The organism is Bacteroides sp. D1, assembly GCF_000157095.2.
Classification (GTDB): domain Bacteria; phylum Bacteroidota; class Bacteroidia; order Bacteroidales; family Bacteroidaceae; genus Bacteroides; species Bacteroides xylanisolvens.
This window is the reverse complement of sequence record NZ_JH114339.1, coordinates 347,258-404,928: the sequence shown is the minus strand read 5'-3', so window position 1 is coordinate 404,928 and position 57,671 is coordinate 347,258. Positions and strand designations below refer to the sequence as shown.

55 protein-coding genes, 1 tRNA gene and 3 pseudogenes are annotated in these 57,671 nt (G+C 41.4%); 36 read left to right on the top strand and 23 right to left on the bottom strand.

What is annotated here, in order from left to right:
* Positions 1-69: 69 nt before the first annotated feature.
* From BSAG_RS12710 to BSAG_RS12720, 3 genes are all read right to left on the bottom strand, one after another.
* A complete protein-coding gene (locus BSAG_RS12710) occupies positions 70-1,062 on the bottom strand; it encodes a YeiH family protein (protein WP_004312517.1) in 993 nt (330 codons plus the stop codon).
* 122 nt (positions 1,063-1,184) lie between these two features.
* Positions 1,185-1,559 carry a YccF domain-containing protein gene (locus tag BSAG_RS12715; protein WP_004313955.1) on the bottom strand — a complete coding sequence of 125 codons (375 nt, stop codon included), beginning with the start codon at positions 1,557-1,559 and terminating at the stop codon, positions 1,185-1,187.
* A gap of 16 nt (positions 1,560-1,575) precedes the next feature.
* A complete protein-coding gene (locus tag BSAG_RS12720; RefSeq protein ID WP_008997494.1) occupies positions 1,576-1,995 on the bottom strand; it encodes a DUF1810 domain-containing protein in 420 nt (139 codons plus the stop codon).
* A 490-nt stretch (positions 1,996-2,485) separates the two neighbouring features.
* On the opposite strand from BSAG_RS12720, the pseudogene BSAG_RS12725 reads away from it, so the two are divergent.
* Positions 2,486-3,202: pseudogene (locus BSAG_RS12725) on the top strand (PD-(D/E)XK nuclease domain-containing protein); the annotation flags it as partial.
* Here BSAG_RS12725 and BSAG_RS12730 read toward each other — a convergent pair.
* Both BSAG_RS12730 and BSAG_RS12735 read right to left on the bottom strand, forming a co-directional pair.
* Positions 3,203-4,099, bottom strand: a complete 897-nt coding sequence (locus tag BSAG_RS12730) for a LysR substrate-binding domain-containing protein (protein WP_004313960.1) — start codon at positions 4,097-4,099, stop codon at positions 3,203-3,205. It abuts the pseudogene before it with no gap.
* Between the two features lie 60 nt (positions 4,100-4,159).
* The gene (locus tag BSAG_RS12735; RefSeq protein ID WP_004313961.1) at positions 4,160-4,744 is read right to left on the bottom strand and encodes a DUF6621 family protein; all 585 of its coding nucleotides are present in this window, start codon (positions 4,742-4,744) and stop codon (positions 4,160-4,162) included.
* A gap of 170 nt (positions 4,745-4,914) precedes the next feature.
* On the opposite strand from BSAG_RS12735, the gene BSAG_RS12740 reads away from it, so the two are divergent.
* Positions 4,915-6,543, top strand: a complete 1,629-nt coding sequence (locus BSAG_RS12740; protein ID WP_008018695.1) for a plasmid pRiA4b ORF-3 family protein — start codon at positions 4,915-4,917, stop codon at positions 6,541-6,543.
* 233 nt (positions 6,544-6,776) lie between these two features.
* Entirely contained in the window at positions 6,777-9,365 is a 2,589-nt protein-coding gene (clpB, locus tag BSAG_RS12745; RefSeq protein ID WP_004313964.1) for an ATP-dependent chaperone ClpB, read from the top strand.
* A gap of 129 nt (positions 9,366-9,494) precedes the next feature.
* On the opposite strand, the gene BSAG_RS12750 is transcribed toward clpB, so the two are convergent.
* The 6 genes from BSAG_RS12750 to nusB form a co-directional block, all read right to left on the bottom strand.
* On the bottom strand, positions 9,495-9,752 hold the full coding sequence (locus tag BSAG_RS12750) for a hypothetical protein (protein WP_004313966.1): 258 nt from the start codon (positions 9,750-9,752) through the stop codon (positions 9,495-9,497).
* 234 nt (positions 9,753-9,986) lie between these two features.
* A complete protein-coding gene (locus BSAG_RS12755; RefSeq protein ID WP_004313967.1) occupies positions 9,987-10,415 on the bottom strand; it encodes a DUF5606 domain-containing protein in 429 nt (142 codons plus the stop codon).
* 24 nt (positions 10,416-10,439) lie between these two features.
* The gene (gene coaE, locus BSAG_RS12760; protein ID WP_004313970.1) at positions 10,440-11,054 is read right to left on the bottom strand and encodes a dephospho-CoA kinase; all 615 of its coding nucleotides are present in this window, start codon (positions 11,052-11,054) and stop codon (positions 10,440-10,442) included.
* Positions 11,044-12,057: a CdaR family protein gene (locus BSAG_RS12765; RefSeq protein WP_004313972.1), complete on the bottom strand. Its 1,014-nt coding sequence runs from the start codon at positions 12,055-12,057 to the stop codon at positions 11,044-11,046. The genes coaE and BSAG_RS12765 overlap by 11 nt, the downstream gene beginning before the upstream one ends.
* A gap of 21 nt (positions 12,058-12,078) precedes the next feature.
* The gene (yajC, locus tag BSAG_RS12770; RefSeq protein WP_004302063.1) at positions 12,079-12,402 is read right to left on the bottom strand and encodes a preprotein translocase subunit YajC; all 324 of its coding nucleotides are present in this window, start codon (positions 12,400-12,402) and stop codon (positions 12,079-12,081) included.
* A 39-nt stretch (positions 12,403-12,441) separates the two neighbouring features.
* Complete coding sequence (nusB, locus tag BSAG_RS12775) at positions 12,442-13,368, bottom strand: transcription antitermination factor NusB (RefSeq protein WP_004313974.1); 927 nt, start codon at positions 13,366-13,368, stop codon at positions 12,442-12,444.
* Between the two features lie 168 nt (positions 13,369-13,536).
* On the opposite strand from nusB, the gene BSAG_RS12780 reads away from it, so the two are divergent.
* The 4 genes from BSAG_RS12780 to BSAG_RS12795 all read left to right on the top strand — a co-directional run bounded on the left by BSAG_RS12780 (position 13,537) and on the right by BSAG_RS12795 (position 15,902).
* Complete coding sequence (locus BSAG_RS12780) at positions 13,537-13,938, top strand: PUR family DNA/RNA-binding protein (RefSeq protein WP_004309787.1); 402 nt, start codon at positions 13,537-13,539, stop codon at positions 13,936-13,938.
* 137 nt (positions 13,939-14,075) lie between these two features.
* Positions 14,076-14,666, top strand: coding sequence for a 50S ribosomal protein L25/general stress protein Ctc (locus BSAG_RS12785; protein ID WP_004309786.1), 591 nt, complete (start codon positions 14,076-14,078; stop codon positions 14,664-14,666).
* A 136-nt stretch (positions 14,667-14,802) separates the two neighbouring features.
* Positions 14,803-15,369: an aminoacyl-tRNA hydrolase gene (pth, locus tag BSAG_RS12790; protein WP_032811507.1), complete on the top strand. Its 567-nt coding sequence runs from the start codon at positions 14,803-14,805 to the stop codon at positions 15,367-15,369.
* 110 nt (positions 15,370-15,479) lie between these two features.
* The gene (locus BSAG_RS12795) at positions 15,480-15,902 is read left to right on the top strand and encodes an RNA-binding S4 domain-containing protein (RefSeq protein ID WP_008018685.1); all 423 of its coding nucleotides are present in this window, start codon (positions 15,480-15,482) and stop codon (positions 15,900-15,902) included.
* A 184-nt stretch (positions 15,903-16,086) separates the two neighbouring features.
* Here the strand turns inward: BSAG_RS12795 and BSAG_RS12800 are convergent, their stop codons facing one another.
* From BSAG_RS12800 to BSAG_RS12825, 6 genes are all read right to left on the bottom strand, one after another.
* Positions 16,087-16,512 (bottom strand): HIT family protein, encoded by a 426-nt coding sequence (locus BSAG_RS12800; protein ID WP_004309783.1) that lies wholly within the window; start codon positions 16,510-16,512, stop codon positions 16,087-16,089.
* A gap of 49 nt (positions 16,513-16,561) precedes the next feature.
* Positions 16,562-18,835 carry a cation:proton antiporter gene (locus tag BSAG_RS12805; protein WP_004316464.1) on the bottom strand — a complete coding sequence of 758 codons (2,274 nt, stop codon included), beginning with the start codon at positions 18,833-18,835 and terminating at the stop codon, positions 16,562-16,564.
* Between the two features lie 150 nt (positions 18,836-18,985).
* Complete coding sequence (gene gcvT, locus BSAG_RS12810) at positions 18,986-20,071, bottom strand: glycine cleavage system aminomethyltransferase GcvT (RefSeq protein ID WP_004316466.1); 1,086 nt, start codon at positions 20,069-20,071, stop codon at positions 18,986-18,988.
* Between the two features lie 66 nt (positions 20,072-20,137).
* Positions 20,138-21,361 carry a peptidase T gene (gene pepT / locus BSAG_RS12815; RefSeq protein WP_004316467.1) on the bottom strand — a complete coding sequence of 408 codons (1,224 nt, stop codon included), beginning with the start codon at positions 21,359-21,361 and terminating at the stop codon, positions 20,138-20,140.
* A 150-nt stretch (positions 21,362-21,511) separates the two neighbouring features.
* The gene (locus tag BSAG_RS12820; RefSeq protein ID WP_004316468.1) at positions 21,512-22,921 is read right to left on the bottom strand and encodes an amidophosphoribosyltransferase; all 1,410 of its coding nucleotides are present in this window, start codon (positions 22,919-22,921) and stop codon (positions 21,512-21,514) included.
* A 164-nt stretch (positions 22,922-23,085) separates the two neighbouring features.
* Entirely contained in the window at positions 23,086-25,245 is a 2,160-nt protein-coding gene (locus BSAG_RS12825) for a glycoside hydrolase family 97 protein (protein ID WP_004316469.1), read from the bottom strand.
* A 351-nt stretch (positions 25,246-25,596) separates the two neighbouring features.
* Between BSAG_RS12825 and crcB the strand changes: the two genes are divergently transcribed.
* The 4 genes from crcB to BSAG_RS12845 all read left to right on the top strand — a co-directional run bounded on the left by crcB (position 25,597) and on the right by BSAG_RS12845 (position 29,005).
* Positions 25,597-25,974 (top strand): fluoride efflux transporter CrcB, encoded by a 378-nt coding sequence (gene crcB / locus BSAG_RS12830; RefSeq protein ID WP_004309778.1) that lies wholly within the window; start codon positions 25,597-25,599, stop codon positions 25,972-25,974.
* 30 nt (positions 25,975-26,004) lie between these two features.
* Positions 26,005-26,667 (top strand): pentapeptide repeat-containing protein, encoded by a 663-nt coding sequence (locus tag BSAG_RS12835; RefSeq protein WP_008770799.1) that lies wholly within the window; start codon positions 26,005-26,007, stop codon positions 26,665-26,667.
* Between the two features lie 179 nt (positions 26,668-26,846).
* Complete coding sequence (eno, locus tag BSAG_RS12840) at positions 26,847-28,127, top strand: phosphopyruvate hydratase (protein ID WP_004316472.1); 1,281 nt, start codon at positions 26,847-26,849, stop codon at positions 28,125-28,127.
* Positions 28,128-28,531: 404 nt separating this feature from the next.
* A complete protein-coding gene (locus BSAG_RS12845) occupies positions 28,532-29,005 on the top strand; it encodes a hypothetical protein (RefSeq protein ID WP_008997492.1) in 474 nt (157 codons plus the stop codon).
* A 169-nt stretch (positions 29,006-29,174) separates the two neighbouring features.
* Here BSAG_RS12845 and BSAG_RS12850 read toward each other — a convergent pair.
* A tRNA-Thr gene (locus tag BSAG_RS12850) sits at positions 29,175-29,248 on the bottom strand.
* A gap of 308 nt (positions 29,249-29,556) precedes the next feature.
* Here BSAG_RS12850 and BSAG_RS12855 point away from each other — a divergent pair.
* From BSAG_RS12855 to BSAG_RS12880, 6 genes are read left to right on the top strand one after another with little or no spacing between them, the layout of a single operon-like run.
* Positions 29,557-30,114: a DUF4199 domain-containing protein gene (locus BSAG_RS12855; RefSeq protein WP_004316473.1), complete on the top strand. Its 558-nt coding sequence runs from the start codon at positions 29,557-29,559 to the stop codon at positions 30,112-30,114.
* 32 nt (positions 30,115-30,146) lie between these two features.
* Entirely contained in the window at positions 30,147-31,097 is a 951-nt protein-coding gene (locus BSAG_RS12860; RefSeq protein ID WP_004302041.1) for a glycosyltransferase family 2 protein, read from the top strand.
* Positions 31,098-31,118: 21 nt separating this feature from the next.
* Positions 31,119-31,703 (top strand): DUF6452 family protein, encoded by a 585-nt coding sequence (locus BSAG_RS12865; protein ID WP_004309772.1) that lies wholly within the window; start codon positions 31,119-31,121, stop codon positions 31,701-31,703.
* Positions 31,687-32,436, top strand: coding sequence for a DUF6048 family protein (locus BSAG_RS12870; protein WP_004316475.1), 750 nt, complete (start codon positions 31,687-31,689; stop codon positions 32,434-32,436). The genes BSAG_RS12865 and BSAG_RS12870 overlap by 17 nt, the downstream gene beginning before the upstream one ends.
* Before the next feature lie 6 nt (positions 32,437-32,442).
* Positions 32,443-33,024, top strand: coding sequence for a manganese efflux pump MntP family protein (locus BSAG_RS12875; protein ID WP_004302038.1), 582 nt, complete (start codon positions 32,443-32,445; stop codon positions 33,022-33,024).
* Between the two features lie 30 nt (positions 33,025-33,054).
* On the top strand, positions 33,055-34,068 hold the full coding sequence (locus tag BSAG_RS12880) for an FAD:protein FMN transferase (protein ID WP_008770796.1): 1,014 nt from the start codon (positions 33,055-33,057) through the stop codon (positions 34,066-34,068).
* Positions 34,069-34,138: 70 nt separating this feature from the next.
* Here BSAG_RS12880 and BSAG_RS12885 read toward each other — a convergent pair whose 3' ends face one another.
* Positions 34,139-34,510 carry a DMT family protein gene (locus tag BSAG_RS12885; protein WP_004302024.1) on the bottom strand — a complete coding sequence of 124 codons (372 nt, stop codon included), beginning with the start codon at positions 34,508-34,510 and terminating at the stop codon, positions 34,139-34,141.
* A 15-nt stretch (positions 34,511-34,525) separates the two neighbouring features.
* Positions 34,526-35,272, bottom strand: a complete 747-nt coding sequence (locus BSAG_RS12890) for an ATP-binding protein (protein WP_004316479.1) — start codon at positions 35,270-35,272, stop codon at positions 34,526-34,528.
* A gap of 183 nt (positions 35,273-35,455) precedes the next feature.
* On the opposite strand from BSAG_RS12890, the gene BSAG_RS12895 reads away from it, so the two are divergent.
* From BSAG_RS12895 to BSAG_RS12910, 4 genes are all read left to right on the top strand, one after another.
* Complete coding sequence (locus tag BSAG_RS12895) at positions 35,456-36,877, top strand: tetratricopeptide repeat protein (protein ID WP_004316480.1); 1,422 nt, start codon at positions 35,456-35,458, stop codon at positions 36,875-36,877.
* 17 nt (positions 36,878-36,894) lie between these two features.
* Positions 36,895-37,365 (top strand): NfeD family protein, encoded by a 471-nt coding sequence (locus BSAG_RS12900; RefSeq protein ID WP_004316481.1) that lies wholly within the window; start codon positions 36,895-36,897, stop codon positions 37,363-37,365.
* A 22-nt stretch (positions 37,366-37,387) separates the two neighbouring features.
* Positions 37,388-38,389: a flotillin-like protein FloA gene (gene floA / locus BSAG_RS12905; protein ID WP_004316484.1), complete on the top strand. Its 1,002-nt coding sequence runs from the start codon at positions 37,388-37,390 to the stop codon at positions 38,387-38,389.
* Positions 38,390-38,547: 158 nt separating this feature from the next.
* Positions 38,548-39,426, top strand: a complete 879-nt coding sequence (locus BSAG_RS12910; protein WP_004316486.1) for a nucleoside phosphorylase — start codon at positions 38,548-38,550, stop codon at positions 39,424-39,426.
* Between the two features lie 285 nt (positions 39,427-39,711).
* Here the strand turns inward: BSAG_RS12910 and BSAG_RS12915 are convergent, their stop codons facing one another.
* Together BSAG_RS12915 and BSAG_RS25635 are read right to left on the bottom strand one after the other, a co-directional pair.
* On the bottom strand, positions 39,712-40,371 hold the full coding sequence (locus BSAG_RS12915) for an NAD(P)-dependent oxidoreductase (protein WP_004316487.1): 660 nt from the start codon (positions 40,369-40,371) through the stop codon (positions 39,712-39,714).
* A gap of 82 nt (positions 40,372-40,453) precedes the next feature.
* Positions 40,454-40,711: pseudogene (locus BSAG_RS25635) on the bottom strand (response regulator); the annotation flags it as partial.
* Between the two features lie 285 nt (positions 40,712-40,996).
* Between BSAG_RS25635 and mnmE the strand changes: the two are divergent.
* From mnmE to BSAG_RS12960, 8 genes are all read left to right on the top strand, one after another.
* Positions 40,997-42,394, top strand: coding sequence for a tRNA uridine-5-carboxymethylaminomethyl(34) synthesis GTPase MnmE (gene mnmE / locus BSAG_RS12925; RefSeq protein ID WP_004316490.1), 1,398 nt, complete (start codon positions 40,997-40,999; stop codon positions 42,392-42,394).
* Positions 42,395-42,621: 227 nt separating this feature from the next.
* Positions 42,622-43,782, top strand: a complete 1,161-nt coding sequence (locus BSAG_RS12930; protein WP_008770795.1) for a site-specific integrase — start codon at positions 42,622-42,624, stop codon at positions 43,780-43,782.
* Positions 43,783-43,793: 11 nt separating this feature from the next.
* Complete coding sequence (locus BSAG_RS12935) at positions 43,794-45,302, top strand: hypothetical protein (protein ID WP_008997489.1); 1,509 nt, start codon at positions 43,794-43,796, stop codon at positions 45,300-45,302.
* Between the two features lie 57 nt (positions 45,303-45,359).
* Entirely contained in the window at positions 45,360-46,136 is a 777-nt protein-coding gene (locus BSAG_RS12940; protein ID WP_008997488.1) for a hypothetical protein, read from the top strand.
* A gap of 158 nt (positions 46,137-46,294) precedes the next feature.
* Entirely contained in the window at positions 46,295-46,690 is a 396-nt protein-coding gene (locus BSAG_RS12945; protein WP_008770792.1) for a helix-turn-helix domain-containing protein, read from the top strand.
* The gene (locus BSAG_RS12950) at positions 46,687-47,133 is read left to right on the top strand and encodes a helix-turn-helix domain-containing protein (protein ID WP_008770791.1); all 447 of its coding nucleotides are present in this window, start codon (positions 46,687-46,689) and stop codon (positions 47,131-47,133) included. The genes BSAG_RS12945 and BSAG_RS12950 overlap by 4 nt, the downstream gene beginning before the upstream one ends.
* Complete coding sequence (locus tag BSAG_RS12955) at positions 47,133-48,200, top strand: AAA family ATPase (RefSeq protein ID WP_008770790.1); 1,068 nt, start codon at positions 47,133-47,135, stop codon at positions 48,198-48,200. Before BSAG_RS12950 ends, BSAG_RS12955 begins: the two co-directional genes overlap by 1 nt.
* Before the next feature lie 46 nt (positions 48,201-48,246).
* Positions 48,247-49,134: a toprim domain-containing protein gene (locus tag BSAG_RS12960; RefSeq protein ID WP_008770789.1), complete on the top strand. Its 888-nt coding sequence runs from the start codon at positions 48,247-48,249 to the stop codon at positions 49,132-49,134.
* Positions 49,135-49,245: 111 nt separating this feature from the next.
* Here the strand turns inward: BSAG_RS12960 and BSAG_RS12965 are convergent, their stop codons facing one another.
* The gene (locus BSAG_RS12965; RefSeq protein WP_008770788.1) at positions 49,246-50,814 is read right to left on the bottom strand and encodes an RNA-binding domain-containing protein; all 1,569 of its coding nucleotides are present in this window, start codon (positions 50,812-50,814) and stop codon (positions 49,246-49,248) included.
* A gap of 449 nt (positions 50,815-51,263) precedes the next feature.
* On the opposite strand from BSAG_RS12965, the gene BSAG_RS12970 reads away from it, so the two are divergent.
* The 7 genes and pseudogenes from BSAG_RS12970 to BSAG_RS0223145 all read left to right on the top strand — a co-directional run.
* Positions 51,264-51,716, top strand: a complete 453-nt coding sequence (locus BSAG_RS12970; RefSeq protein WP_008770787.1) for a hypothetical protein — start codon at positions 51,264-51,266, stop codon at positions 51,714-51,716.
* Positions 51,713-52,045: a DUF4134 domain-containing protein gene (locus BSAG_RS12975; RefSeq protein WP_008770786.1), complete on the top strand. Its 333-nt coding sequence runs from the start codon at positions 51,713-51,715 to the stop codon at positions 52,043-52,045. The genes BSAG_RS12970 and BSAG_RS12975 overlap by 4 nt, the downstream gene beginning before the upstream one ends.
* Before the next feature lie 51 nt (positions 52,046-52,096).
* Positions 52,097-52,459, top strand: a complete 363-nt coding sequence (locus tag BSAG_RS12980) for a DUF4134 domain-containing protein (RefSeq protein ID WP_008770785.1) — start codon at positions 52,097-52,099, stop codon at positions 52,457-52,459.
* Positions 52,460-52,471: 12 nt separating this feature from the next.
* The gene (locus BSAG_RS12985) at positions 52,472-52,768 is read left to right on the top strand and encodes a DUF4133 domain-containing protein (RefSeq protein ID WP_008770784.1); all 297 of its coding nucleotides are present in this window, start codon (positions 52,472-52,474) and stop codon (positions 52,766-52,768) included.
* Between the two features lie 98 nt (positions 52,769-52,866).
* Positions 52,867-54,936 (top strand): helicase HerA domain-containing protein, encoded by a 2,070-nt coding sequence (locus BSAG_RS12990; RefSeq protein WP_008997486.1) that lies wholly within the window; start codon positions 52,867-52,869, stop codon positions 54,934-54,936.
* Between the two features lie 550 nt (positions 54,937-55,486).
* Entirely contained in the window at positions 55,487-57,298 is a 1,812-nt protein-coding gene (locus tag BSAG_RS12995) for a reverse transcriptase/maturase family protein (protein WP_008771517.1), read from the top strand.
* Positions 57,299-57,345: 47 nt separating this feature from the next.
* Positions 57,346-57,558 (top strand): annotated as a pseudogene (locus BSAG_RS0223145) (conjugal transfer protein TraG); the annotation flags it as partial.
* Between the last annotated feature and the right edge of the window lie 113 nt (positions 57,559-57,671).

Here is a 57,671-nt window from a genome sequence, read left to right as displayed (position 1 = left end):
GGAGAAAATCGTTTACTACGATCATTCTCCCACCTTTTTCTCTTTTATATAATTCTCTCTTTTTTCCTCTTATACAAAATAAATGTATGCCAATGTGCTCAAGCTGATTATTACCCAAAGCAAAATCCCTTGAACCAAAGGCTTTATTCCAACTGCTTTCAATACATCAATAGAAAGAGAAGCACCGATGAAAAACATGGTAATCGTCAGAGTTTTACGGGCAATACCGTTAATAGCCGCTCCCAATTGTGGTACTCCATCCAGCAAATAAGTGTTTACTACCAATGCCAACACGAAGAAGAAGATAAACCATGGAATACTTATCTTTTGTCCTTTGCTCTTGAAAATAAAGGAAGTAGCAAAAGCCATCGGGATAATCCAAAGCGCACGGGTCAGTTTAATAGTGGTTGCCACTTTCAATGCTTCTTCGCCATAAGCAGCTCCTGCACCTACTACAGAACTGGTATCATGAATGGCAATGGCCGCCCATGTTCCGAATTGTTGCTGATCCATATTTAATGCATGACCAATGGCAGGGAAAATGAAAAGTGCGATAGCATTCAAGATAAAGATAGTACCCAATGCCACAGACATTTCACTGTCCTTCGCTTTCAACACTGGTCCCACTGCTGCGATAGCACTACCACCACAGATAGCAGTTCCCGAACTGATAAGATAAGCTGTATTACGGTCGATCTTGAACAACTTACGTCCAATAAACCAACCTATTACCAAGGTTCCGATCACCGAAATGACCGTAAACTCCATGCCTTCCTTACCGGAAGCTAAAGCAGAATGAAGATTCATACCAAATCCCAATCCTACAACTGAATATTGCAACAGATATTTAGAGGTTTTCTTATTAAACTTAGGATGCGCTTGTCCGCAAGTCAATGCAAAAATAAGTCCGAGGAACAAAGCAACCGGAGGAGTTACCCAAGCCGACCATGCTTCCAATCCTGGAATATAGTCTAAAAAAAGAAAGAAAGTCAGAGTAGAAAGCAGTGCAACATAAATCATTTTATTATTTGCCTGCAAAGTTTTTGTAGCTGTTGAAATCATATCTTTTTATCTTTAATTGTTTTCCGGCTGCAAAGGTACGGTAAACAATCAAGACCCGCCAATAGTTTCTAATTATGCATTATAACTTTTAATTATAAGCATACGCTTCCCTACAACTACTCTTACACTGTTATAATGTCTTTCCCCAAAGGTGATAATGCCAAAGCTGCCAATTTAAAGTGCTGTAAGCCAAAAGGAATACCAATGATAGTGATACACAATATAGCCCCGAAAACCAAATGGGACAGACAGATCCAAATGCCACCCAAAAATATCCACAGGATATTCATCAATATATAAAGGCAACCGCTAGAGCGGTTTCCACTTCTTACTTCTTTACCGAAAGGCCACAAAGCAAGTCCTGCCAGTTTCAAGGTTTGCATACCAAACGGAATACCAATAATGGTAAGCATCATCAATATACTTGAAATGAGGTATTCAACGGCAGTAAAAATACCACCAAGCAACAACCACAATAAATTCATTAAACAGCCCATATATAAATTGTATTAGTTATTTTTCCAATTTTCTTTTTGTTGTCTCATCCACTTTACCCTGATAATAGCGATCTATCACTTGCTGAAACAAATCATCTGAAGCGACTTCATTAAAGAGCGTCATACATGATAATACTTTCATCGCATCTAACGAACCAAAAACCTCCTGTGCCGTTTTATTTTTCAATTGAAGAAAAACTGACGTTATCTCACGAAGCCTTTCTCCCAAAACCGGATAGGTAAGATATGCTTCTGCCTCTTCTTTGCCGCTAATCCCATAATACTGGGAGTTATAACTCATACCCAACCCTTTCAGTTGAAGAAATATATACCAAACCCAGTGGGAATATTTCCGCCCGTTTCCCACTTCTGTAAGGGCTTGTTCATAGTCGCTTTGCTGCGCGTCCAAGAATCGTTGTAAATTATAGTTTGGCATATTCATATTTTTGCCTTAAAATAAATGTTATCTCCTTCACAATCCCTTGATTCTCATCAATTATCAACCTTATCCATTCCTTGCCCATATCAGATATTGTTTCATATATTGAATACAAATATAGCTTTTTTGTTTCACATATGAAACATAAGTTATACATACAAAAAGTCCGAACCGCTAAATACGGTTCGGAAGTATAGTTTTGTCATAGAAGTTAACGTTTGATTATTTGCTTCGTATAAATCATTTATTATAAAGAAATGAATATTTACAGATATTCTTATTGGTTTCTACCTCTGTTTCTCTTTTGTTGATAATTTCATATTCATAACCAGCTGCCGGATACTCGGAACTTTTAGGCATATTCCCAACAACATCATAATCCACACGTATTTTTTTGAAGACTCATTCCTGCTCATAGTTGTGACATAGTTATCACTATCAAATGTATACACAACAGGATGGGCTATTTTTTCTGTGTATTTGATATAAGTATGACGGTAACCGCAAAGGCGTTATCAAACGAATTGCCGAAGAAGGGAAAATCATGACTAACCTATACCAGTCTTTTTCTGCCGATCAAATTACGAATCCGGAAATATTCCCCAGCCTATTATTTTATTATGGTATGCTAACTATCATCGGAACACGTGGAAATCTGACTATCCTGGGAATTCCCAACACGAATGTCCGTAAACAATATTATGAATATATCCTGGAAGAATATCAGAATCACCATTATATCAACCTGATAGATATAGAGATTTTATTCAATGATATGGCTTTTGACGGACAATGGCGACCGGCATTGGAATTCATATCCAAAGCTTATAAGGAGAATACTTCCGTACGCAGCAGCATTGAGGGCGAACGTAACATTCAGGGATTCTTCACCGCTTACCTTAGCGTGAACGCCTACTACCTCACAATGCCTGAAGTAGAACTGAATCACGGCTTTTGCGATATGTTTCTGATGCCCGATCTGCAACGTTACGCAGAAGTAGCGCATAGCTATATCTTGGAATTAAAATATCTGCCGAAAGAAAAATACGACACCCAAGGCACCGCACAATGGCAGGAAGCCGTTGAACAAATTCATGGTTATGCTGCCGGTCCGAAAGTTCGCCAACTATGTCAGGGAACTCAACTTCACTGCATTGTCATACAATTCTGCGGCTGGGAATTAGTCCGTATGGAAGAGGTTTGATTACAAACTCTTACTGTGATGCCTGGCAAATCGCATGAAAGCTTGAGATAAACCTCCCTCCTGCCCTTGCAGTTGCACAAAATTAAACTCGCGCTGCATGGGCATTCCTTTTATCTCAACCACACGAAAATTACCGGCAACCAGTTCCTTATAAACAGAACGGATAGAAACAATTCCCATACAATCTGTATGTTCCAAAAAAAGCTTGATGCTCTCCGTACTACCGAGATACATCAATACATTCAAAGAAGATAGTTTCAAATTATGGCGTAACAGGGAACGTTCAAACACATCCAACGTTCCTGAACCTCTCTCCCGCAAAACTAAGGGGATATTTGGCAAATCTTCCGGAGCGATCTCATCCGAAACAGCCAATTTACTATGGGTATGAACCACGGCAACCAGTTCGTCTTGCAAAAATGGAGTATACTTCAGATTAGGCAAACGGAAGATACCTTCAACCAATCCCAAATCAATCCGATGTTCTTGTAAAGCAGCTTCCACTCCCCGGGAATTTCCATTAATCAAAGAAAGATTGATTTGTGGAAACTTGGCTATAAAATCCGCCAACAAAGGAGGAAGTACATATTGCGCAATCGTAGTACTGGCACCCAGTTTCAGTTCGCCGATATATTCATTATGCAACAAATGCATCTCATATTCCAACTGTTTATAATCGTCCAAAATCTTTTCGCTATGTTTCAATAATAGTTCTCCAGACTTAGTCAACGAGATCTTACTGCCCTGACGATCGAACAAACGAGTCTGATAATAAGCTTCCAGTTCCTGAATGTGCTTAGTGATAGCAGGCTGACTGACAAACAGCTCTTGCGAAGCCTTCGTGAAACTTAAATTCTTCGCCACGCTCTGAAATACTTTTAAACGAAAATCGGACATGGAAAATAGTGATTAACTTATTAGTGATTAGCGATTAATGACTGAAATGGGTAGCTATGGCTATAATTCATCGGCTCTGATTCCCAATGCCTGCATGACAGGAAAAGCCAACATATCCCATTTATAAGCTACCGGAGTATCCGGTTCGTTCATTCGGAATTGGACAATCTCCTTGCCCTGTACTTCATTCAAAGCATCAGTCACTTTCTTTCCATATTCTTCATTGAAAGATACCAGAATCATTTTTTTCACATCGGCCGAATCGGCTACAATGGATAATAAGTCTAAAAACAAGTCCTCTCTCGACACCATCCCTTCCGACGGAACACTGGCAAACGAATATTCTCCATAAGGGCTTTGAAAAGCAACTCCATTCAACTCTTTCTCCAAGTCAGAAGGCCGGCAATGCGCAAGATTACCTGACTCTTTATCATAAACAAAAAGAAACTGCACTTCATTTTTTCCTTCCGCAATCCCTGCATCCAAAGTCAGATAGGTAGTCAACATCGAAAGATCGATCTCTTGCAAAGAACGTTGCAAAGTCTCTTCGAAGTATCTCTTCATATCCGTAATTACAAAATTCAGGAAAGCGGCATCAATCAGCACCACTGTCTCTGATAATTTTATTTGTGGTTTATCGTTCATATCATTAGTCATCAATTAGAAAACAGATTTACTCTCTACTATAGGGCAAAGATAAACTTTCTTATCTTCTCCGGAAAGAATATTAAAAAAAAAGAGAAATTATCAGGCTATTACTCAATAAAGAGGCGTACCTTTGGAGAAAATTGACAAATTAATTAAATGACACGATAATGAATAAGAAAAAGAACCAAACTTCGATTGATCTCGATGCGATTATGACTGAAGTATTAAACTTGTTTACACCCGAAGAACAACAAGAAGTGATAGATATATTAAGCAATAACGGATTAGAAAAAATCTACCAACAAATGGAAGAAGCTTTCTATCACTATCAGCATCCGGACTATAGCTCGGAAGCAACCCCCATTGCAGCTTACCTGCAAAGGCTTTGGGATATGCAGACATGCAAAGACTACCCATTTGACGAGTTTAAAAAAGATTGCACGACAGTACCCGCTGCCGAATTAGAAAAAGATTTGCGCAACTTTATCCTGCATCTATTTATCCATTATCAAGGACCTCTCGAAAACGCAAAAGAAGAAGACAGGCCTTTTAAGTTATGGTATATCTACTGGGCAATGGAACATTACCGAATGGAATCTTCTCTAAATATCATCTTGGAAATAATGCGGCAAAGTCCGACTTTCCTCGCTTCCTACTGCCACCTCGTACAGGATGAAGCCACCATTGCCATCATTTACCAACTCGGGCAGCACCAATTGCCTTTGCTACTTAGTTTCATGAATGAAGACGGAATCGCTCCTTTCGGAAAAGAAGATATTTGTAGTGCTGTCGCACAAATTGCCATAACCAACCCTGAACGAAGATTGGAAATTATTAACTGGTTCTGCCAATTATTGAATTCTTATTACGATCAGTTTGAGCGTGGGGAAGATAATAATATCGCGATAATTGACTATATCACAAATACGTTGATGAATATCCGTGCCATAGAAACGTTGCCTATATTGGAAAAAATCTATAAACGATTCAAAATACCCAATACATTAACGAGAAAAGGAATCAAAGAGATAAAAAAAGAAATGCCACACGCAGAACTGAAGGGATTGGAAGTGGACAGTATGGAAGAACTAATGAATTTATTGAATGAGTTCTTTGCCTTCAATGAGGATAATGAATTTGATGCTAACGAATTTGATGAAGAATACGATGACGAATTTGACGATGATGAATACGACAACTCTTTCTACATTGGAGAACAAACCCCTAAAAAACTCAATATAAAAATTTCTTTGATTGATTCCGACCCGGAAATATATCGTATAGTGGAAGTTCCTTCCAACATCCGTCTGGAAAGTTTTGCGGATGTCATAAATACCGCAATGGGTTGGGAAGGCTATCACATGCATCTGTTTCAAAAAGGGAAAACAATATATACAACCGAAGAATCCGATGACGAGTTTTTGTTTGATCCCGTTAAAACAGTCAACTCCTACTCGCTCTCTTTAGGAGAGATCCTTACCCGAAAAGGCTCACATATTAAATATGAATATGATTTCGGAGATAGTTGGATGCATCGAATTACCCTGGAATCACAACAAGCATATAAAAAGGACGAAACACAAGGCATCTTTCTCATAGACGGAGCAAATGCATGTCCACCCGAAGATTGCGGAGGAATATATGGTTACCAAGAGATGTTGGAGGCATTAAAACAACCACACTCAAAAGCTGCAAAAGAATATCGGGAATGGCTGGGAAAGAATTTCAACGCACACAAATTTAATGCAAAAAAAGTAGAAAGAGAGCTTAGAGACTTCCCGATAAGAATCTTCTAACAATCGTTTCTCCACAGAATAGTAAACTTCATTGAAAACCCATCTTATTTTGAAGCCCATCCTATTCTGTGGAGTATATGGTAAATTCGTCAGTCATATCCAGATAAAAAAGGTCATTTTGTCCTTTAACTCCTTAATACTCATGCTATTTTGTCATATTTTTATACTTGGCAAATCTTTTGAGCCCCTTTAGGTGTTATTAAAAACGTGAAATAAGAAAGGAGAACAAAGATATGAACTTTAACAATTTTACCATTAAATCTCAAGAAGCGGTACAGGAGGCCGTAAACCTGGTACAAAGCCGGGGACAACAAGCCATTGAACCTGTCCACATCATGCAGGGAGTAATGAAAGTAGGCGAAAACGTCACTAATTTCATCTTCCAAAAACTTGGTATGAATGGACAGCAAGTAGCTCTCGTGGTCGACAAGCAAATCGACTCCCTGCCGAAAGTATCCGGCGGAGAACCGTATCTAAGTCGTGAATCCAACGAAGTTTTGCAGAAAGCAACACAGTATTCTAAAGAAATGGGCGATGAGTTTGTTTCATTAGAGCCTATCATACTGGCATTGCTGACTGTTAAGAGTACCGTCTCCACGATCTTGAAAGATGCCGGTATGACGGAAAAAGAATTGCGCAACGCTATCAGCGAATTGAGAAAAGGAGAAAAGGTTACATCACAATCCAGTGAAGATACTTATCAATCATTGGAAAAGTATGCTATCAACCTGAACGAAGCTGCCCGTAGCGGAAAACTGGATCCCGTAATCGGACGTGATGAAGAAATCCGCCGGGTATTACAGATATTGAGCCGCCGTACAAAGAACAACCCGATTCTGATTGGTGAACCGGGTACCGGTAAAACGGCTATTGTGGAAGGTTTGGCACATCGTATTCTTCGCGGAGACGTGCCCGAAAACCTGAAGAACAAACAAGTTTATTCACTGGATATGGGAGCACTGGTTGCCGGCGCAAAGTACAAAGGTGAATTTGAAGAACGATTGAAATCAGTTGTCAATGAAGTGAAGAAATCAGAAGGTGATATTATTCTGTTCATTGATGAGATTCACACGCTGGTAGGTGCCGGAAAAGGTGAAGGTGCCATGGATGCCGCCAACATTCTAAAGCCCGCCTTAGCTCGTGGAGAACTACGTTCCATCGGAGCAACTACCCTCGACGAGTATCAAAAATACTTCGAAAAGGATAAAGCATTGGAGCGTCGTTTCCAAATCGTGCAAGTGGACGAACCGGATAACTTGAGTACCATTTCCATCCTTCGCGGATTGAAAGAACGTTACGAGAACCATCATCACGTACGTATCAAAGACGACGCAATCATTGCAGCCGTCGAATTGAGTAGCCGTTACATCACCGACCGCTTCCTGCCGGATAAAGCCATTGACCTGATGGATGAAGCCGCAGCCAAACTGCGTATGGAAGTAGATTCCGTTCCTGAAGAACTGGATGAGATTTCCCGTAAAATCAAGCAGCTGGAAATTGAGCGTGAAGCTATCAAACGTGAAAACGATAAACCGAAACTGGAAATTATCGGTAAGGAACTTGCCGAGCTCAAAGAACAGGAAAAGTCCTTTAAAGCTAAATGGCAAAGTGAGAAAACGCTGATGGATAAAATCCAGCAGAACAAGGTTGAGATAGAGAATCTTAAATTCGAAGCAGAAAAAGCCGAACGTGAAGGCGATTATGGTAAAGTAGCCGAAATCCGTTATGGTAAACTTCAGGCTTTGGATAAAGAAATAGAAGATACTCAAAAGCAACTGCGTGATATGCAAGGCGATAAAGCCATGATTAAAGAGGAGGTAGACGCTGAAGATATTGCTGATGTTGTTTCCCGCTGGACTGGTATTCCTGTCAGCAAGATGCTGCAAAGTGAAAAAGATAAACTGTTGCACTTGGAAGAAGAACTTCATCAACGTGTAATTGGTCAGGACGAAGCGATTGAAGCGGTGGCAGATGCTGTGCGCCGTAGTCGTGCCGGATTACAAGATCCAAAACGTCCGATCGGGTCATTTATCTTCCTGGGAACCACCGGCGTAGGTAAGACCGAATTAGCAAAGGCATTGGCAGAGTTCCTGTTTGATGACGAAACGATGATGACTCGTATCGATATGAGTGAGTATCAGGAAAAGCATAGTGTCTCCCGTCTGGTCGGAGCGCCTCCGGGATATGTTGGATACGATGAGGGCGGTCAGTTGACAGAAGCTATACGACGGAAACCTTACTCTGTTGTTTTGTTTGACGAAATAGAAAAGGCTCATCCGGATGTCTTCAATATTCTGTTACAGGTATTGGATGACGGACGACTGACTGACAATAAAGGAAGGGTGGTCAACTTCAAAAATACCATTATCATCATGACTTCAAATATGGGCAGTTCTTATATACAAAGTCAGATGGAGAAGTTGCATGGTTCCAATAAGGAAGAAGTAATCGAAGAAACGAAGAAGGAAGTGATGAATATGTTGAAAAAGACAATTCGTCCGGAATTCCTGAACCGTATTGATGAAACGATTATGTTCTTACCATTGAACGAAAAAGAAATCAAGCAAATCGTACTTTTACAAATTAAGGGAGTACAGAAAATGCTTGCCGAAAACGGAGTGGAACTGCAATTGACAGAAGGAGCATTGAACTTCTTATCGCAAGTGGGTTATGATCCTGAATTTGGAGCTCGTCCGGTGAAGAGGGCTATTCAACGCTATCTGCTGAATGATCTATCCAAGAAGTTACTATCACAGGAAGTCGACCGAAGCAAAGCAATTATCGTTGATGCTGACGGAGACGGATTGGTATTCAGAAATTAAAAGTCATCATTCAAATAGAATGGGACTGTCTAACAAGTCTATAAAATTAAAAATCACTCCTATCAGAGTTTGTTTGAACTCTGATAGGGGTGAAATCGTTAAAAAGAAACATGTTAGGCAGCCCCTTTTTTATATTCCTAAATATGTAATTCGCCGAACTTCCGGTTGGCAATTCGGATGACTCATCACCAAAACATAAGTGCCCGGTTGGGGTATTTCCATAGTCAATGAAGGCAAAGCAAATTTATGTTTGCCTCTTAGTTCTCCCTGTGAATCGTAAAGGAATACCATTGTACCTGCCAACAAACCTGTCAGGCATAATGTCCCTTTTTCATTGTCCAAACGGACGTTTACTTCTTTATTTGTTATTGTCTCCATACCCAACATTAAAAAACGTTATTCAGCATCCACGAGCTATATTCCCAAGAATGGTGAACAGCGACAAAGATACATAAAAAGCATCATTATTTACAATATAAGTAGAAGATATTTATTATTGCAAAAGATTACCCAAATAATACTAATTTTTTCCTAAACCTACAAGTGTTTATATAAAAAAAACATGATAACCACCTTAAATGATTATCATGTTCTTTATTCCTATTAAATAAACTATACAGATTACTCTGCAACTTCTTCTTCCTTAATCTCTCCTTCCGGTTTGAATTCTGTAATTCCATTAGAAATTAAGATGTTATACCAAGCAACCAATTTCTTAATATCGGCTACATATACACGTTCACGATCAAAATTAGGTAATACTTCAGCCAAGTATTCACGCAATTGTTCGGGAGTCGCTTTTTTCGGATCAATAGAAGCCTGCGCTGATTTTTCTTTCTCTTTTATTGACTCCAACACATCATACAAAGGAACTTCTGCATCGTCCGTGTACATTGCTATATCTGCCAAAGAGATAATTTTTTCATTACCATAAGCAGGGAAACGTTTCTTTTCAGCATTGACTGATTCAACAATCAACATATTTTTTCCTTGCGAAATAAGTTTGTATAATCCCGGTTTACCTGAGATAGACAAGATAGTCTTCAACATAGTATATATCCTTTTATTTATTAATTATTTTTTTGCGGAGCAAAGGTAATGATTATTTTTAGATAGCAAAGAAATAAGCTCCAAAACCTGTGGAATTAACGGTGTTTCATCATCATTCACTATCACGAAATCGGCATGGCTTCTCTTTACTTCATCACTCATTTGAGCTTCGATACGCTTCATCACCAGTTCTCTTGACGAACAGTCCCGCTTTACAGCACGTTCCACTCTCACTTCCAGCGGCGCATATACCATAACCAGAAAATCAACTTCATCCTTAAAACCAGCCTCCACCAGTATTGCAGACTCCATACCCACCAGCAGTTCACTTTTCAACCGGGCAGCCCATTGACGGAAATCTTCTTTCACTTGCGGATGAATAATCTCATTCACTTTCCGCACATGCTCCTGATGACCGAACATATAAGAAGCCAACAAAGAACGATTCAACTCTCCACCCTGAAACACATCCTGACCAACCAGATCACAAAGCCCCCGGCGAATCACCGGATCTGTCTGTGTAATTCGCTTTGCTTCTATATCTGATATATAGACAGGTATTCCCATTATTTCGAGTAGCCTGGAAACAACACTTTTTCCACTACCAATGCCACCGGTTATGCCAATCTTAATCGCCATTAGAAGTAATTTGTTCTATCAGGAAGTCCACTTGCTCGGGAACAATACGTATTTGATTTATTCCACTTGGAAACGACTTCAATTTAACCGTATATTTATCAGAGCCAAGCTTCAGCAATTCTTCATAAGAGATATTGATGATAAAATCGCTTGCTTTTATACTGCGGAACCGTTTTAAGCCCACTTGAAAAGTAATCTGAACTTTGGAAGGAAAAGTACGTAACACCTTATCTGCCGGAAAATTAACTCCATGTAATGGCACTTCGACCGTTTTCTCCGTATAAATATCCACCGGGAAAGTCATTTCTACCGAAGCCGGAACAAACTTCACTCCTCTTTCAGAAGTCAGCGGAATTCGTCGCCGGGTTGTATCAGATATATTCTCCAAAGTTATATTTTGAGTATATGCAGTTGTTATAGTATCCAAAATTCCTTCCGGAGCATAAACCAATACAGAGTCCGGCTTACAAATGGTGTCAGATACATAATATTGAAGTCCGGCTGTCACTTTCCCCTGAAAACGAACAGGAACCAGCTTGGACTTTCCTTCGGAATAGATATATTCTAATGTATCCGGCTTGATCGATAGGATTTTGGAGGATACATTCAGTTGGCTTAATATTTTTTTCTCAAAATCGGAAGCATAAATTTTCACATGATTATCTTTTCCTTTATAATCAAGAAAACCTAGATTGACCGGAAAGAAACTTTTCCCCAACATATAATTGAGAAGCACTGTCCCTTTATCTTTCACTCGAACACGAAGTTCGGAAGGAGGTTCCGAAGTCAACACTACATTGTTAGGAAGATCTTTCATTCGCACCGGGATAGAAAACTCCGCTTCATAATCATTATTGAGCGTCTGAAGCAACCAGAATCCACCGGCTATCAGAAAGAAAAATAAAAAAATTAAGAACTCTCTGCTCTTATCACTGAGCAGAAAATCCTTAATTTTCTTAGATAGTTTTAAATATGTATATTTTATATTCCTACGATCAAACATAGGCATTTATTTACCAACTATTTATTTAGACTGATTGCTAGCCGCTGAAGCATCAGCGAATATAGAATTCTTGTCTATTTTAATCTTTACATTAGAAGCAATCTCAAGTACTATATAGTCGTCAGTAATTTCCTTGATTGTTCCGTGGATACCACCTGCAGTAATCACATTCTGATTTACCTGAAGAGATTTACGGAAATTAGCTATTTCTTTCTGCTTCTTATTTTGAGGACGGATCATAAAGAAATACATGATAACAAACATAGCTATCAGCATGATCCACATCATACTTCCACCTCCGGCAGCACCGGCAGGAGCTTGCAATAATACAGTCAATACGTTCATAAATAATCTGTTTTAGTTTCTACTATATGGACAAAGGTATCAGTTTTTAGTCAACTTACCTTCTTTTTTTAATTGATTAACTATTCCATCCAGCGTACCGTTGATAAAGCTACCGCTTTTAGCTGTGCTATACAACTTCGCAATCTCTACATATTCATTTAACGAAACACTGACCGGAATGTTCGGGAAACTAAGAATTTCTGCTAATGCAGTCTGCATAATGATTACATCCATAAATGCGATGCGGTCCAAATCCCAGTTTTTTGTATTCTCACTCACCAAATGACGGTAATAGTCAGAATTCAAAATGGTGCGACGGAACAGACGACGTGCAAACTCCTGATCTTCGTCATCCTTAAATTCCGGAAGCAGTTCCTGGTTGGCACCCTTCTTTTCATCAAAGCGTTTGATTGTTTTCAAGACGAACGTGTCTACAATTTCTTTATCATCATTCCAGTACAGACTCTGGTCTTCCAATACCTGGTCAAGAGAATCATTATTAAAGATGTATGTCTTATAGATTTTTCTCCACAGTTCACGATCAGCTTCGTATGAGTTGTCATCAGAAGCCATATAATCTTTATAGATATCGGTTTCTACAATTTTCTCATAAAGCTCTTTGATAAAATCCTGGTCGTTTGTCCAGGTTCTTTTCTGATTAGCTATAAACTCCGTCAATTGTTTATTGACTTCCAATTGAGCAATAAACTTGTTATCTACGAACTTCCTGTTGGGATACAATTCCTCTGTCGTAGGTGCCAATTTAGCTTTTGCCGCATCAATACGTTTTTGTGCATACTCTGTCAATGCTATCATCAGCATTAACAAATAGTTGTAAAGGTCATACGCCTTTGAAAGACTAAAGAATAACTCTTTCTCCGCTGAGTCTAGATTTTTGCTGCCATTCTGATAATAGGCATATACTATCTGTATAATCTTAAGACGAATAAGAACTCTGTTGATCATAATTCAAATTAATACTGTTGTTATCGAATTGCAAAAGTAGATATTTTTAATGAGTTTCCACTAATAAATCACATTTTTTAATGCAGTATTTGATTCTCTGCGCTTTTTCTTTTGACAGTTTAAAAAAAATATCCAATTTTGAAGCCGATTATAAACGGACCGAAAGATATGGAAGATTTAAAAAAGAAAATGAGCGCAGACATGAATGATAAGGAGATCGTATTCTCCAAGTCCATTAAGGCAGGTAAACGCATCTATTACCTCGACGTAAAAAAGAATCGTAAAGATGAAATGTTCCTGGCTATTACAGAGAGCAAAAAAGTGATAACGGGAGAAGGCGATGATTCTCAAGTTAGTTTCGAGAAACACAAAATCTTCCTATATAGGGAAGACTTTCAGAAGTTTATGGCAGGACTCGAAGAAGCAGTCAATTTCATTGAGTGCAGCGACGCAAACGAATATATCGCCCGCCTGAACATCGAAGCTGATGAAGAAAATGAACGGAAAGCAATCGAAGAAGCCCGGGAAAACAAATTGGAGAGCGAAATTAAGATTGATATTGACTTTTAAGAAAGTAACTCTTTGATATTTCAAAAAAAAGATGTACTTTTGCACCGCTTTTTTGCAACATCGTGTGATAATCCACATCGTGTGATGGTGAATTAAGCAAACTAACTTAATTTAGAGTAACACAATTTTTTAAAGAAATGAAATCAATTGAAGTAAAAGGAACTGCAAGAACAATTGCAGAACGCTCTTCAGAACAAGCAAGAGCTTTGAAAGAAATTCGTAAAAACGGTGGTGTACCTTGTGTACTTTACGGAGGTAATGAAGTAGTTCACTTCACAGTGACTAACGAAGGACTTCGTAACTTGGTTTATACTCCGCACATCTACGTTGTAGACCTGATTATCGATGGCAAAAAAGTAAACGCTATCCTGAAAGATATTCAGTTCCACCCGGTAAAAGATACTATCCTACACGTTGACTTCTATCAAATTGACGAAGCTAAACCTATCGTAATGGAAGTTCCTGTACAGTTGGAAGGTCTTGCAGAAGGTGTGAAAGCCGGTGGTAAACTTGCACTGCAGATGCGTAAGATCAAAGTGAAAGCTTTGTACAATGTAATTCCTGAAAAGTTGACCGTTAACGTTTCTCACCTGGGATTGGGTAAGACTGTTAAAGTTGGCGAATTGAGCTTCGAAGGTCTTGAACTGATTAGCGCAAAAGAAGCTGTTGTATGTGCTGTTAAGTTGACTCGTGCAGCAAGAGGTGCAGCAGCAGCCGCTGGTAAGTAATTGAGATTATCCCTGTAAAGAGATATACTTCAAACGCAGATTAATGCAGATTAAAGCAGATGTTCAGTCTGCATTAATTTGTATTAATCTGCGTTTCTCTTTCTATATTAATGAACTGTTTTACGGAAATACGATGATAAAATACTTAGTTGTCGGACTGGGAAACATTGGTCCCGAATATCATGAGACCCGACATAATATCGGATTCATGACAGTAGAAGCATTGGCTAGAATCAATAACGCTCCCCCTTTTATGGATGGACGATATGGATTCACTACCAGCTTTTCTATCAAAGGACGCCAGTTGATTCTGCTTAAGCCATCGACTTTTATGAACCTGAGCGGACTGGCTGTTCGCTATTGGATGCAGAAAGAAAATATTCCATTGGAAAATGTACTGATCGTAGTAGATGATCTGGCTCTTCCCTTTGGAACTTTACGCCTGAAAGGAAAAGGGAGTGACGCAGGACATAATGGATTGAAGCATATCGCCGCTATTCTGGGCACTCAAAACTATGCCCGCCTGCGATTTGGTATCGGAAATGATTTTCCACGTGGCGGACAGGTTGATTATGTACTCGGACACTTCACTGACGAAGATTGGAAAACAATGGATGAAAGACTGGAGATGGCAGGGGAAATTATAAAAAGTTTCTGCCTCGCCGGTATTGACATCACGATGAACCAGTTCAATAAAAAATAATGGATTAGCCCCCCCAAAAAAAATAAAGATGACAATGAATGGTTAGCAATAAATGACAACGTCAACTAATACTAACCAAAGAATTATTTATCACTAAATAACTAACTAAAATGGCCGAAGCAAGAATAGATAAATGGATGTGGGCTGTCCGCATCTTCAAGACACGTACGATTGCAGCAGAAGCCTGCAAAAAAGGACGTATTACCATCAACGGTTCTCTAGCCAAAGCTGCCCGTATGATAAAACCGGGAGACGTTATTCAGGTGAAGAAACCGCCTATCACTTATTCATTCAAGGTATTACAAACTATTGAAAAACGTGTGGGAGCCAAACTTGTATCGGAAATGATGGAAAACGTAACTACTCCCGATCAATACGAACTGCTTGAAATGAGTAAAATCAGCGGATTCGTAGATCGTGCACGTGGAACCGGACGACCGACCAAGAAAGACCGCCGGGAACTGGAAGAATTTACAACTCCGGAGCTCATGGATGATTTCGACTTTGATTTCGATTTTGACAGTGAAGAATAATAAATGGGAATTTAGCGGTTAGGCTGAAAGCCTTACAATTATATATTTATTGGGGTGTCCTGAAAGGGCTTAATTATATAGCGTAGGGCAACGCCCTACGAAAAAAGCACACCGGCCACAAGCCCTGAAAGGGCGGAACTGTATACAATTATGCCCTTTCAGGGCACCCCGCAAAATTTACCGTTTATAGGTTTGCCTTAACAGCATCAATCAATTCCTGATATTCTGCATCAGTCAGATAAACCTTCCCTGGGTTCATTTGGAATATACCTCCATAATCAGGTCCATCCACATACTTAGGCGCTAAATGAAAATGTAGATGAGACAATTTATCCGAGTAAGCACCATAATTAATCTTTTCCGGTTGGAAAGCTTTTTGCATGGCACGAGTGACACGCGCTACATCTGCCATAAAAGCATTACGGTCTTCATCACTCAATTCATTTAAATCGTTCACATGGTCTTTGTAAGCAACAAGACAACGTCCACGATAGGTTTGTTCTTTAAACAGAAACACACGTGACACACTCAATTGCGCTATCTCAATCATCAGATTATGCAGCGTTTCATTGTTCTGGCAATACAGACATTCTTTCGGATCACTCTTCATGATATTATTATTTTAAGTTTTTATCGTTGCAAAAATAAGTATTCCATTCTTATCCGGCTTGTACTTTTTCGTTTTTTTGATCGACTAATTGGTATACATCCTCTTTTTCACCTACCACCCAAACAACATCACCTTCTTCGAGCGGAGCATTTACATCGGGAACCATCAACGTACCGTCTTCACTCTCAACGCCCGCTATCATGCAATGATATTTGTCGCGAATACCCGATTCACGAATCGTTTTACCCAGAAAAACAGAATCACTGTCAATGATAAATTGCTTCAAAGCCATTTCACTCTTTTCATAGACCTCCCAGTCTATCTTCGCTCCATTTTGCATCGCTTCATTAAAGACGTTCAATTGTTCATCTGTTCCTATCACCTGTATCTTATCCATAGGAAACAGTCGGACAGAACCACCCGGAATATTAATACGCCTCTTTCCACGAAGGATAGAAGCCACATGAACTCCAAACTTCTTTCCCAGATTCAGTTCCATCAATGTCTTTCCTGCCCAACAAGATTCACCCGGAATTTCCATATCAGCAAGATGTAAATCATGTGACAACAAACGCCCGGCATATTCCGGTTTTTTCTCTCCCAAATACTCTGCACGTACATCTCTGGAACGAAGATTCTGAAAAAAGCGACGTTCAATCAGTATCGATTGCTTCTTCAGACGGCGAGACCATACCATCAGCAAAACGACAAGTACGGCCACGCCAATAATCAAGCCGATAGACGCCTTAAATAATCCGGAAATAACAAAGATGACAAAAAGCACTGCTATCATAATGCGAATCACGATTGTTGATAACAATGGTGCACGATTAGCACGATTATCATGCCATAAAGTCATAAACTCGACTGAATGATTTTTCTTCACCATGATGGCACGCAAGAAAGGGGCAATACACAGAATGATAAATACGGCTCCTAATAACGACGCCCAGAAATGAGGCAGATTCTCTTTAAAGAATGGCACGACAAAACGAAAAGAAAGTGCAACAATCGATATGCTGACAATTGAATAAACGACCGTAATACGTACCATTGCCAAGATTAGCTTCTTCCACAAATTCTCATGATTGAGTGCTGTTTGCGAACCGGAAGAGTAACGCATCATCATTTTTTTCCATGATTCCGGAAGATGTGCATCTACAAAAGTAGAAGCCGGCTCGGCTAAACGAATCATGTAAGGAGTTAGGAAAGTAGTAATGACAGAGACTGCTACTACTATCGGATACAGAAAATCACTCGTTACATGCAAGGAGACTCCCAAAGAGGCAATAATAAATGCAAATTCACCGATCTGCGTTAAACTAAAGCCGCATTGCATAGCCGTCTTTAATGGTTTTCCGGAAAGTATGACACCGAAAGTACCAAAAACAGACTGCCCCAAAATAACAGCCAAAGTGATTACTATAATAGGAACAGCATATTCTACAATCATTGCCGGATCTACCATCATACCAACCGATACGAAAAAGATAGCTCCGAAAAGGTCCTTAACAGGCTTCACCAGCCGGTCTATGGATTCCGCTTCAATCGTTTCTGCCAAAATAGAGCCCATAATAAACGCACCAAATGCAGCAGAGAAACCTGTATGAGCCGCCATCACTACCATGCCGAAGCAAAGTGCCAACGACACAATAAGCAAAGTCTCCTCTCCCATCAATTTCCGGCAGCGCTTTAAGAATTCAGGAATCAGATAAATGCCGACAACAAACCACAGGATAAGGAAAAACAATAATTTGCCGATACTTTCCAACATTTCGGTCCCTTCAAAATTATGGCTGACCGCCATCGTGGAAAGCATCACCATTAATACAATGGCTAAAATATCTTCCAAAATCAAGATGCTCAACACCAGTCCGGTAAACTGTTTCTTCCTTAATCCCAAATCGTCAAAAGCTTTATAAATAATAGTAGTAGACGACATCGCAATCATACCACCCAGAAACAGACTGTCCATCCGGTGCCAACCAAAGCCCATACCGACTCCTATACCCAACAAAATCATACAAAAGATGATGGTACAGGCAGCTATGATGGCAGAACCACCCACCTTGACAATCTTCTTAAAACTAAATTCCAAACCGAGAGCAAACAGTAAGAAAATGACACCAATATCTGCCCATGTCTTAATATTGGCAGTATCCATCACTGAAGGAGTATACGGCATATGCGGACTTGCCAGGAATCCGGCAACTACATATCCCAAGACCAGAGGTTGCTTCAACTTCTTAAACAACAAAGTCATAACACCGGCACAGATCAATATCAGTGCGAGGTCAGCTATAAGAGTAGGTAATTGAGACATTATTTCATCGTATTTGATGACAAAATTATATTATTTCTATGGGATAAACAACATATCTACGGATATGTTTTGCAATAACGTCCTAAAATAAGTTAGCCCCGGATAGAGTCGATACTTATCCGGGGCTATACACAACAACCAGCTTATTTCTTATTTTCTAAAAGGAGGTTTCACTACCACTGCTTTTAACTTCCGACCACGCATATCAATACAGATTTCCGTGCCCACTTTACTATATTCCGGCTTTACATATCCCATGCCGATACCAATCTTACGGGTAGGCGACATCGTACCGGAAGTAACCACTCCTACTTGCTCGCCTTCAGCATTTACCAGTTCATAGCCGTGGCGGGGAATCCCGCGGTCAACCATTTCAAAACCAACCAGTTTACGGGTAACACCTTCCGTTTTCTGTTTTTCCAGCAACGGACGGTTGATAAAATCCTTACCTTCCACAAACTTAGTAATCCAGCCCAGTCCGGCTTCTATCGGAGAAGTAGTATCATCCAAGTCATTACCATACAGACAGAAGCCCATTTCCAACCGAAGTGTATCACGAGCTCCCAAACCGATAGGTTTAATGCCGTATTCCTCACCAGCTTCAAAAACCGCTTTCCATATACGATCAGCAACAGACGGATAGAAATAAAGTTCGAAACCTCCCGCACCGGTATAACCCGTATTGGAGATTATCACATTCTCTTCACCTGCAAACGTTCCAACTTTAAATGTATAATATGGAATAGAAGCAAGATCAATGTCCGTCAACTTTTGCAGAGCTAGAACAGCCTTCGGGCCCTGTACAGCGAGTTGAGCTATGTTGTCCGAAGAGTTTTCCAACTCGGCCCCTTCTGTATTGTGAGAAACACACCAGTTCCAGTCTTTTTCCATATTGGCAGCGTTGACTACCAGCATGTATTTTTCCGGTTCGTACTGATACACCAGCAAATCATCTACAATACCTCCCTCTTCATTTGGAAAACAGGTATATTGTATTTTACCCGGAGCCAATGCCGCCACATTATTGGAAGTTATTTTCTGCAGAAAGGCTAATGCTTGTGGTCCTTTCACCCAAAATTCTCCCATGTGCGACACATCAAATACACCGACACTTTGACAAACAGTCAGATGTTCGTCAATGATACCAGAGTACTCAATAGGCATATTATAACCTGCAAACTCGTGCATCTTAGCACCGAGTATGATATGTTTCTCTGTAAACGGAGTGGTTTTCATTATTTTAAAGTATTAAGTATTAATCAAGTATTAAGTTTTAAGTATTACCTGTGTTTACCACCTTTTTTATTTGGAAGCTACCAGTTCAGCTATTTTCACGATCACTTTCATCGCTTTTTCCATATTCTGGATAGGTACGAATTCGTAACGTCCGTGGAAATTCAGACCACCGGCAAAGATATTCGGACAAGGCAATCCTTTGAAAGAGAGCTGCGCACCATCCGTACCTCCACGAATCGGTTTTACGTTCGGTTTCACGCCAACGGCTTCCATAGCTGCAAAAGCAGTATCGATGATGTGCATTACCGGTTCTATTTTCTCACGCATATTATAATACTGGTCGCGCAGTTCGAGTGTCGCAGTACCAGCTCCATATTCAGCGTTCATTTGAGCTACCAGACGTTCTATCTCTTTTTTGCGGTTCTCAAATTTTGCACGGTCATGATCGCGGATGATATAAGACACAGTGCTTTGCTCCACATCCCCCTGAATACCGATCAAATGATAAAATCCTTCATAGCCGGTCGTATGTTCCGGTCTTTCCTGTGAGGGAAGCATCGTGATAAACTGATTGGCAAGATAGATAGAGTTAATCATCTTATCCTTGGCATATCCCGGATGCACATTACGTCCTTTAAAGGTTATTTTTGCGGCAGCGGCATTAAAGTTCTCAAACTCCAACTCCCCTACTTCACCTCCATCCATCGTATATCCCCATTCGCAACCGAATTTCTCTACATCGAATTTATGAGCACCTTCACCGATTTCTTCGTCAGGATTGAAGCCGATACGGATTTTACCGTGTTTGATTTCAGGATGTTCCTTCAGATAAACCATCGCAGATACAATTTCCGCAATACCCGCTTTGTCGTCGGCACCGAGCAACGTTTTTCCGTTGGTTACAATCAAGTCTTCCCCCTTATGATCCAGCAATTCCGGGAATTGCGACGGAGAAAGAATCACATTCTCTTCAGCACAAAGCACAATATCCGAGCCATCATATTTTTCCACAATCCGCGGAGTGACATCTTTACCTGTCATATCAGGACTTGTATCCATGTGGGCAATAAATCCGATAGTGGGTACTTCTTTATCTATATTGGCAGGAAGTGTAGCAAAAAGATAGCCATGCTCATCCAAAGTAATATCTTCCAATCCCAAAGATTCCAACTCTTTTTTCAAGTATTCAGCAAAAATCATCTGCTTCGGAGTACTTGGAGTAAGCCCAGTCGATTCATCAGATTGTGTATCGAAACTTACATACTTTAAAAATCTGTCTACTAAAGTCATTTCTATTTACGATTTAACGATTTACAATTTACAATTTGATAGTTTATAGTGCCGTAAAGGTAAAAAAAGAGCCGTGAATTACAAAGCAATTCACGGCTCTTTTTTATTGTATACTTTTATCCGGATATTTAAATATCCTATTTTACTGCTTTAAAAGTGGCTGCTACCATCAAAGCAATGTGTACATACTTTGCATTTAGGTAAGCCGATAGCCTCAATCAACGTTTCCAGCGTGTTAAACTTCAATGAACTTAGTCCGAAACGCTCGGCAATAATGCTAACCATCTTTTCGTATTCCGGAGAACCGGTAGTGGCATATTTCTCCAGATTCTTATTCTCATCACCCTCCAGTTCCTTGATAATGCGGCGGGTTATCAACTCCAATGCATTTTTGGAAGCCGAGAAACCGACAAACGGACAAGCGTAAATCAATGGTGGACAAGCTATACGCATGTGTACCTCTTTTGCTCCATAATCATACAGAATCTTCACATTATCACGCAGTTGAGTTCCCCGTACAATAGAATCGTCACAGAACAACAAACGTTTATTTTGCAGCATCGCACGGTTTGGAATCAGCTTCATCTTGGCTACCAGCGAACGCATCTCCTGATTGCTGGGAGTAAAGCTACGAGGCCACGTCGGTGTATATTTTGAGATAGCACGATGATAGGGAACTCCCTTTCCTTCGGCATATCCTAAAGCCATACCCACTCCCGAATCAGGAATACCGCAAGCACAGTCCACTTCCGATTCATCCGTCTGCCCCATTTTCAATCCGCTGGTGAAACGCACTTCTTCCACATTCTTTCCTTCATAGCAAGAAGTCGGGAAACCATAGTACACCCACAGGAACGAGCAAATTTGCATATCCTCATTGGGTTTGCGAAGCTGGTCGATGTGATCGTCATACATACGGACAATCTCGCCGGGACCTAAATATCTCTCAATCTCATAATCCAGATTCGGGAAGCTGGACGATTCGCTCGTTGCAGCATAAGCACCGTCTTTCTTTCCAATCACTACCGGAGTACGTCCCCATCGGTCACGGGCAGCGATGATGCTACCATCTTCTGTCAGGAGCAGCATAGAGCAAGAACCTTTAATGTGATTAAACACATTTTCGATACCTTCAGCAAAGGTTCTACCTTGTATAATAAGTAATGCGATAAGTTCCGTCTGGTTGGTGTTGCTCGAACTAAGTTCGGCGAAGTGCATGTTTTGACTGAGAAGTTCTTCTTCCAATTCCTGGATATTGGCTATTTTAGCGACTGTGACAATGGCGAAACGCCCGAGATGAGAATTGATGATGATAGGTTGTGCATCTGTGTCGCTAATGATGCCGATGCCGGCGTTTCCTTTAAATTTGTCTAGTTCTCCTTCAAATTTGGTTCGGAAATAAGTACTTTCCAAATTGTGAATGGAGCGGATAAACCCTTTTTCCTCACTGTATGTTGCGAGTCCTCCTCGCTTGGTACCCAGATGTGAGTTATAATCTGTGCCATAGAATAAATCAGTCACGCAACTAGTTTTCGAGACTGTTCCGAAAAAACCTCCCATGTTGTTCTCTTTATTGATGATGTTTTAAAAAAGATGGCGCAAAAGTACAAAAAAGAATCCGTCCTATAAAAAAAGTACTCCGCAAAGTTTTAGTTTTCTTTGCGAAGCACAACTAATATTTATTAAAAAACGAGGAATCCGTAAACAATCTTTTTACCTGAATCTTATTTCCATTTCCTGATTGTTTTCAAGTCGGCGGGAGTTGCTTCTATCAGACTTACCGCAAACCCTCCACTGCGTGCCAGCTTCACAGACATCTTATTCTTGTTTGTCACCAATCCTTTTTTTATCTGATAAGAGGTCGGATTCTTTTCAAAGTCAGCATCTTTTCCGTCAGCATAAAGAGTGGCTACATATTGTTTTCCCGGTTCAAGAAAATCAAGCGTAAAAGCAGAGGTACGGGGATTTTCGTCGGTGATGCCACCTACAAACCAGTTATCAGTGCCTTTCGCTTTACGGGCAACCGTGATATAATCTCCCGGTTCTGCTTCCAGATACTTGCTGTCATCCCAATCAACAGCTACCTCTTTGATAAATTGAAACGCATCCATGTGGCGTTCGTAGCTTTCCGGAAGGTCAGCTGCCATCTGCAAAGGGCTGTACATCGTTACATAAAGTGCTAATTGTTTAGCTAAAGTAGTACGTACAAAGCTGTGATCGCCCGACAGAAAAGATAGTTTGGTATCAAAAATACCCGGCGTATAATCCATCGGTCCGCCAATCTGACGGGTGAAAGGAAGCAAAGTGGTATGGAACGGTTTGTTGCCTGCAAAAGCTTCATATTCCGTGCCACGAGCCGATTCGTTACCAATCAGATTCGGGTAGGTACGACATAATCCTGTGGGACGGGTTGCTTCATGGGCATTTACACATATCTTATATTCGGCAGCTTTTTCTACCGCATATAAATAATGGTTATTCATCCACTGTCCGTAATGATGCTCCCCACGAGGAATAATGTTACCTACATATCCACTTTTCACAGCATTATACCCGTTATCTATCATAAACTGATATGCCTTATCAAGATGACGTTCGTAGTTACGTACAGAAGCAGAGGTCTCGTGATGCATCATCAGCTTCACCCCTTTTTCCTTTGCATACGCATTGAGCATTTTCACGTCAAAATCAGGATACGGAGTGACGAAATCAAAGACATAATCCTTCGAATTTCCAAACCAGTCTTCCCAACCTTCATTCCAGCCTTCCACCAATACCTGGTCGAATCCATGTTCGGAAGCAAAATCGATATAACGTTTCACTTTATCATTGTTGGCTGAATGGCGTCCGTTTGGCTTTGTTTTGGAATAATCCGTCTGTCCAAGTTTCACCGAATAAACATCATCCGTATACGACCAGGAACCTTTTCCGGTGATCATTTCCCACCACACTCCGATATATTTCACCGGCTTAATCCAAGAAACATCTTCATAAATACAAGACTCATTCAGGTTCAGAGTCAATTTAGAAGCCAGAATATCACGGGCATCATCACTTACAATCACCGTACGCCAGGGTGAACGGCAGGGAGTCTGCATATACCCCTTATCTCCTTTCGCATCAGGAGTCAGCCATGATTCAAAAACCAAGTTCTGATCGTCCAGATTCAGATGCATACAAGAGTAGTCGATCAAAGCGGCTTCATGCAGATTGATATACAATCCGTCGGCCGTTTTCATTTGCAGGGAAGTTTGTACACCTGTCGGAGAGAAAGGTGTTTGAGAAGCATTTGGAGTAATTGCCCCTTGCAATAATCCGCGAATTTCTGAAAGTTTGGATTCGGTATAGTCATATTCCTGCGTATCATAATCGCCGGGAATCCAGAAGGCCGTATGATCGCCAGCCATAGCGAATTGAGAATGTTCTTCTTTGATAACGAAGTAATTCAGATTTTTCTGCTGTGGAAATTCATAACGGAATCCCAAACCATCGTTATAAAGACGAAAACAAATAATCAGATTACGACCTTGTGCTTTTTGATTCAAGGTGACAGCCATTTCATTATAATGGTTGCGGATGGATTTCACCTCTCCCCACACAGGTTGCCATGTTTCGTCAAAAGTAGCAGTTTTCGTATCGATCAGCGTGAATCCGTTCATCAGTCCCGGATCATTCTTTAATTCCAATCCCAGTTTCGAAGGTTTAATTACTTCTTTTCCTTTATAAGAGAGTTCGTACACCGGTTCTCCTTGCGCATTGACAGAGAAATTAAGTTTTAATTGTCCGTCAGGAGAAGTGATACTTTCGGCTTTGGCTGATGTGCCGAAGAAAAAAAAGAGCAACAGACAGAGCCCTATTACAGTTCCTATTTTCATGTTCTTCATGATATAAATGAGTTAGTTAATAATCGTATGGCAAAGATAGACCGGAAACACAAGAGGTGTTTTTCTTTATAAAGAAAATATAGAGGGATACAGAACCAAAAACAGAATAAGTATTTAATAATAAAGTAGATAACATATTTTGAGACTAGAAAAAATATAGTGTCTATGGTGAATAAATTAAAAGGATTAAATATGAATATTGCATAATCTTCCTATATTTGCAGATTATTATCTCAATCACAATAAACATTTTATTATTCATATGGCACAACGCCTTAATTTATCCCGGAGGTTTCGAGCAACTCGAAAAGGATTTTGAAGTCGCCTAAATAATATCAATCTTTCAATCAAATGAGTAAAGAAGTTATCTATATCTTTATCGGTGGAGGAACCGGTAGTGCACTGCGTTATTTCATCCAGTTGTTAATGCACGAACGAATCGTCCCTTATCATTTTCCATGGGCCACTTTCACCGTCAATCTCCTCGGTAGTTTTCTCATCGGCCTGTTCTATGCCCTTTCAGAGCGATTTCACCTTCCGTTCGAGGTCCGTTTGTTTCTGACAACGGGTTTATGCGGAGGTTTCACAACGTTCTCTACTTTCTCCAGTGACGGCGTAGGTCTGCTGAAAGGAGAATTTTACGGAGCATTTGTTCTATATACATTATTAAGTATAGGAATAGGATTAGCCGCAACGTTAGCCGGCGGATATGTGGGAAAACAGATTTAATAATTCGAATATAAATCCTACCTTTACGGCATGATTAAAAGAAACCCAACCAAACCCGTCCGCGTTGTTCCTCCCATGATGGAAGAGCAGGAAGTCAGTACTACTACCCTACAGGAATGGCTCGACAGAGAAGAAACCGTCTCTCATCTTTTATTCTGCAAAGGAAAAGAAGAAGGCATCGACAAATCTTACAAAAGTTTCAAAAACTGCACCTTTCAGCATCAGACATTCAGCGAATGTAAATTCCGTTCCTCTCAACTGAGCGATGTCAGGTTCGAGAACTGCGACCTATCCAACATTTCTTTTGCTGAAAGTTCGCTCTACCGGGTAGAATTCATTTCCTGCAAACTATTGGGTACCAATTTATCGGAAACAACGATGAATCACGTCTTGCTGCATGACTGCAACGCAGGTTATATCAATCTGGCTATGAGTAAAATGAACCAGGTACGTTTTGCACACAGCCAGCTCCGCAACGGAAGTCTGAACGACTGCCGTTTTTCATCCGTCGCATTTGAGAGTTGCGATCTCGTAGAAGCCGATTTTTCACACGCTCCGCTTCGCGGAATAGATTTGCGCACTTCCCGTATCAGCGGAATCACGCTTAACATCAGCGATCTGAAAGGGGCTGTCATCACTTCCCTGCAAGCAATGGATTTGCTTCCACTGTTAGGGGTTATTATCAAAGATTAAAATCCTGCAAATTCACCCCGCCGCACTCAAACAAAAAGCATCGTCCCGTTGTTATAGTACAAGGTCGGACTAACGACATATAGGGAATAGGCACAAAAAGAATACCTATTTATAGTGATTTCTCACTCCCCGTCAAGTCCGTACTTTTGCAGAAATCTTATTCAAAAACAATAGAAACGATGAAAATTGAAAAAATTGTAGCTCGAGAAATTCTCGATTCAAGAGGTAACCCCACAGTAGAAGTTGACGTAGTATTGGAATCCGGCATTATGGGACGTGCATCTGTACCGTCAGGCGCTTCCACAGGTGAACACGAAGCATTGGAGCTTCGCGATGGTGACAAACAGCGCTATGGTGGAAAAGGAGTACAAAAAGCGGTTGATAATGTAAATAAAATCATCGCTCCGAAGCTGATTGGTATGTCTTCACTCAATCAGAGAGGTATCGACTACGCAATGCTGGCATTGGACGGCACTAAGACTAAATCGAATTTAGGTGCTAACGCTATTCTCGGCGTATCTCTTGCCGTAGCTAAAGCTGCTGCCAACTATCTGGACCTTCCTCTATACCGCTATATCGGTGGAACAAATACGTATGTAATGCCTGTACCGATGATGAACATCATCAACGGTGGTTCACATAGCGATGCTCCGATCGCATTCCAGGAATTTATGATCCGTCCCGTAGGTGCTCCTTCTTTCAGAGAAGGTCTGCGCATGGGTGCTGAAGTATTCCACGCTTTAAAGAAAGTCTTGAAAGACCGTGGCCTTAGCACTGCTGTAGGTGATGAAGGTGGTTTCGCACCTAACCTCGAGGGTACGGAAGATGCTTTGAACTCTATTCTAGCCGCTATCAAAGCTGCTGGATACGAACCGGGCAAAGACGTTATGATCGGTATGGACTGTGCTTCTTCCGAATTCTACCACGATGGTATTTACGATTATACCAAGTTTGAAGGTGAAAAAGGTAAGAAACGTACTTCCGCAGAACAAGTTGACTATCTGGAAGAACTAATCAACAAATTCCCTATCGACTCTATCGAAGACGGTATGAACGAAAACGACTGGGAAGGCTGGAAAAAGCTGACCGAACGCATCGGCAACCGTTGCCAGTTGGTAGGTGACGACCTGTTCGTAACCAACGTAGATTTCCTTGCAATGGGTATCGAAAAAGGCTGTGCCAACTCTATCCTGATTAAAGTAAACCAAATCGGTTCGCTGACAGAAACACTGAACGCTATCGAAATGGCTCACCGTCATGGATATACTACTGTTACTTCTCACCGTTCAGGTGAAACAGAAGATGCTACTATCGCCGATATCGCAGTAGCTACTAACAGCGGACAGATCAAGACAGGTTCTTTAAGCCGCTCCGACCGTATGGCTAAATACAATCAGTTACTCCGCATTGAAGAGGAATTGGGCGATTTGGCTGTATATGGTTACAAAAGAATTAAATAATTCAATATTCTCTTACTTGAATAATTCATCCCCGGACAATTACATTATCCGGGGATTTTTACATATTAACCATTCACTAAATCTTTTTGCATTGTAAGAAAACTAGCTTCACTAAGCACCAATAAATATCTCCAATATTTTGCGAATTGGATTAATAAGGCTACATTTGCAACGTCTAACATATTAACAGACGGTGGGGAAACCTGCCTACTATCGCTGCGAGCATTTTTATGTTCGTATGTGAACTCTTATATGGGCGGTTTCGTACCCCCATAGAGAGTGTTAATGCACCTCTAAACCTGCCGTCGGTATGTTAGACAATGGGACAGGCGAAACCGCTTTTTTATTAGCACTTCTTCCTCTCCCCATCAATCTAATTATTCATCTTTTAAATTCTAATGATTATGGAAAACAGCCAATTAAAAGACTTACAGGAAGAGGTTTCAGATGCTACGAAACAGTATATCCTGACTACATTCAATTCTGAAAATGGAATGAAAACGTATTATTTACAGATGTCAAACATAATACGCTCTGCGCACATTAACCCTCCCATTGACACCGAATACAACAGTTTAAAAAAGCTAAGCAAAAAGCTCAAGCAATATTGCACTTTCATTCAAACACTTGGCGAACATGAATGGGATAAGGGAATAGCCGATATTCAGAAAGCATTAGGCATTTATCTAATGCAAAATGACATCGAAAGTAAAGAACGCAAACAAACGAACCAAGAAATTGCCTCTCAACTGCAATTCATCGTTTTTCTCTCCGGGAATATAAATATCATCAAGCAACTTCATGGAATATTGCAACGCCATTTATCCAATGTGATGCTTTTACTCAGATCCTATCCTGAGCATAATATACAAGAATGAATAACAATGATGAATCAAAAAGAAACTGTAAATCTTTGCTTTTCTTAAAAATGGAATATTACAACAATTAGGGAACTGTGCATTTCGATAATATGCGAATATATATAAAAAAGCATCCAGACTAATACCTGAATGCTTTTTTCTTGGATTTGTTATATATCCTTTTTTGAGCCTCTTGTCGGATTCGAACCAACGACCCCGAGATTACAAATCACGTGCTCTGGCCAACTGAGCTAAAGAGGCGGGTGGGTAAGCTATCTATATCGCGCCGCTACAACCAACTACCTTTGCTGCGATCAAGCCCTGGAGGATTCGAAGGGAGCTGGCCGTATAGGACTTACCCGTTTTGCGGTTGCAAAGGTAGACATTTTTATGTATTCTGCAATAGCTGCAGACAACTTTTTTACTAACAAAAGACTAACAGACTACATTTCAGGCAATTAAAATTGCAAAAAAATATTCAGACAGCAACTTCCTCTGCTTTATTAACTTTAACAACCAGATTTCCCCTACCAACCGATATTATTTGTACCTTTGTGCGCAATTTATAAATGAAGATGACAGAGAACAGAAGCTATTTACAAAAATATGCCATGCATTTTGGCACGTATATGGGAATCTACTGGATATTGAAGTTCATATTATTTCCGCTGGGATTCCACATACCTTTCCTTTCGCTTTTATTTGTAATCCTGACATTGTCCGTACCTTTCATCGGATATCACTATGCGAAAATGTACCGGGATAAGATTTGCGGAGGAAGTATCCAATTTTCACATGCCATGCTCTTTACCATATTTATGTATATGTTTGCTTCTCTGCTGGTAGCTGTGGCTCACTACGCCTATTTCCAATTCATCGATCATGGATTTATCATCAACTCTTACATCCAGTTGTGGGACGAACTGATGACCAACACCCCGGCTCTGATAGAAAACAAAGAAGTTATAAAAGAAACGATAGATACCGCCCGTTCACTTACTTCCATCAATATCACCATGCAACTATTGTCATGGGATGTATTTTGGGGAAGCATCCTGGCCATTCCTACCGCATTGATGGTAATGAAAAAGGCCAAATCGGAAAATGACGGAGTGTCTCAATCGTAATTTGTAATTCGTAAGTAATTAGTAATAAAAAAATGGATATATCAGTTGTAATCCCATTATTCAATGAAGAAGAGTCACTACCCGAACTCTATGCTTGGATAGAACGGGTAATGCAAGCCAACGGATTCTCATTCGAAGTGATTTTCGTTAACGATGGAAGTACCGACCATTCATGGGAAGTGATCGAAAAGCTTAAAGCTCAATCGGAACATGTAAAAGGTATCAAATTCCGCCGTAACTACGGTAAATCACCTGCACTCTACTGTGGATTCGCTGAAGCGGAAGGAAACGTAGTCATAACGATGGATGCGGACCTACAAGATAGCCCGGACGAAATCCCCGAACTTTACCGGATGATTACAAAGGATGGCTACGACCTGGTATCCGGCTGGAAGCAAAAGAGATATGATCCTATTTCAAAAACACTGCCCACCAAGTTGTTTAATGCTACTGCCCGCAAAGTATCAGGCATCAAAAACCTGCACGACTTCAACTGCGGATTGAAAGCCTATCGCAAAGAGGTCGTAAAACATATCGAAGTGTACGGTGAGATGCATCGTTATATACCTTATCTGGCAAAGAACGCCGGATTCAAGAAAATCGGTGAAAAGGTGGTACACCACCAGGCGCGTAAATACGGCACAACAAAATTCGGACTAAACCGTTTCGTGAACGGGTATCTGGATTTACTCTCTCTTTGGTTCCTTTCCAGATTCGGCATCAAGCCGATGCATTTCTTCGGACTGTTGGGATCATTGATGTTTCTGATAGGAATGATTTCTGTCATCATCGTAGGTGCCAGCAAACTATATGCCATGTACAACGGTCTCCCCTACCGACTGGTGACCGACTCTCCCTATTTCTATTTGTCACTTACGGCAATGATTATAGGTACGCAATTATTCTTAGCCGGATTCCTTGGCGAACTCATCTCGCGCAATGCACCGGAACGGAATAACTATCAGATAGAAAAGAAAATTTGATTCACATTCAATAAACTGACTATGAAGAATTTAATTCGTATCTTTCTCATATTGACTATCATTGGCGGTGCAGTCAGCTTACACAGTGCCTGCTCGGATGAGAACGATTGCTCATTGGCAGGACGTCCGATGATGTACTGCACAATATATACCATTAATCCGGATAACCCTACTATTGCATTAAAAGACACGCTTGATTCATTAACAATCACAGCATTAGGCACCGACTCTATCATTCTGAACAATGAAAAGAATGTGCATACCCTGATGTTGCCACTACGATACACAAGTGACACTACTGTGTTCATATTCAGATACGATCCCAAACGTAGAGAAAAAGATTTTGACACATTATACATTGTACAACAAAATACTCCTTATTTCCAGTCCATGGAATGTGGTTATATGATGAAACAAAATATAATCAGCGCTAAATTTGGAAAACCGGGAAGACCGGGTAACCCTCCTCCCTATGGCAACGGGCAGCCGGACCAGATAGATTCTCTTCATATAAAAAATAAAGAAGCCAATACAAATGAAATCGAGAACTTGCAGATATTCTATAATTATCGGCCAGAACGCACACCTGATGAAACGACTAATTAGTCTGCTTCTGCTCTTTTGCATTGGGCTTCCGTTGCTGGCACAACAGCAACGTCCGGCGCAAACGCCCAAAAGAGATCAGAAGAAAAAAGAGGTTGCCGGGATAGATACCATTCCGCTCTACAATGGTACGTATGTCGGTGTGGATTTATATGGCATTGGAAGCAAGCTGCTGGGAGGCGACTTTATGAGTTCTGAAGTCAGCGTAGCCGTTAACCTCAAGAATAAATTCATCCCTACTATTGAGTTTGGTATGGGAGGAACAGATACCTGGAGCGAAACAGGCATACACTATAAGAGCAAAATGGCTCCATTCTTCCGAATCGGTGTGGACTACAACACCATGGCAAAGAAAAAAGAGAAGAATAGCTACTTGTATGCAGGACTTCGCTATGCATTCAGTTCATTTAAATATGATGTTTCCACAATGCCGGCAGATGATCCTATCTGGGGAGATGTAATAGGTAACCCCAGTTTGGAAGACGGTTATTGGGGAGGAAGTGTGCCATTCAGCCATCTGGGTATGAAAGGATCGGTGCAATGGCTGGAAATCGTTTTAGGCGTCAAAGTACGTATTTACAAAAACTTCAACATGGGGTGGTCGGTACGTATGAAATACAAAACCAAAGCATCTACCGGAGAATATGGAGACCCATGGTACGTGCCCGGTTACGGAAAGTTTAAATCAAATAACATGGGAATCACTTATTCCCTTATTTATAAATTGCCTCTTTAGAATACAATGACAGGACTAGAGATTTGGCTGCTTGCAATAGGTCTGGCGATGGATTGTTTCGCTGTCTCAATTGCAAGCGGTATTATTTTGAAACGTACCCGTTGGAAACCCATGCTAATCATGGCTTTTGCTTTCGGCTTTTTTCAGGCAATCATGCCATTTATCGGATGGATGTGTGCAAAGACATTCAGTCATCTTATAGAAAGTGTAGACCATTGGATTGCTTTCGCGATCCTTGCCTTCTTAGGCGGACGAATGATTTTAGAATCTTTCAAAGAAGAAGAATGTTGTAAACTGTTCAATCCGGCAAATCCGAAAGTGGTATTAACCATGGCAATAGCCACGAGTATTGATGCATTGGCAATCGGCATTTCCTTTGCCTTTCTGGGAGTTCAGGATTATACCGAAATCCTCCCTCCTATCAGCATTATCGGATTTGTTTCATTTGTCATGTCACTCATCGGTCTGATCTTTGGTATCCAATGTGGCTGCGGCATCGCCCGGAAACTGAAAGCAGAGTTATGGGGAGGTATCATTCTAGTCATTATCGGACTAAAGATATTAATTGAACATTTATTTCTTCAATAAAACGAGTTTTCTCATCAAATAGAAGAGCGTATGAAAACAAAAAAAAGTTTCCTTTGGCTGGCTTTCCTGATTTTGGCAACTATCTGGATATTAGTCAGACATAATCAACAAGGTGGCTATTACAGTGTCAAAGGTTTGGTGTTTGGGACAGTATATAAAATTACTTATCAGCATGACGGTGACTTAAAACCGGAAATAGAAGCTGAACTAAAACGCTTCGACCAATCTTTATCGCCATTCAATGACAGTTCTGTTGTCAGTCGCGTCAACCGCAATGAAGAGCTGGTGACTGATAGTTTTTTCCAGAAATGCTTCCATCGCTCGATGGAAATTTCCCGCGAGACAAAGGGTGCTTTCGACATTACAGTAGCCCCTCTTGCCAATGCTTGGGGATTCGGTTTCAAAAAAGGTGCTTTTCCTGATTCATTAATGATAGACAGTCTGTTACAAATCACCGGATATAAAAAAGTGAAAATGGATAACGGCAAAGTTATCAAACAGGATCCTCGTACCATGTTAAGTTGTAGTGCCGTTGCCAAAGGGTATTCGGTAGACGTAATTGCACAACTGCTCGACCGTAAGGGAATAAAAAACTATATGGTAGATATAGGAGGCGAGGTGGTAGTGAAAGGGAAAAATCCTTCCAAAGGCTTATGGCGCATTGGAATCAATAAGCCCATCGACGATTCACTGGCCGTAAACCAAGACTTACAGACAATTCTTGAGATAACAGATTTAGGCTTGGCTACTTCCGGAAACTATCGCAATTATTATTATAAGGATGGGAAGAAATACGCCCATACGATTGACCCTAGAACTGGCTATCCGGTACAACACAATATCTTGTCCTCTACGGTAATCGCCAAAGACTGTATGACTGCCGACGCCCTTGCCACCGCCTTCATGGTGATGGGACTGGAAGAAGCGGAAGCTTTCTGCAAAGCGGATACAACGATTGACGCCTACTTTATTTATAGTGGAGAAAATGGAGAGTTCAAGACTTATTATACGGAGGGAATGAAAAAATACATAACTACTCCGTAATATATATATATATTATACAAACAGAGGTTCTACTTGAGTAAAACAGAACCTCTATTCAATTGGCAAATATCTATTTCATAAACACGAAATACACTGCTGCAATCAGACAAATAAATGCAGCCAGATGATTCCAATGTAAAGCCTCACCTTTAAAGAAGATGGTAGTGAACACTGTAAAAATAACAAGTGTTATCACCTCTTGGATGACTTTCAGTTGCATCAACGAAAACGGGCCTCCATTGCCTATAAAGCCGATACGATTAGCCGGTATCTGACAGGAATATTCAAAAAAAGCGATTGCCCAACTGAACGCAATCACACCGATCAGCGGAAGAGCAGCGAACCAGCTGTACTCCTGTTTCATCTTTAAATGTCCGTACCAGGCGAATGTCATAAAGACATTGGATACGATCAGCAACAAAATGGTATAGAATCCTTTCATAATAACCTATTCAAATTAATCTATTTTATCTGGTAATAATTCTTCCTGTACATTGGTCATGCTCCCCCAAAGGCTATAACGAGCTTCTGGGTTCATCGCTTCCAGTTGTCGCAAAACACCTTTCATATCACTGCGGCTGGACTGCGATTCATAGGGACAATTCTTCACTTGTTTCTGATAATGGCGCAAAGCCGCCAATTCTACCAAATCGGCTTCGTGAACCAGACACATCGGACGGATAATTGTCATATCAAACTTCTTCATCACCAACCGGGGCGGCATTGTACTGAATGCTCCCTGATAAGTGATATTCATCAATAAAGTTTCCAGAATATCATCCATGTGGTGACCGAGAGCGATTTTATTGCATCCGTGCTCCTTGGCAACAGTGAACAAGGCTTTCCGGCGGTTCCATGAGCAGAGGAAGCAGGGAGATTTACGTGTATCGGTAGCAGGATCAAAGGCAGTCTCATACTGTACAAAGGGAACTCCATACGCTTCACAGTGCGCTTTCAAATATTCCGTATCACTCTGATAAGGAATATTCTTCATCACTACATGAACGGCAACGACAGAAAAACGGGGCTTATAGATACGTGCGCGTTTACCCAACAGTTCAACAAGCGCCAACGAATCTTTTCCTCCTGACAGTCCGATAAGGATTTTGTCTCCTTCTTCTATCAATCCATATTGCACCACTCCTTTACTAAACCACCGTTCAATGCGGCGAATGGCTTTCTCTTCTTCCGTAAATTGTGTCATATCTTTGAAAATCGGCTGCAAAAGTAAGCGAAAAGAATGATTTAAAGAAGAATTAACATAATAGAATCACTGAAAAAGGGTTTATTTCTAATAAATTTGTACTTTTGAACAATTGATAAATGGACCGGTGCCCGAAAGCAGCAATGTTTTCAATCTACCCGTCACTCATAAACGCTCAAAACGATGAAAGGAAAATATATTCTATTTTTAATTTGCAGCCTCTTCCTTTGCGAAGTATCTGCACAAACACTGGAACAGGCACGCACCTTATTCACTAAGGGTGACTATGAAAAAGCCAAGCCTGTCTTCAAAAAGTATGCTAAATCACAACCGTCGAACGGGAATTATAACTATTGGTATGGCGTATGTTGCCTGAAAACCGGAGAAGCGGAAGAAGCTGTGAAACCTCTTGAGATAGCAGTGAAAAAACGTGTTACCAGTGGACAACTCTATCTGGGACAAGCATATAATGAAACGTATCGTTTCGAAGATGCTGTAAACTGTTTTGAAGAATATATCGCAGATTTAAGTAAACGGAAGAAATCGACGGAAGAAGCGGAGAAACTTCTGGAAAAGAGCAAAGCTGACCTCCGGATGTTGAAAGGAGTGGAAGATGTATGTATCATTGACAGCTTCGTTGTAGACAAGGCGACTTTCCTCCATGCATACAAGATTAGTGAAGAATCGGGTAAATTGTTTACCTTCAATGATTTTTTCAAGACAGAAGGAGATCATCCGGGGACTGTCTATGAAACAGAAATTGGAAATAAAATCTATTATAGCGAAAAGGGCGAGAACGGTAATCTTGACATCTTCTCAAAAAACAAATTGCTGAATGAATGGAGTGACGGACGCCCGTTGCCGGGTAGTATCAACGCTTCCGGAAACGCAAATTATCCGTTCGTTCTATCGGACGGCGTCACGGTTTACTATGCCAGCGATGGTGAAGGACTGGGTGGCTATGACATCTTTGTCACCCGTTACAACACGAATACCGACACTTATCTTGTTCCGGACAATGTAGGTATGCCGTTCAATTCACCGTACAATGATTATATGTACGTCATTGACGAATACAACAATCTCGGATGGTTTGCTTCCGACCGTTTCCAACCCGAAGGAAAGGTATGTATTTATGTGTTCATTCCTAATACTTCCAAGCAGACTTATAATTATGAAGCAATGGAACAGCAACAGATTATTCGTCTGGCACAGATTCATTCGCTGAAAGAAACCTGGAAAGACAAACAAGCTGTAACCGAAGCATTGCAACGCCTGGAAGCTGCCATCAGTCATAAGCCTAAAGAACGTCGTGCGATGGACTTTGAATTTGTCATTGACGATCATACGACTTACTATCTGATGAGCGACTTTAAATCCGCAAAAGCAAAGTCACTTTTCCAGCGTTACCAACAGATGGAGAAAGACTATTATCAGCAAGAAGAAAAGCTGAATAGCCTGCGTCAACAATATGCCGGTGCCAACCAACAGGGAAAAGAGAAAATGGCTCCTGCCATCCTCGACCTCGAAAAGCGGGTACTGCAAATGTCCGAAGAGCTGGATACTCTCGAAGTGAATGTACGCAATGCAGAAAAAACAAAATAAATTAATAACTCTGAACTATGGATATACTCATTATCGCCGTTCTCATTATTGCCGCAGTCATACTGTTTCTGGTAGAACTGTTCGTCATCCCGGGCATTAGCCTGGCCGGAATTTCTGCATTGGTTTGTATTCTTTATGCCAACTACTATGCATTTGCCAATTTAGGTATGGCAGGAGGATTTATCACTCTTGGTATATCGGCGATTGCCTGTATCGGATCATTGATTTGGTTTATGCGATCGAAGATGCTGGACAAACTGGCATTGAAAAAGGATATTGATTCGAAAGTAGACCGTAGCGCAGAAGACAGCGTTAAAGTAGGTGATACAGGAATCAGTACCACACGTCTGGCACAAATCGGTTATGCCGAAATAAACGGAAAAATTGTGGAAGTAAAATCAATAGACGGATTCCTCAATGAAAAGACTCCGATTATTGTAAGCCGTATCACCGACGGTACAATCATGGTTGAAAAACACAAAGAATAATATTCACTTAATAATAACATCAATGGAATCATCTTTCTACTTGCCTATCTTTCTGATAGCTGGAGGTATTATCTTCTTGATAATATTTTTCCATTACGTGCCGTTCTTCCTCTGGTTGTCGGCAAAAGTGTCGGGAGTTAACATCTCGCTGATACAACTATTTTTAATGCGTATACGTAACGTTCCGCCGTACATCATCGTGCCGGGAATGATCGAGGCTCACAAAGCCGGTCTGAAAAACATTACCCGTGATGAACTGGAGGCCCATTATCTGGCTGGCGGACATGTAGAAAAGGTGGTTCACGCCTTGGTATCCGCATCGAAAGCGAATATCGAATTACCTTTCCAGATGGCTACTGCTATCGACCTTGCAGGACGTGACGTATTCGAAGCTGTACAGATGTCTGTAAACCCGAAAGTGATCGACACACCTCCTGTTACGGCTGTTGCAAAAGACGGTATTCAGCTGATAGCCAAAGCACGTGTTACGGTACGTGCCAACATTCGTCAGTTGGTTGGTGGTGCAGGTGAAGATACGATCCTTGCCCGTGTAGGCGAAGGTATCGTTTCATCTATCGGTTCTTCTGAAAACCATAAATCGGTCCTTGAGAATCCGGATTCGATCTCTAAACTTGTACTTCGTAAAGGTTTGGACGCAGGAACGGCTTTCGAGATCTTGTCTATTGATATTGCGGACATCGATATAGGTAAAAATATTGGTGCGGCTCTGCAAATTGACCAGGCTAACGCAGATAAGAACATCGCACAGGCAAAAGCCGAAGAGCGTCGTGCTATGGCAGTTGCTTCCGAACAGGAAATGAAAGCAAAAGCACAGGAAGCTCGTGCTAAAGTGATCGAAGCAGAGGCTGAAGTTCCTAAAGCGATGGCTGAAGCTTTCCGCAGCGGCAACTTAGGCATCATGGATTATTATCGCATGAAGAATATTGAAGCTGATACCTCCATGCGCGAGAATATCGCCAAGCCGGCAACGGGCAATGCAGGCAATCAGCCATTGAGCAAATAATCGTTCACAAACGCCGGAATCCGATTTCATTTCAGTTGTAAGACGCACTCCCCTTTTCTAAAGGAAAAAGATAGTGGCTTCTTCTGAACTGAAATCCGGTTCCGGCGTTTCTATTTATAGATACAAATCCTATTATAAAACTAAAACCCTTCAATAACATGAAAAAGTACTTTCCATCCTCTGAATTGATTATCAATGAAGACGGTTCAGTATTCCATCTTCACGTAAAGCCCGAATGGTTGGCAGACAAAGTAATTCTGGTAGGTGACCCCGGACGTGTAGCACTCGTAGCTTCTCATTTCGAAAACAAAGAATGTGAAGTGGAAAGCCGCGAATTCAAAACCATCACAGGTACTTATAAAGGTAAACGGATTACAGTGGTTTCTACAGGAATCGGTTGCGATAACATCGACATCGTAATAAATGAACTGGATGCACTCGCCAATATAGATTTTAGTACCCGCGAAGAAAAGGATCAGTTCCGCCAACTGGAATTAGTACGTATCGGTACATGTGGCGGCTTACAGCCCAACACTCCTGTCGGAACATTTGTGTGTTCGCAGAAGTCTATCGGCTTCGACGGATTGCTGAATTTCTATGCTGGAAGAAATGCTGTATGCGACTTACCTTTTGAACGTGCATTCCTCAATCACATGGGTTGGTCGGGAAATATGTGCGCGCCTGCTCCTTATGTCATTGATGCCAGCGAAGAACTGATTGACCAGATTGCCAAAGAGGACATGGTACGTGGAGTAACAATCGCTGCCGGAGGTTTCTTTGGTCCGCAGGGACGTGAACTTCGTGTTCCATTGGCAGACCCGAAACAGAATGATAAGATTGAATCTTTCGAATATAAAGGCTATAAGATTACTAACTTCGAAATGGAAAGTTCGGCTTTGGCAGGACTTAGCCGGTTGATGGGACACAAGGCTATGACCGTCTGTATGGTGATAGCCAACCGACTTATTAAAGAGGCCAATACAGGATATAAAAATACAATTGATACACTGATTAAAACTGTACTTGACAGAATATAGAGATACGCTCTTCTGAAAAAATAAAATTGTAATCGTTAGAATAGAATTATAGAGCTGCCTAACGAGTTCTAAATATTGAAATTCCCCCACGCTACAACTATTTGTAGCGTGGGGGAAATTCTTAATAAGGGACTTGTTAGACAGTTCCATTTTTATCATTTAGCCTATCTTCAACATAATGTCACTATGACGCCGTGATAGTAACGCTATAATACGATTATAGTGACATTATCCGAGAAGGATAGCGTCACTATCTCACACAATTATTTTTAATTTGATTTTTTATCAATAACCAATCGTGAATCTCTCCTGATGATGTTTCGGATATTCCAATTCATCAATCATTGCGGCAGCGTAATCTTCGACAGAGATATGGCTGTTCCCTACGATGTCTACAATCATATCATCTTTTCCCAACCGATAACGCCCTGTACGTACTCCCGGACGCATATCTGCTGCCGGAGAGAAGAACACCCAGTCTATTTCTTTCTCTTTCTTCAAGAAATTCAGATAAAACTCTCCTAAGGCTTTTACTCCCGGCAATATATTTTCGGGCACTTCGCCGGAATCCATCAAACGCAAGCCCGGAGCGATAAACAAAGAACCGGCACCGCCAACCATCAGAAAACGATTGACGCCAGCCTTCTTCACTCCATCAATTATAGTCAGATAAACTTTAATGGTTTCATCGTATATATCAGGATTATTCCATCCCGGATTGAACGCACTAACAACGGCATCCGCACCTTTACAAACGTCGGCCACTTCATCAAGCACGGCTACATCGGCTTTCACCACTTTCAGATTTTCATTCTCTATCTTTATCTTTTCCGGATGACGAACTACTGCTGTAACTTCGAAACCACGATTCAAAGCCTCGTTCAGAAGAGCAGAACCAACAAAGCCACTTGCTCCGATAAGGACTATCTTTTTCACTTTCTCCATATTCAAATCTATTATAATGTTACTACTATTATAATAGTAACACTACAATATTCAGAATGTTGGTTCTCTTTTAGAAAATTAATTATCCGATGTAAGATTCTATCGTCTCTCTTAGCCTCTCCAAAGAATAGAGTTTTGAAATAACGGCGTTACATCCGGCTTGAATAGCCTGTTGCTGTTCGGTATAAAAAGCATACGCAGTCACTGCAATAATAGGCACGGTCAGAGAAATCGTACGAATCTTTTCAGTAGCCTGAATACCGTCCATCACCGGCATACGAATATCCATCAGTATCAAATCCGGGCTTTCACGGATGAAACTATTGATAGCCTCCTGCCCCAATTCTGAAAAAGAGCATTTGCCCGTAATGATATCATACTCCCACAAAGCTATTTGATGAGCTGCAAGCATAGAAAGTATTTCCTGATAGTTTTCCCGTATGAGTTCGCTTTTCTCATTCGAAGAATATAAATTGATCGCTGGTTCCATAAGCATTATTGTTTTATTTTGTTTGGTGTACCACTGCAACGGCAGCAAATATAAACAAATAAAGCACAAGTTGTGCTCAATTTTCTATTTTTTACTTAGAAACAATTATCTTTGCTCATCCAAAAAGAAAAAACAATGAATCAAGATACGATCTGCGCTATCGCTACCGCCCAGGGCGGTGCTATCGGGAGCATCCGCGTTTCCGGTCCGGAAGCTATTTCTATCACTGGCAGCATATTCAAGCCCGCCAAGACTGGCAAATTATTGAGTGAGCAGAAACCATATACTTTGACATTCGGACGTATTTATGACGGGGACGAGATTATTGACGAAGTGCTCATCAGTCTTTTCCGTGCTCCTCATTCATACACAGGAGAAGATAGTACGGAAATCACATGCCACGGTTCTTCTTATATTCTTCAACAGGTGATGCAGTTGCTTATCAAGAACGGCTGCCGTATGGCCCAACCGGGAGAGTATACGCAACGTGCTTTCCTCAACGGAAAAATGGATTTAAGTCAGGCAGAGGCTGTGGCGGACTTGATCGCTTCTTCATCTGCTGCCACTCATCGTTTGGCTATGAGCCAGATGCGAGGTGGTTTCAGCAAAGAGCTGACGGAGTTACGCAACAAATTGCTGAATTTCACCTCTATGATTGAACTGGAACTGGACTTCAGCGAAGAAGATGTTGAATTTGCCGATCGTTCGGCATTAAGGAAGCTAGCAGATGAAATCGAACAGGTCATTTCGCGATTGGCTCATTCTTTTAGTGTTGGTAATGCTATTAAGAACGGTGTCCCCGTAGCTATTATCGGTGAAACGAATGCCGGAAAATCGACTTTACTGAATGTATTATTGAATGAGGATAAGGCGATTGTCAGTGATGTCCACGGGACAACGCGTGATGTGATCGAAGATACTATCAACATCGGAGGAATCACTTTCCGGTTCATTGATACTGCCGGAATCCGGGAAACCAATGATACGATTGAAAGTCTCGGTATCGAACGTACTTTCCAAAAGTTAGATCAGGCAGAGATTGTTCTTTGGATGGTAGATGCTGTGAATGCCGCTTCTCAAATTGAACAGTTATCAGAGAAGATTATCCCGCGTTGTGAAGGAAAGCATTTGATTGTTGTGTTCAATAAAGCTGACTTGATCGAAGACAAACAGAAAGAGAATTTATTATCTTTATTAAAAGACTTCCCCAAAGAATCTACGGAATCTATTTTCATCTCGGCCAAACAACGAGAGAACACAAGTGAACTGCAAAAAATGCTTATTGATGCCGCACACATGCCTACAGTGACACAAAATGATATTATTGTGACAAATGTAAGGCATTACGAAGCTTTAAATAAAGCTTTGGAAGCTATCCATAGAGTACAAAACGGACTTGATTCACAGATTTCCGGAGATTTTCTTTCGCAAGACATACGGGAGTGTATTTTCTTTATTTCGGACATAGCTGGTGAGGTTACGAATGACATGGTGCTTCAGAATATCTTTCAACATTTTTGCATCGGCAAGTGATACAAAGAAAAGAAAAGCATAAAAAGAGAAAATATAAATCTGTAAAGTGCGAAAAATCAATGATTTTATAAGGATTTGCATTTTCTCTTTTTCTCCATACTTTCTGCCTGTTTTCATATTTTTTTCGTAATTTTGTCCCCAGATTGTCCCCCGAAAGGGATGCGAGGGACAAAAATCTGTCCCCCGAAGACAATGAATCACATCTCTCATTAAAATAGGAACAGGCTATGACTAAGAAAACAACAATCCAGAAAGAACCCGTAAAATTACGGGAAAAGAAGTTGGCAAACGGTAACGTGAGCTTGTATCTCGACATCTACAGAAATGGGAAACGTCAGAAAGAGTATTTGAAACTTTATCTGATCGATGCCACTACTCCGCTGGAGCGTGAGCAAAACAGACAGACATTGGCAACCGCCCAGGCTATAAAATCCAAACGCCTCATTGAAATGCAGAATGGAGAGTATTCTTTCACTCGCCAATTCAAAGAAGATACTCCTTTTCTGGAATACTATCGGAAGATGGTTGAAGAAAGACACAAGAATCCTGAATCTGACGGAAACTGGGGTAACTGGAGAAGCTGCTTGCGTTATCTCGAAATCTATTGTGATGAGAAAACCACATTCAAAGATATTACTCCGGAGTTTATAAACGGCTTCAAGGATTTTTTGAACAATGTGGAAAAAGACACTCACAAGCGTACCGGTCCACGTAGGGAAAGGGATGTGTTTCAAGGCTTGTCCCAAAACTCAAAAGTCTCTTATTTCAATAAGCTCCGCGCCTGTATCAACCAGGCTTACGATGAAAGAATCATACCTGTAAATCCTTTGCGTGGAATCGAGGGATTCAAAGCCGCAGAAGTAAAGCGTGACTATCTGACCTTGGAAGAGGTAAAACAGTTGGCTGCTACTCCTTGCCGCTATCCTATTCTAAAAAGAGCTTTCCTCTTTTCATGCCTGACCGGACTTCGTAAAAGCGATATTCAGAAACTCACATGGAGCGAAGTTCAAAAATTTGGAGATTACACAAGAATCGTCTTCAAACAAAAGAAGACTGGCGGACAGGAGTATCTTGACATTTCCTCACAGGCAGAAAAATACCTCGGTGAAAGAGGCAACCCGGAAGATCCCGTATTTACAGGATTTACATACGGAGCTTGGACTTCATTGGAATTACAGCGTTGGAGCATGGCTGCCAATATCAATAAGAATCTGACCTTCCACTGCGGGAGACATACCTTCGCTGTGCTTATGCTTGACTTGGGCGCAGACATCTACACAGTATCAAAACTATTAGGACACAAAGAGTTGGCGACCACACAAATTTATGCAAAGGTGCTTGACAAAAACAAGCAGAATGCCGTATCATTGATTCCGGACATTGATTAAATCCCGTGCTTATGACAAGGCAAGAAACCGTTATAAAGATAACGAAGATTACCCGAATCGTCGGCGAAATGAAAAGCCAGTTGGATTTGGATGACGAAATCGAATTTGAAGCACTTGACTCTTCGTGGATGAATATCGGAAAATGGGCGAAAGAGATTTGTCTATATATGGAACAAGCCCCCTCTCCTCTTTTGGCAAACCTTATAACAAATAACGAATTTACCGTTCCTGTCGTAAACTATGTACAAAGTCATAGGCTGGAAATTGATTCTGCATACGTCAAGGTAATTGACTGTTATGCGAACAATATGCAAGCGTTGCTGTCACTTTGCAAAAGGCAAGAAGAGGAGGTGAAAGGCGAATATAAAGATTTGATTGAGCCTTTAGCCAATGAACAGGTGGCTACATTATTACAAAGAGCCATACGCGCAGGTCTCTTGGATGAACACTATCAGCCGATGCCGCAAACGAAGCCGCTGCAACTGAAAGTGATAGCCTATGCTGTATCTACCATCTGCAAACTTCCCAGCACCTACATCCTTTTTGAAAAGCAATGGAAAAGGGAATATGGAAAGCGATTCAGCACTTGGCGTGTTCCAAGATACAATACGGGACTTTACGAAACGACCAAAGCCCTCTACCCGGAAGTTGACTTTACTGAATTTGAGCCAACACATCAGACAGAGACATTCTACACGCCACAGAGTGAAGAAGATATAGCAGTGTTGTATCGAGATTTAGTGAAATACGGATACATCGCACCTGACACTGGCTTGAAAACATTTGTCGGCATTTTCAATAAAAAGACATTCAGCAAGCCGGTAGAATGGATTAAAACGCAACGGCAGTTGTCCTTTTTCGTCTATCAGGCATTTTACAAATTCAACAAGAAGGACTTGTGGATAAAAGGAGAATGTTGTTTCAGCATAAACGGACACACTCCGCACAAAGCTTGTTTTGTATCAGGTTACAGTTGGATTAAGCGAGCCGGATGGTTGGATAGGTATGATGTTAGATTAAAGGCTATCTGTGATAAGTTCAAACACATTGAAAATACGTTCAATGAAGAAACTTCTGATGAACGGCTTATTCATACGAGCAAAGTTGTATTTTACAGTCCGAATAGCGAAGATGAGATACATTCCATGTTCTCTGCCCTACTTGACGGTGGATATATCTCCTCCGACACCACATTTGCCGCATTCAAAGGTATTTTCGATGAAACGGTATTTGAACATCCTATAGTATGGATGAAAACACAGACTTCACTTATGTACTTTGTACATTTGGCCTTTAAGCAACACAATCCCTATGATGTATGGGTAAAGTGCGTAAACTGTTTCCGCTTGCAACGTGATAAAGTACCTAACAGAGAAAGTATGGATAGTAATTTTCGTTTTATAGTCAAAAAAGGATTGATTGACACATACGATATTCAACTAAAAACCATTGCAGATAACTATCTTAGCACTCAAAACAAAAACGCCATCAACGCAAAGGTGGCAAACAACAATACTTAAAATAATGTTTTATGTCAAAGAAATTATCTTTGCACCTCTCTCTTTTTGAAAAGAGCGATGCGAGGTTTCCAATGGACTCCTGCGCAGACCGGTAAAGAAGGGCTATTCCGGTTGGTTGAGCAAGCCCATAAGTCTTACAAAGACGAAGTCACCACACAGCAAAAAAGTTACAGGCGATACGTGCTTGACTTTACCCATTCACATCGGTTTCACGATGCGAATGATGCCTGGAGCAAGAATGAACATCTAAAGAATTACCACACGGTAATAGAGCTTCTGGGGAAGCATGAAATTTTGATTCGCAAACATTTCGACCATGACCTATTGGACGAAAATGGGATCATAAAACTTCTGAACGAATTTTACGCCATTGATCTGTCGGAATCCACTACCGAGTCCGACAACAGCAGTCCGGGGAATCCTATTCAGACCAATCAGAATACCAACATCAAACCTTTACTTGACAGACATACTCTGGACCTCATTGTGCAGCTTGCCAATGAGGTCTGTTTGTTTAAGGAAGTTTTGGATGCAGACAATGTTGCCATTTGTTATGCGGCAGACACATTGCAGACTGTGACTTCAAGAAACAACAGCAAATTGGTTTTATTGTTGGACAAACTGGCTTCACACGATGTGATAACCTATAACTGGCAATCGGTAATTGCCCAAAAACATCTTGTCATCAGTTCTTCAAGGAAGAAATTACTGACCCAACACGATATGTCATCAACCCTCAATCGGATAAAAGACACCACTCCCAACGCCATAGATAAGCAGTTTTTGGCAATCATAGACAAGTATATCACTCTAATCAAAAACAGAGAAGTATAACAAAGGAATAACAAATTGTTGAGAGTTGTATTGAGAATTGTGTTGATACTCAACAATCTCAACATAATCAAGCGAATATACTCATCTACCTTTGCCCTCCGTAATCGATTACTCACGGAGGGCATACCTCCCATTGTCAAATTTAACAGCATCAATCAATGAGACATCGAAGAACGACAAATGAAAATAAGATGCTCTCCAAAATGGAGAACATGATTTCGATGATGGCAACGGAGAAACCTTTTGAACGGCTCCAATCGTTAGAACAAAAGATCAACGAAGTGGATAAAATCCAGACCATCGAGAATTACATTGCACAGTTGAAAGAGCGTATTTGGGCAGTCAAGGAAGTGCTGACTACCGCTGAAGCTTCTGCTTATCTCGGTTTGTCCGAGAGTTATATCTACAAACTCACTTCTCTCAAGCAAATACCACACTACAAGCCAAACGGCAAATTGGTGTATTTCAACAGAAAGGAACTTTGCGAATGGGCAATGAGAAATCAAGTACAAACAATAGGGCAACCTGCTGCTATAACAAGAGAAGAATTATGAATAGAAAAGAAATAGACTTACTACTCTCCCGTATCGAAGGATTGAAATCATTCCTCGAAAACAACTCCTTGGAAAATTTTCAGCAGGAAATCCTGAATGTTGAAAATTACCTGAAACGATTCGGTTCTTTGGCCGAACTGCTATCCCATCTTGAAAATGTGGAAAAGATAGCTTATGCCGCAAAAGAGTTTCTCAATATAGACGAGGTAGCCGCCTATCTACAAGTGTCCAAAGGCTATGTCTATAAGTTAACCATGCAGAAAGAACTTACCGTGTATAAGCCGAATGGAAAAAACATATTCATTCTCAGGGATGACCTGAACCGATGGATAAAGCGCAACCCCTGTTTCTCCAATACAGAAATAGAAAGGCAAGCCAATATCATCGCTTACACATTGGGACAAAAAAGTAAGAACAAACCAACAAAAGGAGGGAAAAAATAATGCAACCTGATATGATACAACCCAACAATTATCGGATAGACGAAGCCAAATATAAGTCTTTATTGAAATATATACGGCTGAGTGTTACCGAAAAATATGAGTTTCCACAGGAAATCGTACAAATAGACGGTGTTACCATTGCCACAATCGGAAATTTCAGTGCTTCCACCGGCAAACCCAAAAGCAAAAAGACATTCAATGTCAGTGCTATTGTCGCATCGGCTCTTTCCGGAAAGGAGATTCTAAAGTACAAAGCAGAACTGCCATCTTGCAAGAATCGAATCCTATACATCGACACAGAACAAAGCAAGTGCCATTGCCACAAAGTGCTTCATCGAATCCTCAAACTGGCAGGATTGCCTACTGACCAGGAAAATGACAACATCCAATTCTTGGTTCTGCGAGAATACACTCCCGACCAAAGGAGAGATATTATACGATGGGCACTCCACGAAGAGCAAAACATCGGGCTCGTAATCATTGACGGCATCCGTGATTTAATCCATGACATAAACAGTCCCAGTGAATCTCTTGACATAATCAATGAACTGATGAGATGGTCAAGCTATTACGAACTGCATATCCACACCGTCTTACATCTAAACAAAGGGGATGACAATACCAGAGGGCATATCGGAACAGAACTGAACAATAAGGCCGAGACTATCCTGCAAATATCAAAAAACAATGAAAATGGAAAAATCAGCGAAGTAAGAGCCATGCACATAAGGGACAGGGAATTTACGCCTTTCGCATTTGAAATCGGAGAAGACTCTCTCCCACACCTGGTAAAAGAACATCAATTCAAAAAGAACAAAATGGACAGACTGGCTTCTTATATAGATATGACCGAGCAGCAACACCGAACCGCCTTGGAAGTAACCTTTGAAGAATGCGCGGAATATGGCTATCAATCTTTGCTTGAAGCTCTTAAAAAGGGATATGAGAGCATTGGGTATTCAAGAGGAAGAAACACATTGGTAAACTTGTGTAAGTTCCTGTTGGAAAATCATGCCATTACAAAAAACGGTCGTACCTACTCCTATAACCCTTCATTCCACCTCTAACCGGTATGGTTTAGTTTGTGGGTATATATAAGTAAACCATACTAAAATGAATATCAACGAAGCAAAACAGATACGGCTTGTGGAATATCTGCGGATAATAGGACATTCTCCGGTCAATGCGCGTGGCTGCCAGTATTGGTACCTCTCCCCATTGCGAGAGGAACGTACCCCCTCGTTCAAGGTCAACGATAATTTGAACGAATGGTACGACTTTGGGCTTTCTGCCGGAGGTGACATCATAGAACTGGGAAAACACCTTTATCGTACTGGCAATGTAAGTGTGGTATTGCTCCGTATCAGCGAGAATGCCATTGGCGTACCTTTTCAACAGTTACAAAGCCGGAGTGTCCGCCCCTGTCCTATCGAGGAAGAAATGGAAAACGTGGAAGTAAGAGAACTGAGCCACCATGCCCTGTTGTCTTACCTCCGTTCCAGGTATATCAGCGAGAATATCGGCAGGCTATATTGCAAGGAAATTCATTATGAGCTACGCAAAAGACACTATTTCGCCATAGCCTTTGAAAACAAGACCGGCGGTTACGAGGTGCGCAATCCTTATTATAAAGGATGTATAAAGGGGAAAGACATATCCGTCATCAGGTATAACAAGGATATAATCCAAAACCATGTCTGCGTGTTCGAGGGCTTTATGGACTTCTTGTCTTACCAAGAACTTCATAGAAAAGGAGACTATCATGTCTGCATCGACAGTCCTACCGATTTTCTTGTGATGAACTCAGTCAGTAATCTGAAAAAGTGTCTTGTGGAACTGGAACGGTACACCGCCATCCATTGCTATCTGGATAACGACCTTGCCGGGCGAAAAACAGTCGAAACTATTGCCGGACTTTGTGGCAACCGTGTAACTGACCATTCGGAATGTTATTATAATTACAAAGACCTCAATGACTATCTGAGAGGCAAAAGGCGTTAGTCTTTGTATTCCCTTTGATAGAAATATAGTATCCACGAAAGGCTCTCCGCACAGGAGGGATTTTCGTGGATATGTGTGTAAGTAAACCTGGTTATGGATTTTTCCTATTATCTATTTGGCTATAATCTCCCAATAGCCGGTCTTAGTAGAACCTACCCTCTTAATAACATTCAATTCCTGAAGCTGCTTCATTGTTTGGGCGACCCACCTTCTTGAATAACCTGTCAGATTAGCAAGGTCTGTCATGGTTACTTTGGGATTGATTTGTATTTGTTCCAAAATTTGTAGTGCAGTTTTTGGTGCAGTTTGTAGTGCAGTTTGTAGTGCAGTTTGTAGTGCAGTTTTGAGTGCACCTCGCCTTGATGCCTTCACGGAAGCATCTTTGTTGGCTATGTCGGCTATTATATTTCCGGCAGCTTCGTGGCAAGGAATCGTGATGCGGAAGAATGTGCGGTCTTCATCCGTGACAACGGTTGCACGTGGAGAGCCATTATTCTCCAACACATTTTGTATGGTCGGAATACCTGTAGAACGCCCTTCGGTCATGTCCAGTTCTTTAAGATATTCACCCAAGCGACGGTTGCGGTAACGTTTTGATACAAGAATCTCACAACGGGAAATGTCAGCGGCAGATATACTTCGATCCGGGCCACCCACATTTTGAATGGTAATACTATCCGGCTCTACTGTTATTACGACAGGTTCCCATTCCCGATAGTCACGATGATAAAGCGAGTTCGTGACACTTTCTTCTAATGCCTGATAAGGATAAGTATAGAATTTCCTACTGCGATAGTCATTCTCCGGTTTGATGATACTCTGCATCACGAGCATACGCTTCAAGTATTCCAAGGTGCGGTCTATAATCTGCGGAACAGAACCTGTGATGACTGCTCCTTCGTAAAGGTTACTCGGATTATTCAGCCTTCCTTCAGGGAAATAGACAATCTCCACCTGTGTCCGCTTGAAAAATTTGCTTGGATTCTCACAGAACATCATGGCAGCCACATTTCTCAGCATACGTTTTTCCTTCGGACCGACAAACAAGTCCATCTGCTCCAGAATCTCTTGCAGTGGTCTGATGTTAATCTCGCTTGCCAGTTTGCTTCCGACTTTCACCAGGTATTCACGCAAAAGCAAAGTGGATATGTCTTCCAAACGAATGTCAGGGTTGCCCCTTTCATCAAATGGCACACGACTGGCAAGTTCGCGAAGCTCATCCAGCACCTCACCTTTGGCGATAATGCTGCTTGTTCCACTGCGGATATAGAAGTATTCCTTGGAACCGTTCTTTGCCGTTACATTCTCCGGAACAGAATACGGACGGTTAATCCCGGCAGGGCACCATATTACGAGTACAGTCTTGCCGTCCACTTCCTCCGTGCTTGTCCGAGGCATATAGTACGGGGCTATCTTGTTATTATAGCCGACCATATCCTGAAGGATGTCATCAATCTCTTCAATGGGTATTCCTTCAACAGGCCGAATGGCAACTCCGGTCTTGTCGTCAGTGTCAACGCCTACCACGATATAACCGCCACCAAGGTCGTCAAAATCATTTGCGAAAGCGCATACGCTGTGGTATATGCTCACCGGATTCCAACCTTTCTTAAATTCAATCCGATTGGATTCTATCCTCTGTTTGTTCAGCAGGTCGTCTATGTTGATAGCAAGTGCCATAATTATTCATCCGCTTAATGGTAATTGTTCTCTGTTCGTCTTTCAAAATATACATGGCAGTTTTGCGTTTTCGTCTTTTATTACCACAAACACCTTGAAAATCTGTTGCAAAGTTAATGATTTTGCACGAGTTGAGCAAAGAAACGGGTGATTGGTTTAATAGTCATTGATGAATAAGAGACTTTCATCTGATCTTCTTTGGAAAATACAAGTAAAGACATTAAGCCGGGCAAACCGGACAACCTGTTCATCTTTCATCCTCGTCTCAATCCGGCTCGTTTTTCGGTTCAAAATTGCGCTTAAAGTATGATAATTGAGTATGATTTTAGATTTTCTCAGAATAATGTTTAATATTCAGCCGCTTTTCGCAAGGATATTTCGTAGTATGAAATTATTGTATTTCCTTTGCGTTCATATTTTAATCATATTCTAAAATCAGACTATAAGATATGAAAGCATATTTCATCTTCGCCATTGCGCTGACCGTGGCATACATCATCTACTACGCTGTGATGATAGCAAGAGACCTTTATGGTAAAAACGAAGAAAAGATAAAATCCGGAGAAGAAGAATTTGACGTGAGCGATTTTGACGAGGAAGAAAGCGTCAGCGTGGTGGAGAACGACAAGGGATTCAATATCGGAGATAACGAGTATGAGACACACTACATCGATGAGACACAGAATGTGTCGGAGGAAACAAATCCCACAGACGAAAAGCCGAGACAGGATGTCATCGAGGCTCTGAACAACAAGGTCAAGGCTAACATGGAAGAGACACAGGTTACCTTCTCCAATCCTTATAACTCCGCAGAGCTGTACAAGCTGATGATTCAAAATGGCATTGGAGAATTGCATCCGGACGGAGGTGTAACCACCAAGAACGTAATTGATGAACTATGACCCGACACAATGGCAAAAGAATACTAAGCGCACTGTGTACGCTGCTCCCTTGTTCCGTCTTCGCTAAAAGCGGCGGCGTGAACTACTCGTGGGGAGCGGACGCACTGGCTTCCATGCACGACTATGTGGTGACGATGATGCTCTATGTCCAGTATATCATTTACGCGGTTGCAGGAGGTTTTGCGGTCATAGCCGCATTCCAGATATACATCAAGATGAACACGGGCGAGGACGGAATAACCAAGCACATACTCACGCTGGTCGGGGCCTGCCTTTTCATCATAGGTGCAACAATAGTCTTCCCGGCATTTTTCGGCTATCGAATTTAGAAAATCACGAGTGTAAAACAATCAATAAAGTTCAATTAAAACAAGACAAGTATGTTTGAAAAAGTAAAACGATTCGCAAAGAAAATCGCGACTTCAAAGAAAACGCAGATGACCTGCCTGATGGTAATGTGCGGTGTGACCGCTTTGATGGCACAGACTACCGCAGGAGACTACTCGGCCGGAACAGCGGCACTGACCCAAGTGAGCGAGGAAATCGCCAAGTATGTTCCTATCGTGGTGAAACTCTGTTACGCCATTGCCGGTGTGGTAGCCGTAGTGGGTGCGATCTCGGTATATATCGCGATGAACAACGAGGAGCAGGATGTCAAGAAGAAAATCATGATGGTGGTCGGAGCCTGCATCTTCCTTATCGCGGCAGCCCAGGCACTTCCTCTGTTCTTCGGACTCTCCTAAACCGCAGGTATCATGAACGGGAAAGAGGAACACTATCCGGATTATCCATTGTTCAAGGGGCTGCAACGTCCCCTTGAATTTATGGGTATTCAGGGTCGCTACATCTATTGGGCGGCAGCCACGATAGGCATCGCCATTGTCGGCTTCATCATAGCCTACTGTATGGCAGGATTCGTCCTTGCCCTGATTGTCCTGTCCGTCACCGTGACAAGCGGTGTGGGACTGATTCTGTTCAAGCAGCGCAAGGGATTGCACAGCAAACGGCTGGAACGTGGGGTGTTCATCTATGCCTACTCAAAGAAAATGTAACAGAAAACCATTTGACCATGAATGGATATATTGAATGTTGAACGTGGGTGGGCTTGACCTTTCAATAGGTCAGCCTGCCCTTAATTGTAAACAGCCGAATGATTATATATGTTTTCATAGTCTTCATTGCCCTTTGCGTGGGCATGGCCGTGTCGGTCTATGCCTTTGGAACTGGCGGCAAGCGGAAACGCATCTTTCAGGACATCTATTTCTCCGTGGAAGAAGCGGACGGGATTGGTGTGATATATACCAAGACCGGAGAGTATTCCGCCGTGCTGAAACTGGAGAACCCGGTACAGAAGTATTGCGCCAATATCGACTCTTACTATGAGTTCACGCAACTTTTCACCGCCATTGCCCAGACTTTGGGAGAAGGCTATGCCATACACAAGCAGGATATTTTTATCCGGAAGAATTTCACGGAAGAGAGTGACGAGAACCGTGAATTTCTCTCCACATCCTATTTCCGTTACTTCAACGGAAGACCTTATACCGACAGCGAATGTTACCTGACTATCACTCAGGAAGTCAAGAAAAGCCGTCTGTTTTCTTTTGACGGCAAGAAGTGGCGAGACTTCCTTGTAAAGATACGCAAGGTTCACGACCAACTGCGTGATGCCGGCGTACAGGTGAGATTCCTGAACAGGCAGGAAGTCAATGAATATGTTGACCGCTATTTCGCCATGAACTTCCGTGACAAGGTAGTCTCGATGACTAACTTCAAGGTGAATGATGAATGTATCTCCATGGGAGACAAACGGTGCAAGGTGTATAGCCTTGTGGATGTGGATAACGTGAGCCTGCCGTCTGTCATCCATCCCTACACCAACGTGGAAGTCAACAACAGCAGTATGCCGATGGATCTGGTGTCGGTTGTGTCCGGCATTCCCAATACCGAAGCGGTGGTGTATAACCAGATGATATTCATTCCCAACCAAAAGAGAGAACTGGCCTTGCTTGACAAAAAGAAGAACCGCCATGCGAGTATGCCCAATCCCGGTAATCAAATGGCGGTAGAAGACATCAAGCGTGTGCAGGAGGTGGTGGCAAGGGAAAGCAAGCAACTGGTCTATACGCACTACAATCTTGTAGTAGCCATGTCCGCGGACACCGACCTCCACAAATGCACCAACCATCTGGAAAACCAGTTTTCAAGGATGGGCATCCATATTTCCAAAAGAGCCTACAACCAGTTGGAGCTGTTCGTCAACTCCTTTCCGGGCAACTGTTACGGTATGAATCCCGACTATGACCGTTTCCTTACCTTGGGTGATGCGGCAGCCTGTCTGATGTACAAGGAACGCATCCTGCATAGCGAGAAAACTCCTTTGAAGATATATTACACGGACAGGCAAGGCGTGCCTGTGGCTATCGACATCACAGGAAAAGAGGGCGCGGAGAAATTGACCGACAACAGTAATTTTTTCTGTCTGGGTCCAAGTGGCAGCGGCAAATCCTTCCACATGAACAGCGTTGTGCGCCAGCTTCACGAGCAAGGGACGGACGTGGTAATGGTAGATACCGGTAACTCATACGAGGGATTGTGCGAGTATTTGGGTGGAAAATATATATCTTACACGGAGGAATGCCCGATTACGATGAACCCTTTCCGCATCAACAGGCAGGAATTGAACGTGGAAAAGACAGGCTTCCTGAAAAATCTCGTGCTGCTGATTTGGAAAGGCAGCCAAGGGACGGTCACCAAAACGGAAGACAGGCTGATCGAGCAGGTCATCACCGAATATTACGATACCTACTTCAACGGTTTCGATGGTTTCACCCCACCCCAACGGGAGGATTTGCGCAAAAGCCTTTTGATTGACGAACGAAACAAAAGCGGCAATCGCGCTGAAAGTGAAACGGAACTGAACGCACGGATAGAAACTGTCATAGACGAGATAGAACGCAGGAGAAAGGAACTGAAAGTGGAATCACTGTCATTCAACACATTCTATGAGTTCTCCGTACAACGCATTCCCGACATCTGCAATGAAAACAGTATAACCGGGATAGACATTTCCACCTACCGGTATATGATGAAAGATTTCTATCGAGGTGGCAACCACGACAAGACGCTGAACGAAAACATGGACAGTTCGCTGTTTGATGAGACCTTCATTGTCTTTGAAATCGATTCCATAAAAGGTGCGCCCGTCAAGGCTGCATAAATAACTATTCCTTTAGCAAGGAATTAGGCAAGAGTACATTGAAATGACCTATCATCCACCTACTTATCCATTCAACGAAAGACGATGGGGAGTGTAGCATGTAGGAAAAGCCATGAGTCAATTAGCTATCAAGTTGCGACTGAATGGTAGGATGAAATGATAGACAAAGGATAAAATCCATACTGATTAAATGATAGTCCAAGCGGTATTCGGCTGTACCTGCAACGTAAGATAGCTAAACTCGTTGTATCGTGACACTCATTTTCCAGTCTTTGAGGAGAATAGAGCATGTACATGTCACGACGCATCTGCAATAAGCAGAAACGGACGGAAGTCATATCCTCCTGTCTATCACGCAATAGTTATTATGCAAGCAAACGGGGATTGCCTAAATCGGAAAGCCAGTTGTAAGGCTATGAGGTGCAGACCTCTGAATATCCGACAAGGCAACGGAGCCTCCGTAGTAGTCCGAGCAGGGTAACGTCCTGTACATGGCGAAGGGAGGCAGTTAATTCTTTTAATACAATTAATGAAAAATGTGTGAGACATTATGAGAAGTTCAGAAAAAGTATTAAACAGTCTGGCTAAACATAGTCAACAACCAGACTACAAATTTGAGAGGCTTTATCGCCTATTGTTCAACGAACAGATATACTACGTTGCCTATCAACGTATTTATGCGAAAGAAGGCAACATGACCAAAGGTGCAGACAATGCCACCATTGACCACATGAGTATATCTCGTATCGAAAAGCTGATTACTTCGTTGAAAAACGAGACTTATCAGCCAATCCCGTCAAGAAGGGTGTATATTCCCAAAAAGAATGGGAAAAAACGTCCTCTTGGAATACCTACGTTCAATGATAAACTTTTGCAAGAAGTAGTCAGAATGATTTTGGAAGCAATCTATGAAGGTAGCTTTGATGCAAACTCTCACGGATTCAGACCTAAACGTAGCTGTCATACGGCGTTACGTCAAATCCAACAGACATTCAACGGAGCAAGCTGGTTTATAGAAGGAGACATCAAAGGTTTCTTTGATAATATCAATCACGATGTAATGATTTCTATTCTCAGAAAACGCATCGCCGATGAACGTTTTATCCGACTAATCCGCAAGTTTCTGAACGCAGGATATATTGAAGACTGGATATTTAATAAAGCATACAGTGGAACACCCCAAGGTGGTATTATCAGTCCAATTCTGGCTAATATATACCTTGACCAGTTTGACCGCTATATGCGAGAATACATATCCCAGTTTGATAAGGGAAAAGAACGAAAGGATAATCCCGAACGTATCAAATTTGAGTATGGGAAACGACTTGCAGTATTGAAACTTAAAAAGGTAACAAGCATGAAAGAGCGTAAACTAATCATCAAAGAAATAAAACGCTTTGACAGAGAAAGAACCATGATTTCATGTGGCGTAGAAATGGACTACGATTTCAGACGACTGAAGTATGTTCGTTATGCTGATGATTTTTTGTGTGCCGTAATAGGAACGAAAGACGAAGCGAAAGTTATCAAACAGGATATTAAGAGATTCCTTGAAGAGAAACTTTCTCTTGAACTATCAGAAGATAAAACCCTTATCACCCACGGAAAGAAATCGGCTAAGTTCCTCGGTTATGAAATCTATGTTCGTAAATCCGCACAGACCAAGAGAAACAAGGCAGGCAAACTGACAAGACCTTACAACAATAAGATTTATCTGAAAATGCCTACCGAGGTGGTTCGGAAGAAACTGCTTGACTATGATGCGCTGCAAATTAAAGTGCATAATGGCAAGGAAAGGTATAAACCAAAACACCGTACATATCTTATAAATAATGACGATTTGGAAATCTTGGAAAGATACAATGCGGAAATCAGAGGTCTTTACAATTTTTATTCACTTGCAAACAACTGCCATACACTCCATACTTTCAAGTACATTATGGAATACAGTATGTATAAGACTTTTGCAGCCAAATATAAAAGTACGGTTGTGAAAATCTGCAAGAAGTATAAGAAAGACAAGGTGTTTACGGTAAGTTATAAAAATAAAAACGGTAAGACTTTGACACGCCAATTCTACCATGACGGTTTCAAGCGAAAAAGGCAAGATTATGCACAATGTTGCGACAAAGAGCCAGTTCGCTATTTCTACACAGCAACAAGCCTTATAGACAGACTAAAGGCAAAACGTTGTGAATTATGTGGAAAAGAGAACGTCAAACTTGACATGCACCATGTACGCAAACTCAAAAATCTACAAGAAAAAGAAGATTGGGAACGCCACATGATTGCACGAAAACGCAAGACAATAGCACTTTGCCGAAGTTGTCATAAAAAAGTTGACGGTGGATGGAAAGACTGATAGAATTAATGGAGAGCCGGATACGCCGAAATGTGTACGTCCGGTTCGGGGGCGAGCATTTGAAAACCTACCATAGTAATATGGAAAGGCGTTGGGTGCTTAGCCTACATGACCCGCTCCTGTTCCCCTTGGTGACACTCATCATCATGGACGTGTTCCTGCAAAAGATGCGTATCAAGAAGAACCGCAAAGTCCTGGTCATTGAGGAGGCATGGAAAGCCATAGCCAGCCCTCTTATGGCAGAATACATCAAATTCATGTGTGCGCCCGTAAAGGTTGCATCGTAAATATCTCTTTGGCAAGAGATTAGGAAAGTGTTCTTTGAAAATGACCTATCATCAGCCGACTTATCTGTTTACGGGAAAACTTAACC

Coding starts and splice junctions, on each gene's coding strand:
- coaE (WP_004313970.1), bottom strand. CDS start 11,054: ATGGCGATTAAGATTGGCATAACCGGTGGCATTGGTAGTGGAAAAAGT.
- BSAG_RS12735 (WP_004313961.1), bottom strand. CDS start 4,744: ATGAACGATAAACCACAAATAAAATTATCAGAGACAGTGGTGCTGATT.
- BSAG_RS12795 (WP_008018685.1), top strand. CDS start 15,480: ATGGCCGAAGCAAGAATAGATAAATGGATGTGGGCTGTCCGCATCTTC.
- gcvT (WP_004316466.1), bottom strand. CDS start 20,071: ATGAAAACCACTCCGTTTACAGAGAAACATATCATACTCGGTGCTAAG.
- BSAG_RS12910 (WP_004316486.1), top strand. CDS start 38,548: ATGAAAAAGTACTTTCCATCCTCTGAATTGATTATCAATGAAGACGGT.
- BSAG_RS12730 (WP_004313960.1), bottom strand. CDS start 4,099: ATGTCCGATTTTCGTTTAAAAGTATTTCAGAGCGTGGCGAAGAATTTA.
- BSAG_RS12865 (WP_004309772.1), top strand. CDS start 31,119: ATGAAGAATTTAATTCGTATCTTTCTCATATTGACTATCATTGGCGGT.
- mnmE (WP_004316490.1), top strand. CDS start 40,997: ATGAATCAAGATACGATCTGCGCTATCGCTACCGCCCAGGGCGGTGCT.
- eno (WP_004316472.1), top strand. CDS start 26,847: ATGAAAATTGAAAAAATTGTAGCTCGAGAAATTCTCGATTCAAGAGGT.
- BSAG_RS12780 (WP_004309787.1), top strand. CDS start 13,537: ATGGAAGATTTAAAAAAGAAAATGAGCGCAGACATGAATGATAAGGAG.
- BSAG_RS12715 (WP_004313955.1), bottom strand. CDS start 1,559: ATGGGCTGTTTAATGAATTTATTGTGGTTGTTGCTTGGTGGTATTTTT.
- BSAG_RS12985 (WP_008770784.1), top strand. CDS start 52,472: ATGAACGGGAAAGAGGAACACTATCCGGATTATCCATTGTTCAAGGGG.
- BSAG_RS12930 (WP_008770795.1), top strand. CDS start 42,622: ATGACTAAGAAAACAACAATCCAGAAAGAACCCGTAAAATTACGGGAA.
- BSAG_RS12955 (WP_008770790.1), top strand. CDS start 47,133: ATGCAACCTGATATGATACAACCCAACAATTATCGGATAGACGAAGCC.
- BSAG_RS12890 (WP_004316479.1), bottom strand. CDS start 35,272: ATGACACAATTTACGGAAGAAGAGAAAGCCATTCGCCGCATTGAACGG.
- BSAG_RS12945 (WP_008770792.1), top strand. CDS start 46,295: ATGAGACATCGAAGAACGACAAATGAAAATAAGATGCTCTCCAAAATG.
- BSAG_RS12750 (WP_004313966.1), bottom strand. CDS start 9,752: ATGTTGGGTATGGAGACAATAACAAATAAAGAAGTAAACGTCCGTTTG.
- BSAG_RS12900 (WP_004316481.1), top strand. CDS start 36,895: ATGGATATACTCATTATCGCCGTTCTCATTATTGCCGCAGTCATACTG.
- BSAG_RS12950 (WP_008770791.1), top strand. CDS start 46,687: ATGAATAGAAAAGAAATAGACTTACTACTCTCCCGTATCGAAGGATTG.
- BSAG_RS12825 (WP_004316469.1), bottom strand. CDS start 25,245: ATGAAGAACATGAAAATAGGAACTGTAATAGGGCTCTGTCTGTTGCTC.
- BSAG_RS12845 (WP_008997492.1), top strand. CDS start 28,532: ATGGAAAACAGCCAATTAAAAGACTTACAGGAAGAGGTTTCAGATGCT.
- BSAG_RS12980 (WP_008770785.1), top strand. CDS start 52,097: ATGTTTGAAAAAGTAAAACGATTCGCAAAGAAAATCGCGACTTCAAAG.
- BSAG_RS12970 (WP_008770787.1), top strand. CDS start 51,264: ATGAAAGCATATTTCATCTTCGCCATTGCGCTGACCGTGGCATACATC.
- BSAG_RS12740 (WP_008018695.1), top strand. CDS start 4,915: ATGAATAAGAAAAAGAACCAAACTTCGATTGATCTCGATGCGATTATG.
- clpB (WP_004313964.1), top strand. CDS start 6,777: ATGAACTTTAACAATTTTACCATTAAATCTCAAGAAGCGGTACAGGAG.
- pepT (WP_004316467.1), bottom strand. CDS start 21,361: ATGACTTTAGTAGACAGATTTTTAAAGTATGTAAGTTTCGATACACAA.
- crcB (WP_004309778.1), top strand. CDS start 25,597: ATGAGTAAAGAAGTTATCTATATCTTTATCGGTGGAGGAACCGGTAGT.
- BSAG_RS12935 (WP_008997489.1), top strand. CDS start 43,794: ATGACAAGGCAAGAAACCGTTATAAAGATAACGAAGATTACCCGAATC.
- BSAG_RS12870 (WP_004316475.1), top strand. CDS start 31,687: ATGAAACGACTAATTAGTCTGCTTCTGCTCTTTTGCATTGGGCTTCCG.
- yajC (WP_004302063.1), bottom strand. CDS start 12,402: ATGAACGTATTGACTGTATTATTGCAAGCTCCTGCCGGTGCTGCCGGA.
- nusB (WP_004313974.1), bottom strand. CDS start 13,368: ATGATCAACAGAGTTCTTATTCGTCTTAAGATTATACAGATAGTATAT.
- BSAG_RS12765 (WP_004313972.1), bottom strand. CDS start 12,057: ATGTTTGATCGTAGGAATATAAAATATACATATTTAAAACTATCTAAG.
- floA (WP_004316484.1), top strand. CDS start 37,388: ATGGAATCATCTTTCTACTTGCCTATCTTTCTGATAGCTGGAGGTATT.
- BSAG_RS12895 (WP_004316480.1), top strand. CDS start 35,456: ATGAAAGGAAAATATATTCTATTTTTAATTTGCAGCCTCTTCCTTTGC.
- BSAG_RS12965 (WP_008770788.1), bottom strand. CDS start 50,814: ATGGCACTTGCTATCAACATAGACGACCTGCTGAACAAACAGAGGATA.
- BSAG_RS12885 (WP_004302024.1), bottom strand. CDS start 34,510: ATGAAAGGATTCTATACCATTTTGTTGCTGATCGTATCCAATGTCTTT.
- BSAG_RS12860 (WP_004302041.1), top strand. CDS start 30,147: ATGGATATATCAGTTGTAATCCCATTATTCAATGAAGAAGAGTCACTA.
- BSAG_RS12855 (WP_004316473.1), top strand. CDS start 29,557: ATGAAGATGACAGAGAACAGAAGCTATTTACAAAAATATGCCATGCAT.
- BSAG_RS12940 (WP_008997488.1), top strand. CDS start 45,360: ATGCGAGGTTTCCAATGGACTCCTGCGCAGACCGGTAAAGAAGGGCTA.
- BSAG_RS12880 (WP_008770796.1), top strand. CDS start 33,055: ATGAAAACAAAAAAAAGTTTCCTTTGGCTGGCTTTCCTGATTTTGGCA.
- BSAG_RS12960 (WP_008770789.1), top strand. CDS start 48,247: ATGAATATCAACGAAGCAAAACAGATACGGCTTGTGGAATATCTGCGG.
- BSAG_RS12720 (WP_008997494.1), bottom strand. CDS start 1,995: ATGCCAAACTATAATTTACAACGATTCTTGGACGCGCAGCAAAGCGAC.
- BSAG_RS12805 (WP_004316464.1), bottom strand. CDS start 18,835: ATGTCTCAATTACCTACTCTTATAGCTGACCTCGCACTGATATTGATC.
- BSAG_RS12995 (WP_008771517.1), top strand. CDS start 55,487: ATGAGAAGTTCAGAAAAAGTATTAAACAGTCTGGCTAAACATAGTCAA.
- BSAG_RS12875 (WP_004302038.1), top strand. CDS start 32,443: ATGACAGGACTAGAGATTTGGCTGCTTGCAATAGGTCTGGCGATGGAT.
- BSAG_RS12820 (WP_004316468.1), bottom strand. CDS start 22,921: ATGGGAGGTTTTTTCGGAACAGTCTCGAAAACTAGTTGCGTGACTGAT.
- BSAG_RS12915 (WP_004316487.1), bottom strand. CDS start 40,371: ATGGAGAAAGTGAAAAAGATAGTCCTTATCGGAGCAAGTGGCTTTGTT.
- BSAG_RS12990 (WP_008997486.1), top strand. CDS start 52,867: ATGATTATATATGTTTTCATAGTCTTCATTGCCCTTTGCGTGGGCATG.
- BSAG_RS12710 (WP_004312517.1), bottom strand. CDS start 1,062: ATGATTTCAACAGCTACAAAAACTTTGCAGGCAAATAATAAAATGATT.
- BSAG_RS12835 (WP_008770799.1), top strand. CDS start 26,005: ATGATTAAAAGAAACCCAACCAAACCCGTCCGCGTTGTTCCTCCCATG.
- BSAG_RS12785 (WP_004309786.1), top strand. CDS start 14,076: ATGAAATCAATTGAAGTAAAAGGAACTGCAAGAACAATTGCAGAACGC.
- BSAG_RS12800 (WP_004309783.1), bottom strand. CDS start 16,512: ATGAAGAGTGATCCGAAAGAATGTCTGTATTGCCAGAACAATGAAACG.
- BSAG_RS12975 (WP_008770786.1), top strand. CDS start 51,713: ATGACCCGACACAATGGCAAAAGAATACTAAGCGCACTGTGTACGCTG.
- BSAG_RS12755 (WP_004313967.1), bottom strand. CDS start 10,415: ATGTTGAAGACTATCTTGTCTATCTCAGGTAAACCGGGATTATACAAA.